A 57,671-nucleotide genomic window follows, 5' to 3' on the forward strand; every position below is an offset into this window, starting at 1 on the left:
TGTTGGAGAAGAAAAATCAGCTACACGTCCAAACCGTGAAGCGATTCTTCGCTTAACAGAGTGTGAAATCGATGAAAGTCCAGGACGCTCTCTTCGTCTTCAAAGAAGGAATGCTGAAGGCGATTTAGAAGAAAGTTATGTTGCCTTTCTTACTGTCAAAGACATGGATCCGCAATCGTATTTTCCAGGTCGAGAATGGATTTATCGTATACAGTCACATGCATTGAAATTCCCTGTAGATGTGAGTATTCGTGGACACCATATGGAGAATGTGAGTGTTCTAAAAGACTTACAAAATAGTGAAAGAGAATTAAATGACCAACGTCATCAAGCGGCACTAGGAGGTACAGTTGATCGGACGGTAGACCGAAAGGCTGCGGGTGTAAAGATGATGCAAGACGTCTTTCAGACGACAGGTGCACCAGGGTTTGAAATGAGTATCGTATTTGCAGTCAATGCGCAAAATGAAAAAACATTAGCGCATCGTGTAAAGAAACTGATTACTGAATATCGAAAAATGAAAATCGAATTAGTAAATCCATTTGGCGATCAAATAGCGTATTTTTATGAATTTTTTCCAGGTGCGAAACGTTATAATAAAGACTTTAAAATATATGCGGAACCAGGTGTACTTGCACAGGGCATGTTCGGGGCCACAACACAAATTGGTGATAATCAAGGATTTTATATTGGGCGAACTGTTAAATTGAATCGTCCAGTTTTTGTTAGACCAGACCTAGCGGCCAAAGCCTATGAACATCTTAATAATGAATTTGACAGTTTATCAATTATGGTTGCAGGAATGACAGGTAAGGGTAAGTCTTACTTGATGAATATCCTAACATATTGGATCGTTATGAGTGATGGACTTGCATTCTGTGTTGATCCAAAAGGTGATAGAGGTGAGTGGCCAAGGCTGCTTCCAGGGTTTAAGAAAAATAAAGATCAATTGGAAGTTTGGACGCTAGGTAGAAGTGAACGAGATAAAGGGTGTCTGGATCCTTTCCGTGTTAGTGCAACTGAAGAAGATGCGGTGAGCTTATCTTTAGAAGTATTAACGTACTTAACAGGTACTACACTTGATAATTCAAAGTATGACTTTTTGTTGGATGCTATTCAAAAAGTGGCGAAACAAAAAGAGCCTTGTTTATCTTTAGTAAAAAATGAATTGTATGAGATGAAAGATAATGGTGAGTTGTTACAAGAACAAGTTGTTTTATTAACGGAATTAGTGACACGTCTAAATTCAATTGAAAAGACACCGCTCGCTGATTTGTTATTTGGGAAACCAGGACAGAATTACCGAGCATTAAGTTTAGAGCGTGCTTTACAAGTGTTACAGATTCAAAATTTATCGTTACCACCATTAGATCAAAAAGTGCTTAGTATTACTGATAAATTATCAGAAAGTGTTCTTACAGCGTTAACAGCATTCGGTAAATCATTGATGTCCTCGGATCGTGAAAAATTTAAAGTGTACATTCAAGATGAAGCGAAAAATGTAATGCGAAATCGTGAGGGTGCGAAATTATCGGACGAAATTATTCGTAAAGGTCGCTATAGTAACATGGGATTATATCTGGGAACACAAAATGCAAGTGACTTTAATTCAGCAAATAAAGAAATCGCCAATGTTGGTATGAAGTTCTGTTTCGCTTTAAAAAATGATCAGGAAGCAAAAGAAATGTTAGGGTACTACAATTTACCAATTACAGATGCTAACATAAGAATGTTACAGAATTTAAAAAGGGGCCATTGCTTGTTCCAAGACATCTATGGACGTACGGCAGTTATTAAAGTTGATCCTGTTTTCAAAGAGTTAGCGGAGGCGTTTGATTCTTCTACGAAAACAGCGGAGGAACGTGAAAAGGAACTCGCAGGCGCTTAATAAAAGCGAAATAGGAGTGAATAAATCATGAAATGTAAAAGAACATTGGGTTATGTAGTAGGAGCTTGTTTGGCGGGAGTTCTACTTGCAACTACTCTTACAGGTTGCCAATCTACTGAAAGTAAGACGGACGCGGTAGATAGTCAAAAAGCACTTGATATGAAAGCTGCAGATAAAGCAGCCTTTGAATACATGAAAGCATACATTGATTTGGATAATGATAAGATGAATGATTTGCATATAAACAAATATGAATTTTTACCAGGAGAAAAAGTGACGTATCCAGGAGCAAGTGATAAGTTAAAGGGTCGTTACGAATTGTTTAGATATGATCTAAATGAAGGGGCAAATGAGTACTACTATAAGGCTCGTTATTATCATCCAGCAACAGGTGGAAGAAGTAGTGTGGAACTTAGAATGATGAAAGACAAGAAAGACGGAAAATGGAAAAATTACGGTTGGGCTTGGGGAGATACTCACAACTTAGAATCAGTTGTAGGAGATACGAAAGCAGTCCAAGTGCATAAGTGGGAGGGGGAACGAGAATGAAAAAGCTCTTCCCTCTTTTTATGGCCATTTTTCTCTTGTTTGTGGTAACTGTGCCGGAAATAGCATTCGCAGAGGATGAACCTAAGGCTACTGAAGCTAATACAATTTCGGGTAATTTATTTGATAAAACGAAACAAGAAGACTTTGAAAATAAAAACTACGAGATAGACACTGCACCTCACAAAGATGATGAAAAGGGGGCATTTTCGAAAGCATGGGGTTATATGTTCGGCGATGACTCTATGGGGAAAGATATCCAGCGGAAGATTAATGGGGTAGGTCAATGGATCGTTTCCCTGATGTTTCAATTTGGTGTATGGTTAACGAAAATTCTGTTATTTGTAGTGGAACAATCTTTTGATTTAGATATTATTGAAAGCATCGCGGATAAATTAGGTGAAGCAATGCAGAATATTGCCGGTATTGGCAGTAAACCTGAATTTGAAAGTCAAGGTTTATTCCCGGCTATCATTAAAATGACATGTATTTTCTCAGTCCTCTATTTTCTGTATTTGTTCTTTGTAAAAAGACAAATGACAAAAGGGGTTAGTGAATTATTTAAAGTTGTACTCGTTATTGCAGGTATATTGGTATATATCGCAAATGCACCGGCGATTTTGAAAGGGATGAATACAATTAGTTCCGAAATTAGTCTTCAAGTTTTAAGTAAGACGACTGGAACACTTGAAGGAAACCCAGGGCAATCAAAGGAAGCGGCTATATCGAATGTAAAAAAACAAATGTGGGATTTGATGGTGGATCGACCATATTTGTATCTACAGTATGGTCAGGATTCTAAAGATAAGATTGGTGAAGAGCGAATTAAGAAATTGTTGGATACGCCGCCTGGGGAAGAGCGAACGAAAATAGTATCTGAAGATGTGGAGAAACATAAAAACTTTATGATGACTAATGATTCAGTAGGAGAGCGATTGATATTTACTTTTATGTACTATACAGTAAATACTTTCGCGGGAGCCCCAACAGCAGTCATATGCTTATTGATAATAGCTTGTCAATTGCTATTTATGATAATGAGTATTATTGGACCAATCGCAATGGCATTTGCATTGTTACCTAAAAATAGACGTGTTCTTATTAGTTGGGCTGAACAATGGTTGAAACCATTGGCAGCTAAGATTTTTTTATCACTTATTGTGATTATCCTTTTCTCAATCGCAGGGATGTTATATAAACTTCCGGAAGCAGGAACATCGGGATATGTTATGACGATGATTCTTCAAATTCTCGTGTTTGTTCTTTGTTATCTTTTTAGAGATAACATCAAAGCAGCGTTCCGTAGATCAAAACTTGCTTATAATACGTTTACTGATTTAGAGCAAATGGCGGGTAAAACCAAAAATGGATTTAATCGGACCATGGATGGTATTAATTCAGGTTTAGACAAAGCAAAGGATATGTTTTGGGATTCTACGCCAATTGATATGGGCGATGATTCTGCTGAGCATACAGCTGATGATACTAAAACAAAACAAGCAACATTAGATGAAGAAAAAGCAACGACAGGAAGTGAAGAAGAGGAAGAAAAGCAACAATACGCAAGTGTTGGAGAAGATGCTGATGAAGATGAAGATAAGAGAGTGAACCTAGAGAAAGAGTCCAATGAAGAAGGTCAACAGCATGATGAAGTAGATCAAGATGAGGGAGAGCAAGATAAAGCTGCAATAGGTGATGATGAAGCGGTTGTAGTTACTGAACAAGAAGAAACAGAAGAGTATCGAGAAGATCAAGAAGAAGTAGATCCGGAGAATCTTGCATCGTTAGAAGGTATTGACGAGGAAGAAGAACAAAATCCGGAGTTGTCCGAAGTAGAAGAAATTGAACAACAAGAGCAAGACGATACTTCAGAATACGAGAACCAAGAAGGAGAAGGGGATGCTGAAGAACTTACAAAGATTGGCGAGGATAAAGAAGGAACAAAACAAGAAAATGCGGAATTGTCGGATGTAGAAGAACCGGAGCAAGTAGAGCAAGATGATCCTTCCGAGTATGAAACGGAAAATCAGGAAGGAAATAACGAAGAGTTGGCAACGATGGGCGGAGACAATCCGGAAGTAGAGCAAGGAAATCCGGAATTGTCAGAAGTGGAAAGTCCAGAACAAGTAGAACAGGATGATCCTTCCGAATACGAAACAGAACATGAAGAAGGAAACAGTGAAGAGTTGGCGACAACTGAAGGTGTGGAAGCTAATGGATCGCAAGATAATCCAGAGCTATCAGAAGTAGAAACGCCAAATCAAGTAGAACAAGATGATTCTGCCGAATATGAAACAGAACATGAGGTGGGAATTGAAGAAAAACAAGCGACGACAAACGGAATTGAGAATGCTTCGCAAATAGAAAGTTCGGAAGTTTCTGAAATGCAAACACCAGGACAACCAGAACAAGATAATACTTCACAATATGAAAATGAAAATAACGAAGGAAGCCCAAATGAATTTGCAAACGTGAACGATTTAACAGCGCCAGAAGGAAGTTCAAATATAATTAAGACCTCAAACATAGAGGGGAATCCAATTGAAAATAATTCGACAAAAGAATCTTCTTCAAATCTATTTGATATGGCAAATCCAAACGGAAGCGGGATAAATACTGGTTCAATGGATGGAGAGGTTATACCAGATACGCCTATCGAATCTGCGGGAAATTTGGCGACGACGAATTTGGATTCGCTCACATCTTCTGGAGCGATTCCTGGTCAATCAATGGATGGAAATAGTTTGGTAGATTCGAAGATTACAGGTCAATCTATTGAAGGAGGTCAAACAATACAAGGAAAAGATTTGGGTGAGGGAGCAGTTGCGAAGTCGCAAGAGCATGTAGAGGCTTCGCAAGTTGAAAAAACAAATAGTACAAGTGGGACGGCTCATGTAGAAGCCGCGCAAGAAGTTGCAGCATCCGAGGATATGGTGGATGCGACACAAGAAAGAACAGAATTAGAGACTATAGTTGAAAAATCTGAACTAGATGAGCCAAAAGAACCGGATGAACCAGAAGTGAAATAAAAGTAAATATATAGTCATTTAAGATGCCTCGCTATTTGATAGCGAGGCTTTTTTTGTAAAGGAGGTACATGCAGCGTGGATATGGAGCACGAAGATTTGGAAGAAATAGAAGCCAAAAAGAAAGCGAGAAAAAGCCGGAATCGTAAATTGTGGATGGTTAGTGGATTTTTGTTTAGTAGTTTTTCTCTTATTTTAATTGGGTGTATTGTAGTAGGTCTTGTTTTGTTCATGGTTTTAGGTGAAGAGAAAAAAGAGCCGGTAAGTGGGGGTGGTGGTCCATTAACGGGTAATACAGTATGTCGCCCAGGGGATAAACAATTGACTGCAGCGGATTTAGATCCGCATTTGAAGGGTGTGTTTACTTCTAAGGGGCAAGCTTTTATTGATGCAGGTACACAAAATAATATTGATCCAGTGTTATTAACCGCTATAGCGATGTTAGAAACAGGTAATGGTACAAGTAATGCCGTGAAAAAATACAACAATCCAGGTGGATTAATGAACCCTGCAAGTACCAATATGACAGGTTTTATTCAGTTCGCGACATTAGAAGAAGGTATAAACGGTATGGCTCGTAACTTATATAAAAATTATATCGGAATGGGGATTACAACAATTGAAGCAATTGGCGCTAAGTATGCACCACCGGGCGCGGCAAATGATCCGCACGGTACAAATGGTTTATGGCCGACTTTAGTTACAAAGTTTGTTCAGCAATTAGGCGGACTTACATTTAACTGTACACCAGCAGAAAGTGGAAGTGTTGGAAGTGTTGGTGATCCTAGTTCGCATGGTTTTGTTTTGCCGATTCCAGGAAATCCGCTTGTAACAAGTCCGTATGGTCCGCGTTGGGGCACAATCCATAAAGGAACAGATTATGCGTGTACGCGAGGACAGACAGCGATTGGCGCGGCAAAAGCTGGTCGAGTTGGTTTTGCGCAGTTTGGAGCCGGTGGTAGTGGTTTTGGTGGATACGGAAATGCAGTGGTTTTAGAACATGAAGGCGGTTTGTGGACGTTATATGGCCATATGGACGTACTTTCTGTGCAACAGGGGCAAATGGTCCAAGCGGGGCAACAGCTCGGCGTATGTGGGGCGACAGGGCAAGTTACTGGCCCGCATTTACATTTCGAAATTAAAACATCATTTAAATACGGTCAGGTTGACCCGGCACCATATATGCCGAAATAAGGAGGAAATCAAATGAAACAGCTATTACAAATTGGTTCAATTGTTGCTTTGGGTATTACAAGTCTTATGTTATGGAGCAACAATACTGATCTAAAAGGTGAGTTGAAACAACAGAAAGTGAAACTTACAGCTGAAATAAAAGAGCTGAAAAGTGAAAACAAAGAATTAGAGGAACGCGTACAAATTCTAAAAGAGAATACAGAAGAAAAAGGTCAAGAAGTAGCAAAGCACTTTGTAGAAACGTTGATGACATATGACAGCAATGATAAAGAACGAAAAGGACTTGAAGAGTTACGGAAATTGGTTAAGGGAGAAGCTGAAAAAAGGTTGTTTAATTCAGAAGAAGATATGCATAAGCAAATTGATAATGCAGCTATCCATTACATTACAAAAGCGAATGTGAAAGATATGTACTATACACGTTCAGCTGAAGATAAAGCTGATGTGACGGTGAACTATGAATATGTAATACAAGTTGCAGGAGAAGAGAAAAGAGAGACTCATAGCATGAAATTAAGCCTGGTATTAGAGGGAGATAATTGGTTTGTAGAAAACTATGATTTTAAGATTCAAAACGGTACAGAAGGACCGTAAAGTGTGAGGAAGATCCATTGGGAGGCAGATTTGATGAAAAAATTTAATTTAACGTATAAAGAAGTGCGGGAATTTGAAGTGACAGTGGAAGCGGGGACGGCCAAAGAGGCAATTCAAAAGCTTCAAGAAATGTCTCATGAGGATCGTCAAAGAATTAATCGTGATATCACTGTACAAGAAAGAGTAAGAAGTGGGTGTAAGAAAGCGTGAGTGGAGAAGTTTTTCTATATATATGCATTGTCATTATGATTCTTCAGGGGGTGTTATTAGGCATATTTGGTCTTACGTGGGATGGAGAATTGAATGCTTCTTTTGTATTGCGTTTTGCGTTGTGGGTGATATCTCTAGGGGTATTCGGTTACATCGTATATTACATGATATGGAGATAGGTGGAAAGAAATGAAGGGGTTGCACCTTAATTGTACTGTGATTTTACTATGCATCGTCTTAGGGATAATTTTCAATCTTTGGGCATATACAAGGCCGTTAATCGATGTGTTAGTTGTTTTGGGTTACTTTGCACTTTGTTTGATGATACTCCTTACAGTACTTTATTTTAATCTGAAACGAAAAATGAAGTCAAAAGGGTGATTTATCGTTTATATGTCAATACTTTGCTCGATTCTATTCTTTTATATAAAAAATGTCTAACAAAGGAGGAAAAGAAAATGAATGAAAATATGACTAGTAATTCATTAGGAATTGAAGAAAAAGCAATGGGTCAAGGGCGGAAGTGGGGGATGGATATTGAATTGTTACGGCAGCAAGCAATTGAATCTAATAATGAAATAATCGAGGAGTTATCAAAATACGAAACAACGAATAAGCAAGTTGCGCTGGAATTGACAGTACGTATTGCTGATTTAAAACAACAAAATGAAATGCTTCAACAAAAAATAGAGCCAGTTGATCCAAAGGTGCAAGCGTGTTGGGAAAGTTATTGGAGAGATATTTTAGTGAAGAATGGCCAACTGGATATTACACAAGTGAAAAAGGAATTATTTGATTATAAATATGTGAGAGAACAGAGGGAAGTAAAAGAGGGTATGTACCTGGATGATATAAGAATGATGTCCGATAAACACGGTATGGTCAAATTGAGTGATTTAGAACGATATTTTAAACGTTGAAGTGAGAAGGAAATGTTATGAGGGAAGGAGGGGGTTGTATGAAGTGTTATGAGATATATCCAACGGAATTATTAGAACAAGAAGTTACAGTGATAACAGGTACTTGCGATTCGAGAAATGGGCTAGTAATTCAAGTTGGTGGACTGGATTCGCTAGGCTTAGATTACCATCATTTTTTTAATACGAATCGAAAATACATTATTCCAGGAGTGGAGGGGATGGAGTTTATTTACTTATTAGGTTCGGCAAGTGGGATGAGGGTATTTCGATATTTATTTCCTTATCTATCTCTAATGCAGAAGGGACAATTTATTCCCGCATACTTAGATATTGTTACGTATGGTGATGAATATAAAAGAGAAGTGAAACGGGCTTACGATCAGAGTTTTACAATTTGGGAGAATCATAGAGAAGGATATAGATGGGGCTGGACAGTTACTAAACCGCCTGCAGTAAGGAAAAGTAACGCTACGTATATTATAGAGGTCCTAGAGGCAATAGAAGACCATATATACACTCATAACAAGCTAGTCAGCAAGTTTGATTACGAATTCATGAAATCAGTTATTGGGAAGCGGAGAGGTAGAAAATGGTTAAAAAAATAAAGGAGTATTTAACCAATGGTGTATGGGAAAAACGATTGTTTTTGATTGTAATAGTATGTCTACTCCTTTTCGTATACCTAATGGTATATGATCCAGAATATCAAAAGGCTGTAAAAGATTTCGCTAATATGTATTTGTCTAAATACCATTTTTAAAATTTGTAGAAAAGTGGTGAGGTCCCATTGAAAACGCAGAAATGTAAAAAATGCAATGGAACAGGAATGACATTTGAGAAAACATGTTCCATCAGAGGATTTAAAATATATGAAACTAGGGAGAAAAGCCCTTGTGTCAAGTGTTTTGGTAAAGGTGTGAAATAGGAGCAGAATTTTATTTTGAAAGGGGAAAAGGAAATGAAAAAAATTGAAATTACAGTAGAAGAAAGAATGAAGAGAAATATATCTTATGAGTTTGTGTTGCCAAGGCATTTATCTGAAAATGATATGAACATCATAATTGCAAAGGTAGAAAATCAAGCGAATTGTGCAGATGATGTTGTTTATCAACTAAAAAGGAAAATACCTGGTTTAGAGGTAAAAGAAATTGAAAAATCAGAATTAAATCCTGATGATGCTGAAATAATGAGGTATGACATAGAGGGAGATTGACGAGGGTTTTGTTTAAATGAAAAAGGGCTAGGATTTCTCTTAGCATCAATCAAGGTTATGTCGGATAGGAAAATAGTTATTTGCAAACTGAGGGTTTGCAAGTTTATTATATAACGTTTTTCATTTGAAAGTGAGAATAAGTGTACTTTGAAAAATGGAGGTAAGAAAAATGGAAATGCTTCACAAAAGAACGTATTCGGAACATTATGATTTGGAAGCGGTGATTGAACGGTTTTACGATAGTTTCCCTGAAGAATGGGGAGCGGTTGCGGGGAATGAAATTGAAAAGGACAGTTGTATATCAGGTGTTTATGAGGCAACAGATTTGATGGAAAATGGACTGAAATTAAAAGTTGAAATTTACCATTCGGATGATACTGAGGAAGAAGATGCATGGGTTTGTGCAGCGTATAAAGCTTCTTAAAAAATTGTTATGTGAATAGGGAAGGGTGAGAGGATGGCGAAGACGGAGCTTACCGCCCAAATGGAGCATCAAATATATGCAGCAACGAACAAGCAAGGGGTGTTCGGCTGTTTTGAGGTGACCATTGGTTGGTTTGGTAAAGAGCGGGTTGACTATCTAACATTAGACACTAAAGGAATCTGGCGTTGCTACGAAATTAAGGTGTCTGTTTCAGATTTTCGAAGTAAAGCAAACAAAACATTCTGTGGCCATTACAACTATTACGTAATTCCGGAAGAACTTTATGAAAAGGTAAAAGATGAAATCCCTAGTCATATAGGGTTGTATTTTGGCGGACATTTGAAGAAACGAGCGAAGAAGCAAGAGTTAGCGGCTGATGAAGAAGTCTTGAAAGCTTCTTTAATTAGATCGCTGTCCCGTGAAGCGGATAAATTAATACGAAGCGATAATCCCTCTACTGTCGAATCATTGCAAAGGCAGATTCGTTATGAAAGAAAGCAAAAAGAAGAATATCGAAGAATGTACCATGAGGAACGAAGAAACAGGGGGATACGCAGTCGTACTATAAGTTAAATGATTATGGAACAAAATCCTTATTTTAGAGAGAGGGGTTGCATTGAGCGAAGAACAAGCCACCAAAGAAGTGAAAGCTGTTTTAAGAAGATTTTCAAGACGTGAGCTTGAATTTACAGCAAAAGAATATATTCGTTATGAAGAAATGAAGGGTGTGATATGCAAGGTTAGTGATTCGGACATAAAAACAATGACAGATAACCAACTTCGTAAATTTATTTATGAACGAGATTTTCCGGGCGAAAAATGGTTTAGATAACTTTCGAAGGGCTATACGTTTAAGTAAGAAGGTAATCATTTTAAAAACTACTGTGGCGATTGCAAAAGAAAACATAAGTGATTTTCTAACGAAATCTTTATTAAAAAGAGTTCAGCCCCTAACAGTGCGCGTCAAGGGGCTGTGATTAACGAACTCTCATGAGATTGTATGAAGAAAATGTAATGATTAATCTCTCGCATTATAGCACTAATTTATTCAAAGTTCTAACTGTCTATTTGAATTTTATGATGAAAAGGAGAATGGAAATGAATACAATAACTATTAAATTTGGACAAGGTACTGCAGCGTGGAAGGATATGCAGGAAGTAGTTAGGATTTTGCATGAAAAAGGCTATCGTACAAAACCGTATGAAGATATTGGAACAGTGAAATTAACTAAAGAAATTGAGAGTGAAACTAAATAAAGACATTATTTAAAGGAAAAGGAGAGTGATGAGCATGGCAGCAAAGATTTTTGTTGTGAAAAGTGGGACACCGACAGAAAGTCGTATTCGAGAGTTGATTGAGGAAGGAGTGGCTGGATTACCTCAATTTGAAAAAGAGGTTGGTATATTGGATTTTTGTTTGGATCTTGAAATCATTGGGGATTCACAAGGGGATCGTTTCTTTCTTATGGTTTCAGGATACGCCAATCGTCTTCGTGGGTATCAAAATCCCGATTTTGAAGAAATTACACAAGAACAATTGAATGCTATGTTACCAAAACGTAGCGGAAGTTTTTATGAAATTGAGATTGTATCGTAAGCGGATGTCATCGAAAAACACTTTCAATAGTATTTAAAACAAGCCCCCTATATAAAAATAAGGGGCTTGTTTTTGTTTGTTAAATAGAATCTAAGACAATTCAAATAGAGAATGTAAGTTTATAATTTGAAAAATGGTTATAATATAATGTGGTTATTAAGAATGTGTTAGTTCATTCTTTGTAATAGTTAAGAGGGAATTAAGGGGGCGGAAATAGTGTTTTTAGGTGTTTGTCGGGGTGAAGAGATAAGGGAAGGCGAAGAAATCAGTAAGGAGGTATACGAGGAATATTCTTTACATCTTGAAAAAGTCATTCAATTTGAACAAGAATTTAATTTGTATGTTACCGTAAGTTATAATTATGAAGAATTGTTAGAAACCATAGATGCAATTAGAGAGGGCTATATAAAAGATGCTAGAATGAACTGGGCTAAGATGAGTGCTATTATGTTAACTATAAATCGTAGAGTGTTAAATTATCTAACTACATTTCGGACATATTTGGATCATGCCGAACGTTTGTTAAAACATGAATTCGGAAAAGAAAGTGAACAAGTCAAATTGTTTAAAAAAGTATGCTCTAGAGAATATGACGACTACTTTGCTTATAGATTTCTATACAAATTAAGAAACTATGCGCAACACTGTGGTATGCCAGTAGGGAATGTCAATTTAAGTGCAAAGGAAATTGTTGATGGTGTTGTAGGACATACATTGCTGGTTCATCTAGATAGGAATCAGTTGTTGAGTGCGAAGGATCTTTGGGGTAAACCTGTGAAAGAAGAATTACAAGAGATGCCTTTAGAAATAGAAATTACTGTTTATTTAAAGGAATTGCAGACGTGTATAGAACGTATACAGGAATGTTTCATGAAAATACGGTTGAAAACTATAAAGGGAAGTGCAGAGTATATTCTCGAGTTGTTTAAGCCTTTATTACACATGGAAGGAGCGCCTTGTATTATAGATGATAGTGATTTAGTGGGGAAAGATAAAGGGGATATACATTTGAAATGGGTTCCTATGCATATTGTTCAATTAGTTTATGGAATGTCACAAGAATATCTTAAAGAGGAGTAAGAAAAGAAAGAGATTCCGTTTTTGATTTTTTATGATGAACAATTGGTTTTCTAAGTGTGAATATTAAATAAAATCTTATGTTTTTCACTTGGATTTAAGGTGAGAAACATAAGATTTTTTATGTATCATAACCTTGTTATAAATGGTTAAAAATAGTAAAATTATAAAGAACGCACGTTCTAGATAAAGGTGGTGGCGTAATGAAAAAAGAGGGGATATATATAGTTGATTCAAAGGGTGAACAAACATTTCTTTCTCCGCCGTCTTCTGGCTATGGGGAAATTCAAATATTATATTGCAACTCAATCCCTGTTTCTACAAAAGAAACAAGGACAATGAGGTTGGCCGAAACGAAAAAATCGAAGGTCACGAACTAAGTCACTAGGCTTGGTTTGTGACCTTTTTTGTTTGTTCACAAATTGAATATTTGCCGAAACGGAAAAACCGAAGGCTATGAATCAGGTAAGTGTACTGGATTCATAGCCTTTTTATTTGTTTAAAAGTGAATGAATTATAAAAAAGAGGTGCTTTTATGACATTAACATTCTTAGATTTATTTTCCGGAGTGGGAGGATTTCGTTTTGGAATGGAGCAAGCCGGGCACAAATGCTTGGGGTACGTAGAAATCGATCCGCACGCGAGACGGTCTTATGAAGCAATACATCAAACCGAAGGAGAGTGGAGCGCGCATGACATCACAAAAGTTAGTAACAAAGAATTACAGAGATTCAGAGGGGAAGTTGATGTTATTTGTGGGGGATTCCCTTGCCAAGCATTTAGCATCGCAGGGAAGCAATTGGGATTTGAAGATGTTAGAGGAACTTTGTTTTTTGAAATTGCTAGATTCGCCAAAGAAATCCAACCACGTTTTCTATTCCTTGAAAACGTTCGGAATTTACTATCGCACGACCAGGGGAAAACATTCGCTACAATCCTTTCCACGTTGGATGAATTGGGGTACGATGTCGAATGGCAATTGCTTAACAGCAAGGATATTGGAGAACAGCCAGTGCCGCAAAGTAGATTACGAGTCTTTATTGTTGGACATCTTAGAGGAACACGTACCAGAAAAGTATTTCCTATCGGATACGATTGTTCAACGGCTCGTATACAACGAGTAGGTAATGTAAATCCGAGTGGAAGAGGAATGAGTCGTATGGTGTATGATCCGAAAGGATTAGCACCGACATTGACACATAGTGATCATAAAGCGCCTAAATTAATACAAGTATCAAAACGTAAGGTGCAGGTAATTTTAACGCCTGATCGTGCAAAGAAACGTCAAAACGGTAGAAGAATTAAAAAAATTGGTGAGCCGATGTATACCATAACGGCACAAGACAGACACGGGGTGGTGATTTGGAATGAAAAGACGAGTGCAAAGAAAGATGTGTGTAAGAATTAAGGAAGCATCCAAAAAGGGATATTCGATAGCGGAGCCAGGAGATATCGTAAATATTTCACATTTAGGTAGTACAACAAAACGAGCAAGAGTAAAGAAAGGAGTGGCACATACATTGGTTACAAGTTGTCATCATGGGGTAATAGAGAAGGATTTACGAATCAGACGCCTTACGCCAAAAGAATGTTGGGCATTACAGGGATTTCCCACCTGGGCATATGAAAAAGCCAGGGCAGTTAATAGTGATACGCAGCTGTATCGCCAAGCCGGAAATTCAGTTAGTATTCCGGTAATCTATGAGATTGCTAAACGTTTAAAGTAATGATCTTATAACTCTTTAGTTACTAAAAATAGAAAGTGATTTGTAAATGTAAGGTATGAGAGGAATTTGGTATAATTGAGGAAAGTATAAGGGAATTGGAGGGATTTTGGTGGGGAGAAGTAAGCCGATGAGAATGGCATATTATAGAAAGTATGCAAATCCAGGGAAAAATATAGAAATGAACTGTCGTGATGTCACAAATGAGATGAAAAATTCTGGTGATTTTTATTGTATGGATTGCGAAAGACCAGTAATCCATGCAGGAGGGAAGAATCCACACTATAGGTTGCCTCCAAAGGGTGCTGAGCATGATGAGGATTGTGATAACTATCTTCCGGTGGATGATGTATCAGAAAGAATTAGAATAGTAGGCGGGAAATTAGAAATTGAATTAAAGTTACCGTCGTTCCATAAAAAAGGCGAGGGAAATGAAAAAGAAGGTGGAGTGAAAGGTAGTAAATCATCCTCACCAGGTAATAATCCTGTTAAAGTAGGTCCGGTTAAAACAATAACGGATCCTAACAAAGCGAATAGGATTACCTTAAATAGTGCGGCGAATTTACTTTATCACACTTCCTTTGATCGGCCACAAGAGCATCGAATGAACGTGTGGAGAGTATTATGCTCTAATAAACAATATTATTATCCGAAAAAGTATGATGAGTTACAAAACGATTTTGAAAATGGAATAGTAAATCCTGTGGTGTTTATTAGAGGACGTTTACACAAAAAACAATTTTTTATATTCAAGAAACATGGATATTTTGATGTTCAGGATCATTATAAAGATTATGGACCTATAGAATTAAGAGTAAATTTAAACGGCATTCCGGATCTTGAGAAACGTTTCAAAAATTTGACTTGGTATATAAGAGATGGTGGAAGTGCTACAGAAGTTATTGGCATAATGGGAAAAGTTACTGAGATAGAAGTGGTAGGAAATAAAACTTATATACATATTGAATGCTATGATTTAGATGTAGAGCCGAAAGATGTATGAGAAGCGGCTATATCGTGTGAACAATAACGTGCGATATAGCATATAATAAATATAATCTTTTACTTGCATAAGTATAAAGTGAAAGGTTAAGTATAATTGACAACTACAATTAGTTATGTTAAATTGTAGTTAGAAACAAGGTGATTAGGCACCTAAATAACTTGATACTCAATCTAGACGTAGGGGCTAGACGTTGGCAAGCAACATTATAACTTGATACTCAATCTAGACGTAGGGGCTAGACGTTGGCAAGCAACATAAAAACCTAATGAATTTTAAGACGCGAGAGGGTTAAGTGATAAAACTTAACCCTCTTTTTTGTATGGGGTGAATCATGGATAAGAAACAAACGATGTCGCTGTTATATGAAGGGCTTATGGCCTATGAAAAAATCGTAGAAAAGAAGATCCATTATGTTTATTTGAAAAATGGCTCTTACCATGAATTAGTCCTTGATGCAAAGAGAAACTATTTTATGCATCTTTGCGGAGTAAAGTATAAAAATCCGAAAACGAATAAGCTATTTAAAGCTGGGGAATTCTATAAGCAATTAAAAAAGAGAAAACTTTCACCGGATGGAATACAAAAAAAGGATGATGGTTCTACAGATCAGAAATTAAATGTCATTAAAAATTTGAATGATTTAACAACATGTAATTTAAGAGTTGTTGATGAATCAGGTGTGTTTTTAAATTTATCATTTGATAAAGCTATTCGTAGCAGAAAACAAATTTTTTGCTTGGCACTTAAAGGGATAAGTGATGAAAATTTTGTTCCGTCCTCATTGTTGGATTTGCGATCGCCCAAAGGTCAAGTAATTAAAGCTGGTTACCCAATCCATTGTGTTTATAGTATCGACAATTCTTCTGGGAATATGCAGATTATGTGTAAAACAGAAGAGTTCGAGGTTTATGAAAAGGCAAAAGGGTATTCGTACTCGAAATGAAAAATTAACAAAGGAAATGGCGCTTTTTAAAGGTAAGAATAATATTTGGCAGCTGTTCTTATGTTCAACAATTAGTTATCAGAAGAGATGTTTATAGCATCTCTTTTTTATTTACAAAAAATAATTGGATTACTTGTCAGTTTCTAAATGTATCGTGATTGGAAATATTTAATAATTTGTCTTTGTTTTGTTATGCGTTTGTTTTTATTTCGTTATGAGATTGTCATATGTGTATAGTATAAATTTAAGTAGAAAGATAACTATATATAAAGGTGGATGGATGGTATGCGAAGTGTTAATTTTAAAGGGTTTAGTGCGTATGACCAGAGATCGTTGTTTGAAATAAGACTTAATAATGATTTTGAAGCGCGTAAATTTACAGGTGCATTTAATGATTTTCGCGATGAATTCACACCTGTTGTAGAAGCTTATGTAGATAATTTTGATAGGTGTCTTGTAAAGGTAGTTTTTTCATCGCAAGCAATGAGTAAAGAAAGTGTTGAAATAGGAATTAATAATATACTTAATGCGATGTAAAAAACGATTCTCTCCTGCTCCTGCTTCAAATAATAAAAGTCGGTTTATAGGAGGCATCGAGCCACCTATAAACCGATTGTTTTTATGCTACGCATACAAACAATAAGAGCTTGTACACATATCATTTCTCTAACGAAATGATATATGTTACAAGCTCTTTTCCTTATTTAGAAAAGGCTTGCGCACTTTTCTAAATAGCTTACCGTTCAAAAATTCCGTTGGAATTTTTGAACGGTAAGCATTAAGTAATGGGATAGTGGAATCCGTCCTTCCTTTGTTCTCCTCATTATAATTTTTGTTCATGAGAGTTGGTAAATGGTCTGCAAAAAGAAAAGGGAAACTAATAAAGCTAAGTAGGTTAAGGTGTTGTAAGCTCATAAAATACATTCGCAACAACACCTAAATCATTGAGCTTTATAAGATTCCCTAATCTTTTTTTGATACGTTGTACGCTTCACTTTGTTCGCGCCATAGTTACAACTCTTTTCACAAAAATTGTTCCTGTTCCGAACAATGAGAGGAGCTGTTAAGCTGTGGAAACTACATATGAAATTGTGAAAATTAGACAAGTAAGAGAAGAGGTAAATGTTCCGAAAAAGAAAATCACTGGTCCATCTGATGCGGCAGAAATTGCTACACATTTTATTGGTGATGATGACCGTGAAATTTTCCTTGTAATGTGTTTGAATACACAAAATGAAGTGGTTGCAGTTCATCGTTGTCACGTGGGTTCATTAAATTCTAGTGTCGTGCACCCCCGCGATGTCTTTAAAAGTGCTATCTTAAATAATAGTTTTTCAATCGTGGTAGCCCACCAGCATCCTTCAGGGATGATTCTCCCATCTGATGCAGACAAGGATGTATCGAAACGCTTGTATGATGCAGGTAAGCTGATAGGGATTGAGGTGTTAGACAGTCTTATTGTAAACGATGCAGGTCGATTCTATTCTTTGAGAGAGAAGGGATACTTACGATAAAGAGAAGAAGAGAAGTTAATCTTCTCTTCTTCTCTTTTTTTTATTGGAATGCTCATTTAACAGGCGTCGAGCCTGTTAAATGAGTTCATTCTATCGCTTGCGATAGAATGAAAAAGGAAAAGCTTATAAGAGCGTTTTGCTTTTCCTTTTTTTTAAAAGAATGCAATTTCCAAGGGCATCGAGCCCTTTGGAAATTGATTGTTTATATACTTCGTATACAAACAATACGCCTGTAGCGTCATTACATTTCTCTTGCGAAATGTAATGTACTCACAGGCTTTTTATTGTTCTTTTCAAAGGGCTTACGCACCTTTGAAAAGAAGTGTCAACGGAATCCCGCACGGGATTCTTTTAGTTGCCACGGTTGTAAGAACACATATTGTTATAATGTATAACAATATGTGTTGTAATCTATAACAATGTATGTTATTTTTGTTATAACTTATTACAAAGGAGGAATTTTCCATGTCGAAGACAATAGGGCTACTTCTTAATGCCTATCCTGATTTAGAGGATAAAATGAATGCTTATGAAAATGTGTTTATGCACGATGAAGCGCTTCACGCTTTAGAAAGCGAAGAAGAAAGGACATTTTTAAGATTGCTTTGGTTCTTTAAAAATCCAAAAGAAAATAGTTTTGATATAAATTTGTTATACCAACATTTAATTGGAGAAAAATTGGCGTTCGCATTAGATTTAATAGCTCATTACTTTCGAAATGATACGTATTTACTTCAAGGGTCAAGTCATAAGTTGATTTTGTCTAGTACGGAATATTTCAGTCAAAGTGAATTTGCAAGAGAATTAATTAATGCAGGATTGGACTACACCCAAGCTAAAGTAGCGACGTATAGAAAAAGAGGAAAGTTTGTTGAGGAAGACGTTAATATCTCTGGTGTTCCGTATTGGTCTAAAGTAACAGTGGAGAATTATATTGATTATTTAAGGTTATATAAAGATAGCGAATATAAGCCATACGCGGATTATACAGTTGAAAAAACACCAGGATATATTAGTGGGAAAGATGGGAGTCCTGTAGAATATAAAGTGAATCCGAATGACAGTTTTACGATTGATCCCTTTGTAGAATATAAGGTGGACGGTAATAAGGAAGGTTAAAATTTGATTATATTTTCAGGTGGTACAATGGAAAGTTTTTGCGAAGATGGCGAACATTACGCAGTGCATAAATGGGGTAACGAATGTGGACACATCGCTAAGTATATGGATTCTAAAAAAGTGAACTGTATTTGGTATTTTTTATAGTTCGTATAAGTATGTTGCAAGTAAACTGGTCAGGAAAAGAAAAATTAAATGCATAAATTTAATAGGAATTAATGAAAGAATATAACATACCAAAGTGATAGCAATACAATCCATCCAATTGTAAGGGCTATGTATCTTAAAATTTTCATGAATGCTCCTTTTTGATATAAGTGGCTAGAAAAATTAGCCGCTTATAGGTTCCGTGCAACAATCACTGTTAAAAAAACTGCTTATAGTTAATATGTACAAGATTATGGTAATTATTCAAAGGAAAGAGCAGCCAGCAAAAGCTAACTGCTCAGTCTTTTAAGAAAGGAAGGAATTAATGGGTATATAAAAATTCCTCCATTTACAGTATTAACGAAACATTGCATTTTATTCAGGGAATAGGTGGGATGATATGAAGTTAAAAAGTATCCTTAGTAGTATGTTAGTTGTTATAGCGTTGATTGCGGGGTATGCACTAGATGTATTTGATTTAAATAGTGTAAGTACAAGTGGAAAGGGAACAAGTGAGGTAGCAGAGGTTTTATATCTTCCCTCCGACAGATTTCCGGAAACAGCAGCGCATATAAAAGATGCAATTGCAAAAGGGAAAACAGACATTTGTACTATAGATCGTAAAGGTGCTTCAGAGAGAAGGAAACACTCTTTAGCAAATGTTCCAACAAAAAAAGGATATGACCGGGATGAATATCCCATGGCGCTGTGTGCTGAAGGTGGCAATGGTGCGAGTGTTCGATATATAACACCTTCTGATAATCGTGGTGCAGGTTCTTATGTAGGAAGTAAGGTGGGGAAACTGCCTGACGGTGCAAAGTTTAAAATAGCCGTAGAATAAAAGAGTACAAACACTATTATAGGGGAAGTGTAAAAAATTGGAGTTCTATAATCAAGGGGAATATGTCTCTGATACGCAACTGTTACAACTTTATGAACTGATGCCAATTCAAATACGGAAATTACCGGTAGAGGTATGTGTATCGAAATCATATGAGTTTTTTGAAAGAAACCCTAACCTAACACCGGAAACTAAATATGAATTTGAAAAAATGTTGAATAATGGTTGTGATGCTGCTTATTATGCGGGGATAGTGGTGGTTTTTGAAGACTTAGTTTTAGAAAATTGCTTGGAGAATCAGTTTTATTGGACGTTTGTTTCTTTGCTTATTCATGAATTGAGACACTGCGAACAGGCGTGGTATTTGCAAGGGAGATGGGGAATAGCGGTGAGTGATTATGATGCTAATTACTTAATGAATATGAATGATAACGGAATTTGTGTGGACCTTCATTGGACAGAGCGGGATGCATATACGTATTGTTATCGTTTTGTAGTGAATCACACAAATAGAATTAGAGAAATATTTAATTTGGAAGATGATCCAATTCTTATGGAATATAATGAGGATGTGGATATAGATCAAGTGTGGGAATCGTATCGAAGCAAATTAGCGTTACTGCCGAAGATTATGTGGGTAATAGGTGATATATTTTGGAATAGAAGAGGAATGAGCAAGCAATGAATCTTTTTATACAGTGAATGGATAGGATGAAGATTCAAGTAGGGGAGATAGACCTAATAAAATAGGTCTATCTCTTTTTGTTATTGACACTATATTCTATATAATGGTAACGTTTAGTTGGTTAAATCATCCAAAATCAATTGGAATATGGTGTATATGAGAGCGGAAGTGTTTGGGTACACGGAGAAAATAGATTTCCTCTACTTCTATAGACTATACAATCTAAAATTCGGATAATCAAATATTGTTTGATGTACAATTTAGGAGGAAAGAAAAATGCAGAAAAAAACCAAACCGCTTATGGCTTCTGTTTTAGGGGTCAGTTTATTGCTTACGGCCTGTAATGGAGAAGAAAAGAAAGTAAACTCAGCAAAGGCAAATGAGAAAGATTCGGAAAAACAATCTATTAACTTGCCTTATATTGCGGAAATTCCAACAATGGATGTTACGAAAGCTACTGATGGTGAATCTATGAATGTTATGCGTAACGTATTTGAGGGGCTATATACGCTTGGTGAAAACAATAAACTGGTTCCGGGTGTAGCAGAATCTTACGATGTTAGTGAAGATAAAAAGAAATATGTATTCCACCTTCGGGATGACGCGAAATGGTCAAATGGAACACCTGTTACAGCTGATGATTTTGTGTTTGCTTGGAAACGTGCTGTTAATCCGGATGCGGCAGCGGAATATGCGTTTTTATTCTTTGATATTAAAAATGCGAAAAAGATAAATGGTAAAGAGTTATTGGTAGATCAATTGGGAGTAAGAGCAGTTGACGATAAAACATTGGAGGTTGAGTTGGAACATCCAGTTCCTTATTTCGTTAGTTTAACAGCATTTCCAACCTATTTACCGATTAATCAAACGTATTTTGAAGAGCAGGGAAAACAATATGGTCTTGAAACGGACCATTTGATTTATAATGGTGCATTTACATTGAATAATTGGAAACATGAGCAAAGTTTCCAATTAAAAAAGAATCCGAGTTATTGGGATGCTAAGACAGTAAAAATAGAAGGAATCAATTTTGATGTTGTGAAAGATAAAGCTACAGAAGTAAATCTATATGAATCTGGCCAGATTGATCGTGTTGGATTGACAGGTGAATTTATCGATAAATATAAAAAGAATCCAGATTTTAAAGAACGGGAAGAAGTAACAGTTCAATTTTTGAGATTAAATCAAAAGAATGAAGTGTTAAAAAACAAATATGCGCGATTGGCAATTAGCGAAGCAATGAATAAAGAATCGTTTGTAAAGAATGTATTGAATAATGGTTCTCGTTCAGCTGAAGGATTAATTCCTGATAAGTTTGCGGTGGGACCGGATGGGAAGGACTTCCGGAAGGAAAATGGAAGTCTGATAGAAGATGATGTGAAAGCAGCAAAAGAAAATTGGATGAAGGCAAAGCAAGAGCTTGGAAAAGAGCAAGTAACACTGGAATTACTAACGAGTGACAATGCGGTAGCGAAAAAGAATGCTGAATACTTAAAAGGTGAATTAGAACAGAATTTGCAAGGGTTAACCGTGAATGTAAAAGCGCAGCCACGTAAGCAACAAATAAAATTACTGTTAAATAGTGAGTATGATATGGGTGTAGATGCATGGGGGCCAGACATTGCAGATCCAATTACATTTTTAGATTTGTTCACGACAGATAGCGCATATAATTTTGATAAATATTCAAATGAAAAATATGATGATTTAATACATAAAGCCAAAAATGAGTTTGCTGGTGATGAAAAAGAACGTTGGGAAGTGATGAAACAAGCGGAGAAGATATTGCTTCAAGATGCAGCTGTGGCTCCTTTTTATCAAATGGGGCGCTCATACTTACAACGTTCTTCTATTAAGGGTATTGTGACTACTGATTTTGGTGGGGAATTTAATTTTAAATGGGCGGAAATTAAGAAGTAAGTAAAGGGAAGTGGCTTATATCAAAGCCGCTTTTCTTCGTTTTATTTTTTGATATTTTGTAGGTAAGCACGAAAATTGATAAGGTGGTCACAGTGGTGAAGACAATAAAAAGAGAGTATTTGATGATTGGTTTAGCCTGGTTCAGTTTATGGCTGGGTAGCGCTTATATAGTTAAAGGGTTAATGAGAATAGACATGTTTGAAACAATGACAAACGGTAAGGTATTGGTAAGGGGTTATGTGAATTTAATTATAGATTTCTTTGTACTAGGTATCATTATCTTCCTAACTAGAGATGAATGGAAAAAACGTTTAAAAATTACAAGTAAACAGTTCGATATATTTTGTTCGTGGTTTATCTGGTCCTTTTGTGGTTTGGTTGTCGTGCTGATAGGAGAATTTACAGTAGAATGGGTTATTTCAAGATTTGTTGTATTTAATCCAGTTTCACAAAATACAAACGTCATTATGGATATGATACATGCTGTTCCACTTTTTCTGGTTGCTACGGTTTTAATTGGGCCGATCATAGAGGAAGTTATATTTAGAAAAATTATGTTTGGTACACTTATTCGAGAATTTAGTTTTTGGTTTTCTTCTATTATAAGTTCTCTGTGTTTTGCCATTGTACACGGTGAATTTACCCATATACCTATTTATGTAATTATGGGGCTGGTCACTTCCTATTTGTATTACAAAACGGACCGAATTATTGTTCCAATTATGACTCATGTTTTAGTGAATTATGTAACGGTTATGAACCTGATGTAAAAAGAATCCCTACAATAAAATGTAGGGATTCTTTTTATATATTATAACGCTAGTTTTTTAAGATGTTTCCAAAATCTAAAATGAAACGCTCCAATTCTTTGCGTCTTATCTTGATTTTGTGTTCACACTTCCTTAAATCGGTATCGTTTACTAAAATCCTACTATAAATATTCTCATTTAAAATGATAGGTTGTTGTTTGTTGGGATTTTGGTTTAACCTTCTAGAAACTTGTATGTATTCCATTGCAAATACGGTTAAAGTTAATCGTTTAATTTCTGCAAAAACAGTTTCACTATCGTCTAAAATATTCTCCATTTCGTGACAGAATTCATCGTTGATATCTGTTTCACACTTTATTTCAAATAGTATGTGTGCATATTTGCTAACTAGGTGCATGTTTGAGTTCCTCGTTTCGTTTGAATAAGTATTTGTTTTCATTTGTTTAATTTTCCTTTCAGTTTTAGATTGATTACTAACAGCAATCAATGTAGTGAAACTGTTAGATATTAGCGAGGAAGTCTTTCACTCCTTTTGATCTGTTTATCGAAAGTTGGATAGTTTATAGGTATGTACTACCCAGTTAGCAATCATTGCTTTTTCGTTTTAATGAAAGGGTTAAGAGGTCTTTAAGTAGATATGCAAACACAGATAGATGAAGCCTGACAGTGTTTGTGTGGAAATGTTTGACATGATAGCGGTTTGAGATGGTTAAGGGTTTTGGATTTATTTCTAGACTCTGTGCATATGAATTTAGTTTTGGGAATAGAGAGTGTTTGGGAGAAGTGAGGGGTGCATTAAATGATAACTTCAGTTTATTTATGGTAATAAAGAACAGAGAAAAGAGTTGCAGAATAGAAAAAAGAGCCATAATCCCTAATGGTTGGGATTATGGCTCTTTTAAGATGCGAAAAAGATAACGATAGAAGATTAGTGACAAGGTGTGTATACATAGAAGAGACTTGTCACTATAAAAATTATAACATAAAAAGATTTTTATTAGGGATAGTAAACCGCAAACGTGTTGTATGATTATGGTGGATAAATTATAAAAACCAATTCCTGTATAGGGAATTGGTTTTTATAACGAACATAGCCTGAAGGAGACTTGTCTCTTTAGCTTAGTATAACTTAATTTGAAGGAATATTCAAAACTTAATGTCGATTAATTTCAGATGTGATTTCCGCAAATTTTTAGTTGTAAATTGCATATAGAAAGAGGAGTAACGAAAAGAGAAAATTAAAATATGCTAATTCCTTAAAAAGAAAGTTTTCGGTTTAATTATTCTTTATTTAAGTGAGTCGTGTTGATTTCTTTGAGGATTTTTTATTTCTGTGAAAAGACTTTCTTGTAGATTTGATTCGTAGGATTCTGTGGAATCAAATCCACAAGATTTCATGATTTGTTTGAATTCTTGGGTAGTTAATGGAGTTAATTCCTCGTATAATTCATATCCCAATAGACCGTTTGGTTCTATAGTTGCTGTTTTAATATCTTTTATACGTGAGATTCCATTGTTGCGTAATTTCATTTCTAATTGATCTACTGTCATTCGTAGTTTCTTTAAATTTTCTATATGCAAGGTGCCATCTTCTATGATGATTTTAGGCTTTCCTATGATGAACCTTTCAATTGAGTTGTATTTCAGTTGTAAATATTCTAATCCAATGACTGTGATTACAAAAATAGCGCCGCCTATAATAGCCTTTGATATGCTTTTGTCTACAATGGGTTGAACCATAATTGTCCCAATTGAAATCATAATAAACGTTTGAGCTAATGTCATTTGTGAAATGGATTTTCTTCCCGCTATCCGTAATAGGGAAATTCCACATAAAACTAAAAGAAAAGATTGGCCAATAAAATACATGTGTTCTCTCCTTTAATGCTCTGAATTTAGAATGTATAAGTTCTATATACGTTACTATTACACAGGATAATGTTACTTATGTGTTTTTTATTTATGATTGTGGTACATGTTTTGGCTTGTTATGTAAAAGGGGGAACGGAGAAGTTAATGTTCTCTATTTGTGTAATGATTGAATAGAGGTCATAAAAATACCACAAAAAAGGTCTATAAAATTAAACCTTTTTTGTGGTATTTTTTCAACGTATATTATTGTTGAAAAATACAAAATCTATGTGGGTAATTGTATAAAAAGGAGTGATTAATTTGAATTTAGAAACTTTAAAGCAAGCTTTTTCTAACGCAATTTCAAACCAACATTTCAGTGACCATATTGATAATGTTACAAAAAGAGCAGGGGGTTATTGTAAAGGACTTGAATTTTGGATAGATGGTAAAATGGGTATTGTTGAATTCACAGATGCAACTTTGGAAAATGGAGTCTTTACTGGAAATATTAAAGTAACGTATCAAGGACATTATAAACTAAAGAACTTTCATGTGGGGTATGGGTGCGGCTACAAAACAGAGACAAAAGACCCAAAAGGAACAGTTGAATTTAAAGTTATTAGAAGTATAATGGGAACTTCAATTGAAGAGTTTCGAGCTAATAATACAATTCCTTCGCAAGATCATGATTCAACTAAAATGAGTATTAAAGCAATACAAGAAAAAGTTCTTTCTCCTGCTAAATTGGGCAATTTAATTTAATGATATTATTTGTAATTTAAACAAGTGAGATACTATATGCTGTATATTGCATAAGTGAAAACGAAATTCAATGAGATTTTTAATATATTTCTAATCAGACATAAATTTGTAACAACTTATTAAAAAAGGAGTAAGAGGAAATTTCATCTTACTCCTTTTTAACTTCTAGAATCGAATAGAGCCGCCACCATAATAAGATGTATTGTTTCTAGATCGTGAATCTGTTCTGTCTCTATCGTTCTGTCGAGATTCCTTTCCTACATCGATAGTAATGGAACGATTAGATGATTTGTTAATTGAATATTCACTTCTGTTGTTTTTGGAATTATCTCTTAATTCATAACCTCTATATCCACCTAATTTATTATCTGGACACATGAAGAAGCCCCTCCTTATTATTACAAAATGAGCATTGTTTTTGATGCTCTATTACTATTTTTTATTATTGATATGAAATATATACTGCTAAAAATTGCACATGAAGGTTCAGTCAAGATATGTATAAAAAGAGGTCGTTGGTTTTAATAGCTTCAAAACTTAAAAGTTTTGAACATATCATTAAGATGTGATAAAATCAATATATTGACTTACATCAAAACTTATAGTCAAAAGTGAACATAGAAAAGGTGATTTTTTGGCTAAATATGGATACGCTAGGGTAAGTACTTTGAACCAGGATTTGGAATCTCAAATTCAAACGTTAGAAAAAGAAGGTTGTAAGAAAATTTACTCTGAAAAATTTACAGGTACAAAGTTTGATCGACCAAAATTCCAGGAGCTACTTTCTGTACTAAAAAAAGGGGACTCACTTGTTGTAACAAAATTAGATCGTTTTGCACGTTCGACTGAACATGCAATCCAAACGATTAAAATGTTATTTGATAAAGGTGTTAAAGTCCACATACTCAACATGGGATTAGTGGAAGATACGCCAACCGGTAGATTGATGTTTAACATCATGAGTGCATTTGCTGAATTTGAAAGAGATATGATTGTAGAACGAACACAAGAAGGAAAAGCAATCGCTAAGTTGAATCCTAATTTTAAAGAGGGACGACCAAAGAAATATAATATGGAGCAAATGGAACACGCTCTTAATTTATTAAAAACAGAATCTTATAGGAAAGTGGAGAGAAAAACTGGAATTAGTGTAAGTACCTTGCAACGGGAAAAAAGAAAGCGTTTAAAACCCGAGTGAATAAAGGAAAAAAGAAGATGATTACGATATGCCAACGTAAGTATATAAATTGGAATAAAATTTAGGGAGGATATGATATTGAATTCAATTGGTGAAAAAATTCGTGGATTTAGAAAAACATATAATTTATCCCAAAGTGAATTATGTGACGGAATATGTACAACAGCTCATTTAAGCCTTATTGAAAATAATAAAATTAAGGCTAAACCTGAGATGATACAATTGTTTTCAGAGCGAATGGAGTTACTGAAGTCTAATGAAGCAAATCAGAATGAAAATACAGGAGAATTCTTTCTCAAAGAACGACTAGAACATGGAATTACACAAGAAGCCCTATGTTATGGAATATGTACAGCATCTTATTTAAGTAAAATTGAAAATAATAAGCTAGTTGCAAGTCGTAAAATTAAAAAATCATTATATAAAAGATTGGAGGAAATCAAAAATAATACAATAGATTTAGAAATACTCAAATTAGAAAAATTATACGATGATATGATTTATCTTTTTAATAAACTAGAAATTTCTAAGGCTAAAAGGATCTTAGATCAAGGTTTAAAATCTACAGAAAAATATCCTAAATTACATTTTTTATTTTTATATCAAAATTATTTATATTTTGATCAAACAAATCTAAAAGCTTTTCTTGAGACAACAGCTATTCCTTTTTTTGAAAATCAAAAAGATAATAAACAATTATCTATATTTTATATTGATTTAGCAACTTGTTATCAAGAGGAAGGTCAATTTGAAAAAGCATGTCTACATTATCAAAAAGCCATTTGTTATATGAGAATATTGAGAAACATAAATGTTATATCATCTCATAAAAATGTTCAAATGCAATTTTCATAGGGAAAATAAATGATATTCATGTTTGGTTACCTTTTGTACAAAATTTTAGATTTTTTGTATTTAATAAAAAAGGAATGTATGTCCGACCTCGTTTGCGTATACATGGTTCTGTCGATGTATTAAATAACATTGTGCGTGTGTTACATAATGAGTTAGATGTTGGAATGAAGTGTATACAATCCGATCATAAAATACCACAAGCGAAAACAGTTTATTATCAATCAAGAAAAGAAATTCCTAAGATTTTAGAATTTGCAGGAGCTGTAGAATCATTAGAAGAATTTTATCAATTAGAGTTAGGGTATGAAACTGAAAAAGCGTTGATAAAGATATGAGTATAAGGATATATAAAAAAGTGATATGTATTAAAGGAGGTGGGAATATGTTTATGATGTTTAGGGCGTGTCAGTCTATTAATACGCGTTATCTTGTTAAGACATATATGTGGGGGATCTTGATCTATTTATTTTTCAGGTGGGTAATCCCTCCTTATGAAACAGGTATGATTACTTTAATGACGGTTAACTTGATTTTCTTTCCTTTCACCAGGATATTTGCACATGAAGTAAAAAGCTTTTTCTTTTCAGATACGGTATTTATGATGACAGACAAGGCATGGTTTATTTACTTGTTCTTGAAAGCTTCAGTATTGGGGTGGTTCTTTGTAATGACACCAATATTTGGTCCGATAGGATTTGTGATTGTGCTATTACGATTTTGGAAATTGGAACGAGAAAAGAAAAAATACATGCAGCAAAGAAAACGAAACTTTGCTAAGTCATAAAAAATCACTTCAATCGAGGTGATTTTTTTATAAGGACTTGATTGTTGTGAAATGTATTTTTTTTTGAAAAAAGACATTAAATGATGAAAAGTATATGGGTTTTATAAAATGGAGTCTCCGAGATTGTGATTTTAAGACGATTATCTTTTCTTTTATGGATAACCCTATCGTTAAATCTCTTTAAAAACGCGATGTGGATATTCAGTTTATGAAAAATGTAACTGGATAGTTAATGCCAGGTACATTTCAAAATAATTTTTATGTACATGCAACAATTCTAGATTTTCAGCATATAGCTAATAGCGTATAGCGCGCTTATAGCTAAACAACAAGTCCACTGCAAAAATAGGGCTATTTTTTATGCCTATTTTGATAATACCAGTAACATCGTTTTACATAGTCCAAAAGTCATCAAAATCGATATTTCTACCTGTTAATTTTCTTAATGCTTTAATAATCTTTTGCCCATTCTTCATAGAAGGAGAAAAAGCATCTCCTTGGCAAATCCTGCTGACTGTCCCTCTATTAACGCCACTCTCTCTTACTACGTCTTGTTGTGAAATTCCGTTCTTGTCTAAAAATTTACCGAACTTCGAACGTCGTTTTCCTAACCCAAACATTATTAAACGCTCCTTTTTTACTTTTTTCAATCAGCTTGTCCAAAAATCAAACTTTCTAAACTTCAAAAAAGATTGAATATTGTTCGAGCAGTACGTAATATCCTTTACCATAAACGATATTACCGCTACTACCAAAGGGAGTGTTATAGATGGCTAAGTTTAGCAAACCGGTCGCGTTTAATGAGAAAAATGAGAAGGATAGATTAATGCTAAAGCACGTCAAACGTCGTAATTTTAGCGGATATGCTAAGAAATTAATTTGGGAAGACATGAAAAAAGAAGGGAAGATTCAAGAGAATCAATCCGAACAACATCAAATAATGAAGCAAGATATAATTCAAGAGTCCGGATCGAAAAGTAATCCAATATCACATAAACCAACCGCATCCGAACGAATCAAGAAACTTAAAGAAAAAACGAAAAAACAGCAAGCTTCACCAAGCTCACTGCCATTCATTCCCTCTATCCCACAAAAACATTAACAAGTGCTCCAATGATTGCTCCAACTGTTACGGCAATAGCTACATGCATAAGAGAACCCTCCATTTTTAATTGATAATTAACCTTTAGCATGCCCACTTAAAAAAATAATATGTGAGAGGTGTACAACATGGCGAAAACAGAAGTAATACCGTTTCGTGATTTCATGGATCAGAGCTACAAAAATAAGGGGAAAGATAATAGTAACGTGTTTAAAAAAATTATTACAGCTACTTCCGGTTCGCTCATTATGATTCTGCCAAAAGTGGCACTTGCAGCTACTGTTAATACCACATTTGGAAATGTTCACGGAGCAATTATGAACGCCTTCGATTCAGGAGTAGTACTCGTTATTATTTTTAGTGGAGCAAGTTGGGCTTTGGGTCACAGAACTAAAAGTTTAGAAATCCTTATCGGAGTTTGTTGCGGCTATGTGTTAGCGAGACACGCAATAGATATTCGGGACTTCTTAAAAGGAATATAAGGAGGATACAATTATGAAATTCATCTTAGATGGTGGAAAAATGGTTTTAGCTAATGCAGGTGGTTACATCGGTGAAAAAGCGAAAGAGGGCTCATTTATGGATACTTTGAATCACTTCAGCGATAGCATTGTTCACACAGAAATTGAATTTATATTAAAACCGATTGGTCACTTTTTTAAAGAATGTTGTGTGTTGCTATGGGATTGGTTTGTTATCAATCTTCCTGATTTGATGGGGTATGCCACGTTAGCTGCAGGTGCATTTATAATTATCTCTTCTATGCTAGGAAAGGGAAGTATGATGAAAACGATTAGTTGGTATACAGCACTTTTAATCCTTGCGCTTACAATACTTGGAGGTGTTTGAAGTGGATGAAAAGAGAGTGCCAGATCAAGAACAAAAATTTTACTATCCTGCGCTTTATCTCGGTGGGGTACCAGCAGAAATACCTAAGAAGAAACAGAAGTGGTGGAAGTGGGCGGAAACGATATCCTGGTCAGATTTTTTTAGAACGGAGCAAAACAAAATGGTTGTGTATCGTATCATTCCACATAGCGATGTTTCAAATAACACCAGGCGTTTGTGGAAAGCGATCTATAAGATGTATGAAATGTATGAAGCACCAGGTACACGATTAGAGCGCGATGGCTTACGGTTTGTGTATAGGGAAAAGGATTTATTTTGGTTCGATGTGATATTTAAGCAAAAAAACGGTCAGAAAAATATTGAATTTTATGTTTCTACTTCTGAATATCAAGCGGTTAAATTAAAACGGAAATTAGAAAATAAAATGAATGTTACGATTAAGGAGGCATCGATTGAACAAATAAGAATTCCGGAAAGGAATACGATTGTTCAGGAGTTAAAATATTTAAAACACGATATATTTAGCATGAATACAAATATAAGTGAACAGAAAACACCAATTGCAGCGATTATGAACACTTTGGATGAATTACAGTATGATGGGGATTTTGCCAGATTAAGTATTTGTAATGAAGCGGAAAATCGCTGCAAATGGATTAAAAATGCTCAGTGGGCTTATGAGAAATTGTCTAAAGGGAAAGTCCCACAAAGAGCCGTTATGAACTCTAAAGTGATTTTAGGGGCTTCTAAAAAGGCTCTTGGTGGGTTTGTGAATGAAGTGAATTTCCTGATAATAGATCTATTTAATGCTCTATCTAACACGTTTTTTAAAAGTGATAAATCATATAGCAAAGAAAAGATAATCACAAAGCCTTTCAGTTTAGAGGATGAAATAAATGCACGGTATGTCAGTACAGCGAGTCGGGAAAAGTTAAATAATCCGGTATTTAAAAGTCACATCCGTATCGTAGCGCACTCACAAGATCGTTTAACAAGAGAGACAATAAGTGAAACTTTAGCTCTTTCTTTTAGTGAAATTGCCGACAATAATGAGCTGCATGGCGTGAAGGTCAATATTAAGGGAAGAAAGCAAGAAGTTATCAACGAGTTAAACTCCCTGCATTTATCTAAACGTACGAAAATGAACGGTAATGTGAATCTGGTCTCGACTGATGAGATGACTAAATTGGCAATGCAAATGCCTACTGCCGAGCTTCAAAGACGATATGAGGATGCGTTGAATGTAAAGAAAAGAACGGAAACTGATATTCCAAGTGTGCTGCAAAGTAAAAAGAATTTATTGATTGGATACGCAGAGCATAAGGATAAAAAAATAAAAGTGGGATTGCAAGCGGATCAAAAGGAGGAGTTTTATACTGGCTATACCTTTATTGGAAAGCAGGGGAGCGGTAAAGATAATAGCATTCAAAATTTTGTTTATGAAGGTGCAATGAAACATAATATTTCATTTGTTATTCCGGATTGGATATGTCAACCAGGGCATAAAGGAATGGCGGATGGGATACGTGATCTTTTACCACCAGAAAAAATTATTGATTTAGATTTAGCGAATGAAGAGTATATTATTCCTTTAGATTTAACTGAAGTTATCGAGAAATTGGGTAGGAAAGGTGGATCTAGGTTTGCTTTGGAAATGATTGATTTTATGAATCTAGAAGGTTTAGCGCGATCGGAAAAGTATTTAATGGAAGCTGCAAAGGCAAGTAAAGGTTCGCTTTATAATATTAAAAAGATTATTGAAGATGAAGATTATAGGGTTGATAGAATAAGTGAATTACTTGAAGAAGGATATGAAAGATTAGCAAAAGAGTTATTACAGTGGGGTGACAATGAGGCGTTAAGCAACAAGTGTGATGCTATACTTAGCAGATTAAATATGTTCTTTGGAGATGATACGCTGCATGACATCTTTGCTCAACAACCAAAAGAAGAGGTGAATTTTGAGAAGTGGATGAAAGAAGGAAAGGTGATTATCATTCGAATGCCTAAGCGAAGGTTAGGAGCTGCTAGTAATATATTGGCTCATTGGGTTACTTTAAAAGTATTGATGACTAGAATGCTAATGAGTGAAGAAGATAAAGAGAAACATGGGTGCTTCTTAATTTTCAATGAACCAGAGCAAGTGGAATCTAAGGGCCTTGCTAAATTAATGGGTAGAATAGCTACTGAAGGGAGGAAAGAGCGTCTGGGTTCAATTTTCGCTTTTCATCATTGGGGGAAATTGCCCGATTATTTACGAGATAATCTTATTGCTGGTGGTGTGAATCAATTCTTATTCGCTAACGATCATAAAGGAACTTTTGATCTTGCAAAAGAGAGGTTACATCCCACGTTTACAGTAGAGGATGCTTTGCGAACACCTAAACATTATTCGATTGCAATCTTAAATACGAAGGAGCCTTTACATGCATTTATGGTCCATATGTTACCGCCAAGAAAAGAACGTTTTGATAATTCGCTATTAACAGTAAAACATGCCAAAATGTATGGCCAGGCATGGGAAGAAATCCAAAAAATATTGTAAGTGATTGTTGTTGGAACGGGGTATCTGGTGCGATTGGTGCTGGAAAAACAACGCTAGTTATTATAATAGAAAGTGGTCTTAGTCCAACTGAAGGATTAACCTTAATAATTAAATTTGGATTGTCTGCAGTAATGATATCGATAGGTAATTTTTGATTTGTCGAAAAAATTCGAAATAAAAATTAGGAAAATGCTTGCAAATTTAACCTATATAGGTTAAATTTATATTGAAAGGAGGTTCAATTTAAAAATAAATTTTAGACACAAAATGTTCAACTGAAAGGGGTGTTTATTAGTGAATTTGAACTATAAAGGGATTAATAACCGAGGTTGTGCCGAATGGGTTGAGTCGGATTTAGGGGAAGTAATGGAAGAATGGCAACTGAATCAATACAGGCCGCTTGTGGAATCCTTACAAGAATGCATCGGTCGTCAGTTGACAAAAAACGAATTGCGAACAGTTTTATGGTTATCAGGGTTTGAGCAAAGCTCTATTAACACTATCTTGAGTATCGTAAGTGCAGCCCACGAGCATGGGAAAAATACAAAGTGATGCATATTCCTTAAATCAAAGGGCCTGTTTATTTGCAAACATCAACCAAAAGAACATTTATTTACAGCGTTAGAAAGGGAATTGTTCATGAAAGAAATCGATAAGTACATGTTTCTTCAGGAAGCAGCTATACGATGGGGAATCCCCTATGAAACAGTGAAGAATAAGGTGAAACCATCTTTAGTAAAGGAAGAACAGATTAACAGTATGATTAAGCGTGGTTTAATTAAGTGTTTTGAACCACCTCGTGATCCAAACCGCATCTATAAACGAGATCAGAAAACATGGCTTGTATCAATTGATGCAATGCATGAATGGTTTGGTGAACCGAAAAATAAGAAGTGAAAATAAAAGAGAAAGATGTTTCCGCGCCTGGCAGCCTGGAAAAACACCTTTCTCTTGTATACAAACATAATTTTAGAAAGGATGGTTGTCATGAAACAACCCTTTATTAAAATCACGTCTGGTGAGTCTATTTTAACACAACCGCACCAAAAAACTAAATCCTTTAAAAAAATCCGTTCTTTATTATCTGAAAATTACAAAAAGTCGAATGTCTATTTTGGTATTGAAGAAAATCTCTCGGATCAAATTTGGTTCTATGGGTTCTTTGGATTATCTATTTTTATGATTCTCTTCACATATGTTTTATCAGGGATTATGTACGGTTTTTAAAAAATAAAATTATAAAAAGGAGAATTCAAAATGATGAAGTCGGTTCAATTATTAAAAGGTGAAGAGTTTGAAATAGGAACAACAGATAAGAAAGGAAATCCATTAAAACAATCTGATTTTGTTGTAACACAAAACGATTTCGAAGGGATTAGTATATGCCAAATTTTGTATAACGGAATTACAAAAGAGTTTGTAGCAATGAGTTCGTCTAATTGGTGGATTCCATATCGTGATTTATCAATCGCAACAGAAAAATTAGATCATGTAATTGCAAGAGAGTTTTTAGGATTAGAAAAATGTGGTGGATATTGGGGTAAGAATAATACACCATTTATAAGAATGCCGATTAAATACTTTAATCCAGTTGAAGAATCAACGGCTATTTTAGAGAAATTAGGAAGACAGTATGATGACTTGTTTACGGTAAAAGAAAATGGATGTTGGTATTTGACGGTCAATAAAAAGATATATAGTGAAGCTCGTCTTGGCATTGCAGCCTGTCTAGCGGCTATCGATACAGTGAGAAATAACTGATAAAGTCAATCGGTAATTTAGGGGGAAAGTAGATTGTTAAATAAATTGATAAAGTGAGGGATTTAACATGATACATGCACATTTACAAGAACAAGCCTATTGGAAAGCGCAAAAAAAAGTACTGCGGAAGAATACTAATAAGTTACTAATTTCCTTAGAACCAGATTTGTATGAAAGACTACAGGGATTGATTCTTTACGATGAGAAGATGGATCATATTGCATCGGAGTTGGTAATAGAGGGATTGGATTACATTTACATGGAAGATATTCCGGTACGTCAGTACCAGGCTTTTCAGCACTTTGTAGAAATTAAATTGTCAAAATTTCAAGAGAAACGATTACACCGTTTAGCGCTTAAAAGAGGATGTTCATCACGCAGAATGGCTTATACTATATTACATTTTATATTGAAGGAACAATAAAAGAACCCTACAAAAAGCAGGATTCTTTCGCTAGGATATTCTGACGGCAAATGAGCTATTACTATCAGAAATTGAGTGGTCTAGACTCAATATTCTTTATAATATTATAGTTTTAAATAAAATTGCAAGGATAATATGAATGTGATTTTAAATAATGAGTTTAATTATATAATGCTTCGTTTACATACAAAAAGATTGGGATAACCCAATCTTTTTGTATGTAAGGAATTCGATGACAGACTAAAAATTCAACTCGTTTTCATTATAACTAAATTAAACTGAAAATTCAATCTAATTTTCTTTAGAAATATCAAAGTGTATGAAAATAATAGAAGATACAGCAACTTTCATACAGTCATACTGATTATAGGATAATAAGGGGTAGCGTCAGGAAAATGCGGATTTACAACGTTAAGCCCATTATCCTGACGCTACCCCAATAATGAGAATTTCAACCCGTTTTTTGAAATGAAGACTTGAAAACTAATATTCAAGTTTATTGTACGGGTTTAACACCCGTTTACCTGGATACCAGGGGAGGTTAAAGTTCGTAATTTAATACATTCAGGGATTTTGGCCAAGAAACATCATTCGTGTTTTTAGGCTTTAGCCCGCATTAACGGGCAATAAGACCCCACCTCAAAATTCAGCGAAAGCAAAGGAGTTAGGTGGAGGATTAACGACCCGTTAATGCTAGATTGGTTCAACTAATAATCAGTAGGGATGGGAATCCGACTTTTTATAAGCTGATTTTCTAGATTTTACTAGGAATGCTAGTTAAACTAAAAAAGTGTGCGGTACACTTTTTGTAAGGGGGGATAGTGATGATTACTGGTCGTGATGAATTAAGTCTAGAGATTATAAGGAAACTAAATGATAAAAAAATTAAAGTTAAGGATATTCCGCTAAAATATGATGTTTCATTGGATCAAGCTAAACGATTATCCCGTTATTTAAAAATTACATTGAATGCTAATAAATATTTAAGTGAATTAGCGAACATGAAAATTCAATTGCTAGGATTAAAAGTGCTTACAATCAATGACTTGTTTAAAAACGAGGATTGGGAAGGTCTTGAAGAAATTTTATCTCTTGTGACAGAGAATACTACTAGAGATCACCTAAAGCAAATGGCCCTAGCGTTAGAAGAAAAGAGAAATAGTTTACAGGAAGTTCAAAAAGAAATAAATTTTAAGATTAAGCACTTAGACGAAAGTAAAAAAGAAATCAAAGGGAATTTAGAAAAACTGAAATCTATTCAAGGTGAAATTGTAACATTAACAGTAGACTTTCAAAAATATGATGAAGAGACCAGGAGGTTTTTACTTGAACATGTTGGGATCTATCGGCATATATGCGAAGAGAATATACAAAAAACAAAAAATTGGGTACTAATAAAGCGACTAGATTCGCTATTTCAAAAAAAATTAAAGGCTATGGGAATTATCACATATAACGAATTGAAATATGCACATGAAATTAATGATTTAGATAAGTTTGTGAGTGCATATTTAGAGCGAAAAAAGAATCATGGGGGAATCGTTTGGGATTATGAAAAAGAGGAAAAAAGAGAAATAAATAAGGGGTATTTTTCATCGCTTACACCGTATTATAAAAATGGTATTCGATTAATTGATAAACCCCTTCTAGAGAAAATTGAGCAAACCAAAGAAGAGTTAAAAAGAGCAGAAAACCGAATGCAAGATATTGAAAAAGAAATTCAGGATCTAAGAAAAACTAATGTCAATTCATTCTTTGAAGCTGTGAATATTTCTAATATGTTGTCAGTTAAAGAGATTCAAAAGCATGGTGAATTACAAGATAAGGTTGGGAAATGGTTGTATTCAAAGGGATATGTAGTTGCTTTTGAAGTAATCTTATTCAATGGGAAGCGAGTGGATGTCGCAGCCTTTAATGATAAGAATGAAATTGTATTTGTAGAGGTCAAAGCATCTGAACAAGATTTTAAAAGCGATAAAAAATGGAAAGAATACCTTCCCTTCTGTGATAAATTTTATTTTTTCGGGGATTGGCTTTCTCTTCCTGATTGTATAGATGATAAGGCGGATGCGGGGTTTCTCCGTAAACAAAAAAATACCATAGAAATATATTGTGAAACAGTTATGGAACATAGTGTGACCAATCGAGAAGCTATTATTTTTTCTATTTCACGTGCTATATCCAAGAAGTCAGTATACGGGTATTAAAAGTATACGATAACAAATGTTAAATCTAGAAATTTTAAAATGCCCTCAACGTTACTTAATTAAATAGAATAAATAACCCATTCAACTTTCGTTGAGTGGGTTATTTATTCTTAAATTATCTTTAACTTTCAATATATTTTTAAGGTTGGAGAGAATTAATCATCTTCACCGATTAGTGTCTGGTTACAATCTCCGCACTTAATGTGAACGTGTGGTTTCGTAGATCGTACGATGACATTACATTTAGGACAAGTCCATTTCCATGTGGTTTTCTTTGCTACAGCTGGTAAGTCCGGCATATCAAATTCAGTATTTGTACCAGGATCAATTCCGAGATTAAAACTGGCCAGATTATTATTACTTTCGAACGGCTGCAGGTATCTAGGAAGACGTCTAGCAATTGAAAAAACAGATTGGTCAATATCCATTTGAGAGATTATATCTTTTGTTTGTTGGGAAAGTTTTGCAAAGGACCAGCCATATTTAGGATCTGGTTTATCTTCTTCGTATTCAAAACCGCTCTTTATAGCGCGATTTTTGAAATGTTTGTTATGATATGTTTCGTTTCGTGAGCAATCCTGGATATCGTGAACAATATTATAGAGATGCACCATTTCATGCATAAGAGTATCCATTGTTTCAAAAAAATCTTGATCGATATATTCGGCACTAATATTGATCTCATATCGTTTGTTATTTCCTTTTTTGTCGCTCCATATAGGATAAACTGAACACCATCCCATACTTAGCTTATTATGCCGGGAGGTTTGGATCGTAATTGCTGGTATAGGGAGTTTATTCTCAAAGAATCGTTCGTTAAACAATTCAAATGCTTTATGTAACTCTTGGGTTACGGCGTTGATAGTAGTCATAATGCCCTCCTTTTGAATAATATTATTCAAAAATGTCAATTACATTATAACAAAATTGAATAATATTATTCAATATATTTCAAGATGTAGAGTACTTCTTCTCTGTTATAATAAAAGAAAAAAGGAATCGGTAAATGATGACAGAATATACTGAAGAACAATTTGTGTATTATACAACTGCACTAACTCACTTAGAGTCTATCCAGGATGATAGAGATGCGTATTGGTATGAATATAAAAAATTACAAGACTGGCTGGAAGCGCAAGAATTGAGCACTGCTTTTATTAGCTGGATTGAACAGAAAATGAAAAACAATCTGTCTCAATGATAAAATTAAATAAAGGGGATATGAAGGGGTGTAGCGTTTTGGAGAAGAATAAGAAAATTGTTGATATTAAATATAAGCAAATGGATAAAGATCCAGAAATTAAAGAAATAACTAATGCTATGGAACGTTTTGTTTTGGGAGATAAAGGTGTTGGATTATTAGAAGGTCTTGGTTTAACTCCTGGGGGAATTCAAAAGTCTTTGGATGAGCAATGGGAAATAGATGTAAACAAGATGATCGAAGAGCATAAAAGTTATATTCTTCAAGAATCACAGAAACGGTCTTTGGATATGATGAAAAAGTGGATTCAGGATATGGAAGATTCTAAAACAGAAATTGAACAAGAAGCTACATTTAAAAAGTTACAAGAGTTGCAACAAGAAGCTGAAATACAAGTTATAAAAGAATTAGCAGATGAGCATCTATAAGTAATAGTAATAGAAAGGGAGGCTTCCTAAAATGAAGTGCCTTCCTTTTTGTTATTATTCTCTACAGCTGATTCTAAGCATTTGGTTATTGTTTTTAGAGGGACTTTTTGTTTACCGTCCATTTCATAATTATAGATTACCTCTTGAAGAATTCCTAAAAAAGCATGAGGAACATATTGTACATGTTTTGTATTATTGTAAGTCTGTTTTAATAGGTTTTCAAACTTATTAGAATAATTCATGTCTTGAATCTCCTTTGCATTAATTAAAGTTTTTTTCCTTATTCTTCTCCATGTCATCATTATTAACAAAATCCGGGTAATTCAAACTTTTAAATGCTGTTTTATAAGTGTATTTTGGTATCATTTATCAGAATATAGAATATTTTGTAAAAACATATTTATATTTTATTCCATATATTGTATTATTGTATGAGAGATACCAGACAAACTAGTGAAATGTACATAACATCTCTGTTTTTTATATTATGAATAAATATGAATAGGAGAATGATAGTATGTTTAAAAAGAATCTAGGTAAATTAGGTGTAAGTGCTATGGCGTTAGGAGTTATGATTCCTTCAACAGCTGCGTTTGCTGAAGAATCAACTCCGGTCTCTGCTGTAAATTATGAACAAAATAATGTAACTAGCGAAACACAAAACCAAGAATTGAGCGTAGAAGTGTATGATAAGAACGATAATTTAGTTAAAGTCTATACAAAAGAAGAAATTGAGGCGTTTAATGCTCAATTCGCAGCTAATCCTACAGCAGCGTTTCAATATATTAATAATGTAAGTCCGTTAGCTTTAAATACTACTTCTTTTGGTAAAGCGGTATTTAGTAGTTCATTATGGATTAGAGGTGGAGCAACATTTAAAAAACCTCAAAGTGTTGCAGTAGAGTCTCCTGGTAATACCAATGGTTTAGGAATCTATGTATATCATGATGGATTTCAAGAAGGTAGATATAGAGTAAATGGTACGTTTACGGGTGGATTAAATATACCAATTGGTCATTTTACAAAAGAATATAATTATTACAGTCTTCAACTTGCAAACATGAGTGAATATGGTGGCACAATTACTTTAAGTGGCGGAACAGTTTTCCATCAATAAAACATTAAGTTGGAAATTCTATTTATATGATAAATAAGGAGATTTTAATGTTGATTCCTCCTTATATTAATAAAAGAAAAACACTCAATGAGTGTTTTTCTTTTATTAATATAAGTATGCTTTTTTGTTCACTATTAAATTGTATTTATCTTTTTTTCAATATCTTATTACAATTTATGTGAAAGGAAGGGAATAAAGTACGTTCCAAAGTTTGGTATAATAGAAAGAATATTTTATATAAAAATAGAATTACTGTAACATGTATGATGAATATTACAAAGTTAGGAATATTTGAGGAGGTACTTAAATGGGAAAGGGAAAAGTTTTATGTGTTTCTGTATTATCACTCGCTTTATTGTGTTCCTGCCAGGGGAATACAGAAGAACCAAAGAGTGAGGGTTCAAAAGTTATGGATGCAGTTAACAAAACTGTAAATAAAAAATCTTTTGTTAGTGCTGCTATATGGGATGAGAATACAAGAAGGTTAGATATAGAAATTGCTGATACTGAAGATTCATCTAAAGTAAAAAAAGAAATTAATAATCGGTTGAAAAATCAAGGGATTAAGCCTTACACAATCAATATAAAAGAACGGGATATGAAGATTGTAGAGAAAGAAAAAAGATGGAATAAAGTTACTGGATCTATTTTGGAGAATCTATTTACCAAAAATGAGTATAAAGGTTCTGATATCCATCAAATGAATATTGAAGCAGAACAGCCGTATGTTTTAACTATAAATACAAAAATCAGTAGTGCTGATCCAAATGCTAAAGAGTTTGGGAAGAAATTAGAAAAGGAAATTACGGATCTGTTTAAAACAGATGAAGTAAGTAAATGGATTGGGAGCGATTCATACACTATCGAGATTTATAGTAACGACAAACAAAAAATAAATTCATAAGATAAGAAATGAAGTCCTTGATTAAATAAATACGACTGGGTATGAAAAATAAAGAGATCGGTATTAATAAAATCCACAGTTATAAAAATATTTCTACACATCCCCCGTACTGGGCAAGTTGAAAAGGTGAATCCCTTGCGAGAGAAGGGATTCACCTTTTATCGTTTTACAATCTAATAGATGTTTTTAAGTATTAGATATGCACAATTTCATAAACTGTAGAGTTTAATTTACATGCTTATTTTAAGAATATAATGGATACGATGCTGAAAACAGTCATTGAGCATAAATTAAAAACTCCATGAGCTAACCAAGCTGATAGGAATCCCAATCTTATAAACAATAAAGCATCAATTATACCTGGAATGAAGTATGCATAGAAATTTGTTATGTCAGGTCCATGTAATAATGCAAACCCTAAATTAGTTACTAATATCCATCCCCATATATATAAGGGGTTTTTATGTGTAAACAATTCATTGTAAACTTTTTCAACCCATGCAAACTTTGCTTTAAAATCAGCAAGCGCTAAAAATATTCCAGCATAAAGCAAATATCTGAAAAAAAATTCTTCTTGAAATGGCCCAATTACAGAAACCAAGAAAAGAAATCCTGCTTTGGTTAGATCTGATGTATATGTTATTTGATCTGATCCTATGCCAATCATATCTTGACCTAGCAAAGTAGGGATAAAGCGAATGGAAGTGACGATAAATTGCATGAGTATGCCAATTATGATTGGGAGACCTATGGTTAAATATAGTTTGTTTTTATGGAGAATGAAGCGGTTTTTAAAATCATTTCTTATTAACGGGAAGATGAAAATCCCTGCTAATAAAACTGAAAATGAATAGAGGGACTCCAAGGCATGATTATTACTAGAAAGTCCTAATCCTGATAGTTTATCTGCTAATACAAGAATAAAAAAGAGTAAAACAAAAGTAACTAAAAATAAAATAGGTTGAATAATGTCACGTATAAAAGTCAAAAAAATTCCTCCTCGCAAAAAAGATATTAAATTTCACGAATCTTGATTAATTTACAATTTATTACACAATAAGACATGTTAATTCTAACATTTTTTTATATTATGCACATTATAAATTGAATTTTCAATCTATTTATTTTTAGTTGGAAGGAGTTGAAATTAACCATTCATAGTAAAATATAATTTCACGTACTGCATTTTGGATATAGAAAGTCGCCGAGATTGCGATTTTAAGCCGATTATCTTTTCTTTCGTGTATAATCCATCATTAAATTGCTCCAATAGATCCATAGGGAAATAGGAAAGAAGAGTAATTCTTCGGTAATTACCCTTCTTTCCTTCATGCGACATGCTAGCGTTATTACAATTAGTAACGTACTAATTATAAGTTCTCTTAGGTTCTAATTTACCTTGTAGTCTTTGCCAGCATAACAAATGGTTCATATGTATCATATTTCTTTGGAACATGAACTCCGAATCCGTGAGGTTGAATATGGAACCCATCAGCGTTTGAATCTGGTGTATAGATCAATACTTTATCATATGTTGAAGGATCTAATTCTAAAGAAGAACAAATCTTTTCTCTTAGGTTATTACCATAAAAATGCTGATCGGCAGCTGTACCACGGGCATAATCTAAGTATGCGAGGGTAATAGGATCAAAGATGTGGAATAAATTATTGTCGTGATCCACATGTAGTACAAAATGATTGAATCCTGGTCCATTATTTGCAACGAGCAATTCATAACAATTATCGTTAATGGTTTCTCGTAAAATAATATCTTCTCTTTTAGTATCTACCATCATAAAAACCTCCTGAAATATTAATGTATTAAAAGCCTACCACAAACTAACTTCTTATACTGGACTTGTCTTATCAAATAGGAGAATTAGCTTTATGCACATATTTTAGAGAGTTTGTTAACATAATATTTTTATGTTATAAACAATGACGCCTAATGCGTTTTTTCATAAAGAAAAGACACCCTAAGGTGCCTTCCTCCGACTTGAACCACTTTAATTTTAATTATAGTATGCGAATCAAATACAATTATATCAGGGGCACGGCAACAATTACTACTTTTAGGGACCATTCGCAAGTTTAAGTTTACAGAACTGGAATTTCGTTAATTTTTTGGGATAAATTTAATAAGATTAGTTTACAGAACTCTGTAAATATTACTGAAAAAATAAGTTTACGGAACATATTTAAAGAGAACGTTTTTGCATACTTCAAATCTAAGTACCTTAAAGTTAACTTTTTATCATAGATTTCAAAGCTTTTTACAAGTGGCCCGAAAAAGAACGAATCGTTGCTGTACCCCTTTTATACTTGGTATGTTAAAATTAATACATATAATTAGAATTTTCCGTCAATAGGAGGTTTACTATGAAAAATGAAGAATTTTCAACATATAATCATGAAAATAATTTTGAATATAGGCGAGTTAGGTTAGCTGCAGTTCAAGAGTTTCAAGGTGATTATTTAAAAGTCGCTGAATATATAAAAGAGAATGGAAGTTTACATGATTATTTAACTTATTTGTTAGATGCAACACAGGAATTGCTTGTAAGCGAAAGTGCATATAAATCGCCATGGGAGTTAGAGAAATATGAGTTTACAGCAGACGAGCTAGAACTGTTATTTAGTGGGTTTTATTTCGCGGTAAGGTTATTACCTGAGAATATAGGTCATGGTAATTGTGAAGCGATTAGATATAAAAGTGAAGATTTTGCAATGAAATGTTTAAAGGAAGCAATAAAAAGAGCTGAAAAAAAGAAAGAAGAATTAAAATGAACTAAAAAACAAACCAGGAGGTTTGTTTTTTAGTTTTGGATGTTTTTGCCCAGCCCCCGAAAAAAGGGGAGAATACAAAAAAATCCAAATCAGCATACGGTGACAGGTAGTGGATAGACTTTTGAGTGAAATGGAGCATTCAAATGAGTATTTGGATAATTTCACACCAAATATAGTACTTGGATTCACTCTTTTGGATAGTTTTTCAATAGAAATGGAGCATCATGTTATTTTTAATTCCTAGTGACCACGGTCGGAATTAAACTGATACAATTATTATTATAAAATGGTTGTTTATTTAAAGGAGATGAAGAAATAGATGAGGGACTTTCAAGAGGAAAACTATGAGCGATTAAAAAAAGAAAAAAAGAATATTACTCTATTTTTAAGAAGTGGCGTCAGAATATCAGGGCAAATTGTTGGAGTAGATCGTTTTACTGTACTTATGATGGTTAACGGTAAACAACAATTAATTTATAAACAAGCTATATCCACGATTGCTATGTAAAAAATGATTGTACGCTATAAAAGGAGGGAGATATATTGATTTTTTTATTTCGATTTGACATAAAAGATGATGGAATGGATTTTATCTTAAACGAAAAAATAGCTGAAGATATGAGTCCTTACTATGATGAAATGCTTAGACCGTTGGCCGCTTCTTTAAGTCAAACCTTAAACTTTTATCGAGCTTTTAGTAAACACCCTACCATTTTATCTTGTCGCATTTTAGATAATAATGAACTGGAAATTATGTTGAGTAAAGGATTGGGACAGTATATAGATCCATACACTAAAAACCAAATTATTTTCGAAAATGGAAAATTAATAGCCGATATCTTAATAGAGGTTATGAACCTTCACACCATACACCGTTAAAGTAAATTGTAAAAAAACTACAACTAGGGGTATGTCAACCATTCTAAAATCTTTTATTTATAAGGGTTTTTTTACTAATTCCTCCGTTTCGAGGGGATGGGCAAAGAAACCCTTATGAGCATACTCTAAGTGTTTTGAAAAATTTCACTTACCGTATGAAGAAGATTCTTCTAATTCCCTCCAAAACACTACATAACGATGTAGCGCTTCTATGCTTTTTAATCCCAGGTATGATTTGATCTCTATTGGTGTCATCCCTTTTTGTAAAGCATTTAGTATCCAACGATTTCGCAACGTCGTAGGCGTGACGTGAATACCGGCACGTTTGATTTCCTTTTGAAGCATCCTTTGAACACTGACTCTTGTTAATGCTGCAGGAGCATTTTGAGCATAATCCCAACGAAATGTTTGTGGCGCGAAATCAAAAGCGACAAAGAGCGGATCATCACTATGGTGTCTTGGACGTACTGTTTCTGGAATGTCATTTAAATAGTCCAGGATTAATTCTCTGTCTTTTTTTGATAGCTTTACAGGGCGTTTGAGCGCACTTGATTGCCCAGGGGTAATTATACCTTCAGCAAGTTTTAAATCGCGCATAGACAACGAAACAATGTCTTGGATAGATAGCCCGTACTTTAGCATAAAACGGATCAAAAGAACATTTCTATTCAGAATGTGTATTCTTCCGGATGCCTGGTATTCTGTTAAACCATCTAAAGTTGTAATAGTGCGCATTAATTTGCGTATTTCCTTATCTGAAGCAAAGCTTTTAGATGTAAGAGGGGGTGGAGATACATCGCTTTTTAAATCGTTTTCATTCCCATGAAATTGTAGAAAATTGATTACGACTCCCTTAATCCGCTTTATGTTTGAATTAGAAGCCCTACGATCCTTTTTGAGCGCATTTAAAAAGCTGGACAGTCTATTTGTATCGAAGTTCTGAAAGACTTCGTGAGAAGGCGTAGGGTGCCTTTTCTTAACCCAGAATATGAATAAATTGAGATCGTAACGGTATTGTTTAAGCGTCGACTCCTTGCGGCCACGAGATTTTAATGAAGACAAAAACTCGACTTTTTTGAATTCCCAGGTCATCTTTATACACCTCTTTTTCATAAAAATTGTGTACCGCAATTATACAATAAAAATCTTACATTCGGCAATAGGGGCCATTCTGCCTTCATGTTCTTTTTCCTTCTATTTTTCTTCTTTTTTTGAAGGTGCTCTCTCTTATAGTCCTGATTTTTAAATTGTCTCGCAGTGAGGATCTTTCTCTTCGTGATGTTTTTTGAGCTAATTTTACATAAAATTCAGTCATCTTTAAAGCGAATATTCTCTAAATAAATATCCCATTTATTCGTTTTGGAGGTTGGCTGTGCCTGCAATTAAAAGTTCATTTTCCATTCAAAATTCTTTTACATTTCAAAGAAAACACCATGCAGAATAGGTATAGAATTTAACTAAGAATTATTAGCGGATTTACCATAGAAATGAGCAGAATTAATATAAGAATGGGTGTAAGAATACTTATAAACTAGTTCTGTATCTATTCCTATAGCAATTCTATAGCTAAATCCTATTATATCAAGCTATATTGTGTTTCTTAGAAACAATAAAATTACCGAAGTTATCCTTGAGATAGTTTACTGTATTCGTAGAATACTGTAACTAATCGAAAGGCTATTAGTCTTTTAACTACAGTAAATCGCGGCGGCCGGCATCCCATTCAATTCATATCCCATAGTTCCTACATAGTACAGCATCTTTCGTATTTCGGTACAAAACACCATCATATAACATACATATTATATACCTTGTACATATATTGCCCCTATATATATCCTCACCATATAACTACTCTCCCCCCATGACATTATACTGTCATGGCAGCCATACTCCTTCCTGTCCTCTCACATAAAAAATGCTAGTTGCCCATTACAGACAACTAGCATTTTTCCCTCATAATTTTTGTAACTTTTTTTGTTTCTTTTTTTCTTCGTTATATTGTGTCATTTCTTCTTTGACTTTTTCTAAATCTATGTCTTTTTGTGGTACTACATCCTTAATTGCATGTTTGAAAAGAAAGTGTTTTTTTCCGTCATTATCTTGAAGGTAAATCATGTATGGATCATGGCCAATTACTTTTCCAGTTACTTGTTTTGATTCAATCAAAATTAATCTACATGGTATTTCTTTTTGTTCTACATAATGTAAAATCATATCGAAATATAAAAGCATATTTAAGCCACCTCATTAAGATTTATTTAAATTATATTTTTAGGATTTACACCACCAAATAAACTTTCTTTTGGCGATTCTTCTTTGACTTCTTTTTCTTTCGTTTCTTCTTTGTGTGTACTCTCTGTCTCTACTGAATTAGCTTTTGAAGTTTCAACTTTTTGAACCGGTAACTCTTCAGCAGCCACTTTAGGAATAGGTACAACTGTATTTCCTTGCAATAAAGCTTTCATTTGGTGGAAATCTTGATAAAATTCATCCTTCATCAATAAATCCTTATGCATTGCTTGTTGTGCTTCAAAGCTTTTCACATCTAACGTGCCATATTGTTTAATGAAAAACTGTGCCAAAGTAACTAATGATTCACCTATATTATCTTGATTTTCGTACCATTCCCAAAAATCCGGATCATTTACTTTTTTTAGTTTCCATCCATATTGTTCTGGTCTTCCTTTTGCTTTCATATGTTAACACCTACCTAAACTAACACTTCAGTTGCTAGTACATCTAAACCTTCAATATTCATATCTACCGCATATTCAGCTGGAATCCATAGCAATTCTAATTTATTTCTCTTACAGAATGACATTAATTCTTTTTCTAAATCCTCTTCTAATGCGATTGATCCTCCACCGTATATTGCAATTACCTCAGCTTCACTAGCTGTATTGTTTCTGTATTTATTGCGGATATCTCGCATAATATTTTCAGCTTGAACAAAACGCGTCTCATAGAAAAACCCTTTTGCTTCATTGTGGAATTTATGTTCTGGCTTTAATAAAATTTCAGCGAATTGTTGACGAGTAAGCTCTCCAACTCCTGGTCTATTATTTTGCAATAAAGAGATCGCTTCTAATAAAGCATGACCAATACCTCGACGTTCACCCGTACAAGAATCTGGGATTGGATTCAGTCCATCTGTATAAATGTACTCAGTTGTACCATCACCAATATCAGAATGGAGGATTTTCTTTTTTGAAAATGTTTCTACTGTTAATAATGCTTCAATTTGTTCAGCACTATATCCCAGTTGTTCTTTGCAAAATTCTACATATCTACTAAACATCTCTTTTTCACCATTAGCGATTGCGCGGATCATTCGATATAATGGCGGAATTCCTTCTCTTGTAACAATTACGTTTTCAAAAGTAACTGTTACTGTTACTTTTTCTTCAGCAATATCTACAATTGCAACATGTGGCTTTTCTATAAATCTTTTTTCTAACGTTCTAGCATGTTCTGGTTTCCACTCACTAGCTGGAATAGCTGTAGTTAAATTCACTTTCACATCAAGTGTTTTGGGTAAATTTCTTGTTTCTCCAAATTCCTTTTGGATTGCCTTTGCAGCCACAATACTAACTAAATGAATAACTGGTAGATCGTCTTCGTGTTTTCCACCTTCTTCAATATCCATTGTTGTTGTGTCCTTAGCAAAATTCATAGCACGCTTTCCTACTAAAAACTGGCCACTACGTTTAATTGCAGAACTTGTAATATGTACATTTAACTCATCGAGTAAATTCACAACACATTTTTCGATATCTGTTTCACTTGGAGTAAGCGGTGTAAATAAGCGTTTATATACACTAGGGACTTTTTGAACCTGATCCTCAATTTTAAATTTAACCTTACTATTTCCAATATCCGCTTTTAAGTTGAACACTATACTCATAAACACATCTCCCTTTAATTACTATTTCGTTATCGTATAGACACTTTTTGAAATCTAATCAATTACAAAAAGATTACTTTTTAATACTTTAAAGTAATTATATCATATTTATTAGGGTAGCGCAACTGAAATTGATTATAAAATAACATTAAGATAACCATTTAATTACCTAGCGATTACTTAAATATGATCATCAATAATCAATTCGTGTTCGATTCGTTATGTTTTTGTAATCATATGACAAAGCATCTTTTTGCACTCTTTATAGATGGCACTTAGATAACTAGTCAGAATCAAAATAATAACTTTTTGGTAACCGTTTGATAATCGGACGTATAGGAATCTTTTGTTTGATGAATCAGATGAAAATTCAGGGGATATACACAATTATTGTTGTAGCAAACTGAACCACAGGGACATAACAGTTTCTAATAAAACTTCGTTATACAACTCTAGATTGAGTTGTAATCGTTTTTTTGAGGTTTTATAGGGAAGAATCACTAACTTTGCTGAAAAACCAAAATAGAGGGTTTAGTGAATTTTAGGGAAGAGTGATAGTTTTCAAGCTTGCTTTCTAATAAAATCTATTTGATAGAAAAAGAATTGCAAATAATTATTAAGAATCCTATATTCACTTATAACTTGTTTTAAAATAAAGACAATAAAAAGATTAAAATCATTAGAAGAAAAAAATGATTCTTCAGCCCTTTTATATCAATGGATGAAGAGAATTCTTCTTGGTAAATTTCTTAGTAGTTACAAATTCAAATGGTTAGTAGATTTATAGTCTATCAAGTGTATGGATTTTTGATAAAAAATATATTTATAGATGATTTTGGAGATAGTAAGGGGAAGCTTGTTGTTCCTTGCTGGTCTTTGCTGAAATTGAGGAAAAAAGATATTAACGAATTTTATCGAATGTAGGTGTTTATATGGAAGAGAAGAAAAAGATTGGAAGATGAATAGATGTAGTAGGGATATGTTTGAACAGGATGAAATAAGAGCTATTCACTGTAAAGTGTTAGCTCTTATTTTTCGAAATACTAATAAAAGGTGAGTACTTAGATTTAGGCATGACAAAAAAACCTTATAAAAGGCTATTTTTTTGGAATTATTTAGTTGAGATCCCTAATGCATTTGTAACAAAGGCCAAGTTTTTAATAAGAGAAAATTTATTGGACTCTATTTTTTGGTCCTTTTGGCGTATTTGTTTTTGAATGTGCTCTTTATGGATTAATTCAAAAGCATTTTCTACCCATGCAGCTATATGATCTATAGAGGATGCTTGTATATTTAAACACTCTAAAGTTTCACAGAAAGCATCAAATTTGATTTTATCCATAGATTTTGGCATTTTCATTGCGATTTTATAGCAATCTTCATCTGTTACATGAGAATTATTTTTCAAACGAGTTTTAGCGTACTGATATGCTTCCTTTTGATCTGAACTTGCATGTTCCTCTAAAATTTCTGGTATTTCAGGAGTTGTATTTAAATCAAAGTGACTAATTCCTTGTACACATTTTTGGGGTACTTCCTTTTTAGGTTCTTCTGTTTTTTTTGTATTAAATACTTTTTCTTGGAGTGCCTTTGAAAAGGTAGTTGTTACTTCAATTGCTAATGCCCATGTGTTTCTAAAATAACTTATGATGTCCATATAATTTGAATGGATTGTTAGGATATATACAGAAGGAGCTTTTTTACCACCATATCGAGTCTTGATTTGTTGGCATACACCTATGTCTTCTAGCCAAGCGATGATCTCATTAATAAGGGGTTTCGAGATTCCTGATTTTTTACTTAAAGTATCTTGCTTTACTTGGGAATAGCCTTCATGCACTAAGAAAGATAACACTGTTTCAAGTGCTTGATATTTACGAGGAGTTACTAGGTATTCTTTAGTAGTAATACCTTCTAGGTCTAATATGATATTATCAATCTCTTTAATAACTTTTTTAATTGCTCTATTAACAGACCCAGTTTTATTTGATAAGTGATTGAGTCGAGGACTTAGTTCTTTTTTTGCTTTGCTAAGTAAAAAATTTTTTAATAACACGAAAAAAACCTCCTAATGGTTATTCCCGCACCAAATTGTACAAAAAAGAGAGGTTTTTGTTCGCATATATTCACAAATATATTTGTTCTATGGTATAATTATCTTATAACAAATATAAAAGCTGTTCACAAAAACTCTATCTTTCGGGATGGTTTCAAATGCTTTAGTCGCCAAACTAGAGGGCAATTGAAACCATGTGAGGTGGGGTTTTTTTTTTTGTAGTTATGTAGTTATATAGAAAAATAATTTTGTTTTAGAAATTCGTTATATATATTTTACAATTCTATATGAATAATATCAACACCATAAGTTCGTATTTTGGATAGAATAGGTAGGGAAGATAGAAGTATTTCTAGAAAACGTGTTCGGAATATTCTGAAATTAATTGAGAAATCACGCTTTAATTCATAAATATGGTTATTGTGGTATAATTTAGATGGAATTGTATCTGAATATTCTTTTAAAAGAGGTGGAATGGATGAGGAGGTTATCCCTGGATTTTGACGACTATTTAGCATTTAATAATAAAACGTACACGGAATTTTCGAAAGAGGTTGGTGTTGCACCATCAACAATTTCTCACTGGATAAATAAAGGGGGAGAATTATCCGCATATACTTTTTCGAAGGTTGCATACTGTATGTGTAAAGAAAATAAATTTAAGCAGGAACAATATTTTATTGATTATATAGATTCACTAGAAAATCGTTCAAATATTAATATAAAAGTTGCATTTGCAATAGCACATTTAAATGACCATCCACAATTAATGAATAGTATTTATTGTAAATGCGAAGAAAGTGACGATTTGGAGTTGAATCGATTAGCGAAAATTTTTAAATTATATCTAGATCGGTTAGAAGGACGAAATGTAGAGGATATATATTTTGAAGTTCAACAATCTAGATTTCTCATAAATAAAAAACAACATGACATAGTAATATTTTGCGATATATTAAGTGTACTGATTCTATGCGATCTAGGTGATTTTGCTTTGATAGAATCCTATAAAAGAAGAATTGAAGAAAACATTCTTTTAGTAACGAATGAATATTTAAAAAAGTTATATAAGTTTTGGATATATGAATTATGGAGTTATTCTAACTTACGTAAAGATCATATCGTGGAATTCGAAAAACAAAATATAAAGTTGAGGGAATGCGAAGACTTAAGATTCTTCCCAGTTATGGAAAGTTTATTGAATATTAGAAGCGGAGAAAGTTTCATGTTTTCTAGTTATCAAAAATCATTAATGTATTTTGAAGAAGCGCTAAAGATTTTAAAACATGATAAGAATAGCTTGAAGTATAATATGGCATGCAACGATATAAATTTTATAAGGATATTTTGGTGGAGAGATATAGATAAACTAGAGTTTAATAAACTTCACCGAGCAGAATATGCCTTATATTTAATAAAAATAGACAAGAAACATGAAGCGATTCTTATTTTAGAAGCCCTTGAAAAAGAAAATAAGCAGTTAACGGCTTTGCAAACCTGTTATTTAGGATTGGCAAAAGATGATTTGAAGTTAATAGTTAAGTCGATTAACATGTTTAAATCAAATAATGATTTTTTATATGGGAAATTTGCAGAATACGTTTATAATGAATATTTAGAAAGAACTATATAAATTTTGTAAGGAGGAAATAGTATGAAACGCCTAATGGCATTAGTTGTTGTGATTTTACTATTGTTTCCTGTGGTAAAAAACGGTAATATAGAAACACAAGAGACACAAGATCTACCAACCCAAAGCATGCATTTAATGAAGATGGTTGACCCTGGTGGTGGTGGTTGATTTTGGTAAAAAATACATATTTTAACAAAAGACATCGTATATTACGGTGTCTTTTGTGCATTTATTGGGTATTTTATAAATCTATTTTCGAAGAAATTATGAAAAAATTGTGGTTTTTTTCACAAGGGATGGAGGAAATGATGAGTTATTTTACACAGAAGGATATTAGAGAAATCTTAAAAAATATGGATTTGAAAGAGATTATTGAATTAATGGAACTTTGCACAAAATATAACGAGAAAGGAAAAGAGAGCGATGCTAGTTAAACTCTCTTATCCTTTATTATTATTTAATTTGTTTTTTAGGTTATTAGCATGTTTAAGTAGTTCATTTTCAATAATGGGTTTGTATTGGTCTGGAACACTCATATAGGCTTCATGAAGTTGCTTTGCCAATCTCTCGAACGGATCTTCATTAATGCTTTTTAAAATATCTTCATCTTGAATTTGATTCTGCAATAAGGCAGCAGAATCAATGTTAAGCAATTCAGCAATTTGTTCTAATTTTTTATAACGGGGTTTTTTCTCGCCAGTCTCCCAACTAGAAACAGTTCTATATGTAGTGTTTAAGGATGCTGCCATTTCTTTTCGAGATAGTCCTTTGATTATCCTAAACCTTTTTATATTCTCTCCTAAAATGTTGTTATTTGAATTCATGTGCTATCACTCCGATCTAATAAGCGGTATCAATATTTTGAACTTAAAGTGTTAAAAATATGAACTTTAAGTGTTGACTTTAGGCTCGAAGCCTAATAAGATGTAATTAAGGCAAAGGGGGTGAACATAATTGAACACCGAAAAAGAAAAAGTACAATCTGTTAGGGAATGTAGGGAATTGAAAAATATAACAATCTCAGTACTATCAAAAGAATCTGGGATTGCCAAAAGTACATTATATGACATTGAAACAGGTAGACGTAATGTGAAATGTGCCTATGCTAAAAAAATTGCAGAGTGTCTAGGAGTACCAATTGAAAATATGTTTTATCCTACATTCTATCGAACATACATTAATACCGAATAATGTATGTTGTATATATTTTAAACTTCCTAGTAAAAACCCTCTCTAATTATGTATTGTAAATTAAATTAGGCTAAAAGCCTAAAATAAATAGGAAAAATCATGAACAAATTATAAATTGATAATTCCGAATTTTCTCAATACTAAAATTAGAATGTGTGGTTTTTTTAGTTTTACCTGATCCTTGAAAATTGAATAAAGGAGGCATACGATGTCAAAAAAACAGCCATCTCGCTTAAAAAAAGCAGTAGCTTCAGTTATGGCGACAACGATGTTAATGAATCCATTAGGCGCACTGGCTGAAATTGATCGCGATGTAGAAAGTACTGGTCATATGTGTGCGAGAGAATACCAAGTAACCTTAAAAGGAAATAAGGTTTTAGGTAAAGATAAAATGGATTTGGTCATCGTACAAGATCAATCTGGCTCGTTCAGAGGAATTTGGAATGATGTGAAATCGTTTGTTGCTGATTCAGCAAGAGAATTACGTTCCGATGTAGACCGTATTCAAGTGTCTGGTTTCCGTGGAGATCATGGAATTATAAATCCAGACGGTTCTATTGCGGCAACAGCAGGTGTAGATTTAGAAACACCATTACATCATGAGTTAACAGGAAATGTTGATTCAGCTATTAGAACAATACATGGTATGGAAGTTGGCGGAACAACCCCAACTGGCCATGGAATTACAGCAGCCTTGAATCATTACGAAAATGCCAAAGGTGATATACATGATCGTAAAACGGTATTTATGTTAGTCACTGATGGTGCTCAAAATGTTCGAGAAGATGGAATAATGCATCTGAAAGAAAAAATGGTAGGGGGTCATCAAGCTGATTACTTTAATGATTGGGACACTTCCACAGCAGACATGGTTTCCAAGGCCCAGCAAGTCAAGGAAAAAGGATATGACTTTGCTACAGTCTACTGGGAAGATGACTCCTATTTTACTAGAGTTTTAGACGATAGGAAAGACTCTTTAGTACCTCTATTCCGTGATCGTATCAAGAAAACAGCAAGTAATGGGTTGTATTTTGATGTAACTACAGGGAATGTTTCTGATTTAGGAAATGCGATTCGTGACGTTATTAAGTCTGTACGTAAAGGTATGGAAGATTTCGTAGAAGATAACGTAAATCCGAATTTTGAAATTGTACCTGGAAGTTTTGGTGGAACAGTACAACCAAAGCAAGACGGAAATAAATTACGTTGGGATTTATCAAAAGTCCAAGGTGACTTTGAGCTTACATACAAGATCAAAGCAAAAGATACAGCGAAAGCGAAAGAGCTTGTAGCAGAAGGGACAGCTCGAATCTTGGACGAAGATACATCCGTTAAAAATGTAGAGGTTGATGTAAAACCGCTAGAAGATTGTAAACCGATTATTAATAAAACCGTTTCAGATAGTGACGAGAAAGACAAAATGGATCATGCGACATTACAGGCGCGCAATGAACCGTTCCAATATAAAGTGAATGTTGGTTTTAAAGATATGACAAATTCAAAACAAGCAAGCATTCATGACACATTGGAAAATGTATTAGAGCCGACAGCTGTAAAACTAATTGACGGACAAGGAAATGATGTTACGAAATTGGGCGCAGTAAAAATTAATGGCCAGAATATTGAGTTTGAATTTGTGCAACAAAATGGATCACTTTCTTATTTAACAGATAAAGGTTATACGTTAGTAATTGATGCGAAAATCAAAGAAGATGCAAGCGCATCGGAATTAGCTAAGTTCATTAAAGATGGCGGTGTACCAAATAAGGCGACATTAAAAGTGGACGACAAGCCATTTGTTTCAAATGTGCCAAGAGTAACACCACCGTCAGAACAACCGAAATTAAATAAGAAAGTATCTGACAGCGATGAAAAACTAGTAGAAAAAGCGACTTTAAAAGCTCAAAACGAACCATTTGTATATGATGTAACGTATCAAATGGGTAATGATACAGGAAACTGGAAGGAAGCTCGTCTCTCAGATGAGCTTGTTAACGTTTTAGAGGTAAAAGGAGCAAAGCTAGTTGATGAAAACGGTCAGGAAGTTAAGACAGGGAAAATGAATATCAACGGAAACAAAGTAGAATTCGTTTTCGATAAGCAAGATGAAAATTTCTTATATTTAGCAGGACAGAAATACACATTAAAAATTGATGCAAAAATCAAAGATAATGTGAGTTTAGAAGACTTAGCGAAATACTTAGTAAAAAATGGCGTACCAAATACAGCGGAGTTACACATCGGTGGAAATAAGCCGTTAGTGTCAAATGAAGTGTATGTAGTACCACCGACAGAACAGCCAAAAGTAACGAAAAAAGTATCTGACAGCGATGAAAAACTAGTAGAAAAAGCAACTTTAGAAGCTCAAAATGAAACGTTTGTGTACGATGTAACATACAAAATGGGCAATGGAACAGGAAACTGGAAAGAAGCCCGTTTGTCAGATGAACTAGTGAACGTTCTAGAAGTAAAAGGAGCGAAGCTAGTTGATGCGAAAGGTCAAGAAGTTAAAACAGGGAAAATGGACATCAACGGAAACAAAATAGAATTTGTTTTCGATAAAAAAGATGGTAGCTACCTGTATTTAGCGGGTCAAACGTATACATTAAAGATCGATGCCAAGATTAAGGATGATGCGAAAGCAGAAGACTTAGCGAAATACTTAGTAAAAGATGGTGTGCCAAATACGGCAGAGTTACACATCGGTGGAAATAAGCCGTTAGTGTCAAACGAAGTATTTGTAGTACCACCAACGGAGCAACCGAAGGTAAGTAAAAAGGTATCTGACAGCGATGAAAAACTAGTAGAAAAAGCAACTTTAGAAGCTCAAAATGAAACGTTTGTGTACGATGTAACATACAAAATGGGCAATGGAACAGGAAACTGGAAAGAAGCCCGTTTGTCAGATGAACTAGTGAATGTTCTAGAAGTAAAAGGAGCGAAGCTAGTTGATGAGAAGGGCCAGGAAGTTAAGACAGGAAAGATGAATATCAATGGAAATAAAGTAGAATTTATTTTCGAGAAAAAAGATGGCAGCTACCTGTACTTAGCGGGTCAAACGTATACATTAAAGATCGATGCCAAGATTAAGGATGATGCGAAAGCAGAAGACTTAGCGAAATACTTAGTAAAAGATGGTGTGCCAAATACGGCAGAGTTACACATCGGTGGAAATAAGCCGTTAGTGTCAAACGAAGTATTTGTAGTACCACCAACGGAGCAACCGAAGGTAAGCAAAAAGGTATCTGACAGCGATGAAAAGCTAGTAGAAAAGGCGACTTTGAAAGCTCAAAACGAACCATTTGTATACGATGTAACATACAAAATGGGTAATGGAACAGGAAACTGGAAAGAAGCTCGTCTATCAGACGAATTAGTGAATGTTCTAGAAGTAAAAGGAGCGAAGCTAGTTGATGAGAAGGGCCAGGAAGTTAAGACAGGAAAGATGAATATCAACGGAAATAAAGTAGAATTTGTTTTCGAGAAAAAAGATGGCAGCTACCTGTACTTAGCGGGTCAAACGTATACATTAAAGATCGATGCCAAGATTAAGGATGATGCGAAAGCAGAAGACTTAGCGAAATACTTAGTAAAAGATGGTGTGCCAAATACAGCAGAGTTACACATTGGTGGAGATAAACCATTTATTTCAAATGAAGTATATGTGATTCCGCCAACAGAAAAGCCAGTTGTAGAAAAGAAAGTATCCGATAGCGATGAAAAACTAGTGGAAAAAGCAACTTTAGAAGTTCAAAATGAAACGTTTGTGTACGATGTAACATACAAAATGGGTAATGGAACAGGAAACTGGAAAGAAGCCCGTTTGTCAGATGAACTAGTGAGCGTTTTAGAAGTAAAAGGAGCGAAGC

The 57,671-nt window shown here is 34.1% G+C and carries 66 protein-coding genes and 1 pseudogene (1 of these 67 running past the window's edge); 54 read left to right on the forward strand and 13 right to left on the reverse strand.

Annotation, left to right across the window (positions count from 1 at the left end):
* From DN393_RS29875 to DN393_RS30005, 27 genes and pseudogenes are all read left to right on the forward strand, one after another.
* Positions 1 to 1,888 (forward strand): ATP-binding protein (locus DN393_RS29875; protein WP_149174204.1); only part of this gene is annotated, 1,888 nt, incomplete at its 5' end.
* A gap of 27 nt (positions 1,889 to 1,915) precedes the next feature.
* Positions 1,916 to 2,437, forward strand: coding sequence for a hypothetical protein (locus DN393_RS29880; RefSeq protein ID WP_149174205.1), 522 nt, complete (start codon positions 1,916 to 1,918; stop codon positions 2,435 to 2,437).
* Positions 2,434 to 5,463 (forward strand): CD3337/EF1877 family mobilome membrane protein, encoded by a 3,030-nt coding sequence (locus DN393_RS29885; RefSeq protein ID WP_149174206.1) that lies wholly within the window; start codon positions 2,434 to 2,436, stop codon positions 5,461 to 5,463. The genes DN393_RS29880 and DN393_RS29885 overlap by 4 nt, the downstream gene beginning before the upstream one ends.
* 75 nt (positions 5,464 to 5,538) lie before the next feature.
* The gene (locus tag DN393_RS29890; RefSeq protein ID WP_149174207.1) at positions 5,539 to 6,654 is read left to right on the forward strand and encodes a M23 family metallopeptidase; all 1,116 of its coding nucleotides are present in this window, start codon (positions 5,539 to 5,541) and stop codon (positions 6,652 to 6,654) included.
* Between the two features lie 12 nt (positions 6,655 to 6,666).
* Positions 6,667 to 7,248 carry an FtsB family cell division protein gene (locus tag DN393_RS29895; protein WP_149174208.1) on the forward strand — a complete coding sequence of 194 codons (582 nt, stop codon included), beginning with the start codon at positions 6,667 to 6,669 and terminating at the stop codon, positions 7,246 to 7,248.
* A 33-nt stretch (positions 7,249 to 7,281) separates the two neighbouring features.
* Positions 7,282 to 7,458, forward strand: a complete 177-nt coding sequence (locus DN393_RS31725; protein WP_179958541.1) for a hypothetical protein — start codon at positions 7,282 to 7,284, stop codon at positions 7,456 to 7,458.
* 458 nt (positions 7,459 to 7,916) lie between these two features.
* On the forward strand, positions 7,917 to 8,378 hold the full coding sequence (locus DN393_RS29910) for a hypothetical protein (protein WP_149174211.1): 462 nt from the start codon (positions 7,917 to 7,919) through the stop codon (positions 8,376 to 8,378).
* 38 nt (positions 8,379 to 8,416) lie between these two features.
* Complete coding sequence (locus tag DN393_RS29915; RefSeq protein WP_149174212.1) at positions 8,417 to 8,983, forward strand: hypothetical protein; 567 nt, start codon at positions 8,417 to 8,419, stop codon at positions 8,981 to 8,983.
* 353 nt (positions 8,984 to 9,336) lie between these two features.
* Positions 9,337 to 9,591 carry a hypothetical protein gene (locus tag DN393_RS29920; RefSeq protein WP_149174213.1) on the forward strand — a complete coding sequence of 85 codons (255 nt, stop codon included), beginning with the start codon at positions 9,337 to 9,339 and terminating at the stop codon, positions 9,589 to 9,591.
* Between the two features lie 169 nt (positions 9,592 to 9,760).
* Complete coding sequence (locus DN393_RS29925; RefSeq protein ID WP_000425549.1) at positions 9,761 to 10,015, forward strand: hypothetical protein; 255 nt, start codon at positions 9,761 to 9,763, stop codon at positions 10,013 to 10,015.
* 33 nt (positions 10,016 to 10,048) lie between these two features.
* Positions 10,049 to 10,588 (forward strand): hypothetical protein, encoded by a 540-nt coding sequence (locus DN393_RS29930; protein ID WP_149174214.1) that lies wholly within the window; start codon positions 10,049 to 10,051, stop codon positions 10,586 to 10,588.
* 43 nt (positions 10,589 to 10,631) lie between these two features.
* Positions 10,632 to 10,847, forward strand: coding sequence for a hypothetical protein (locus tag DN393_RS29935; RefSeq protein ID WP_149174215.1), 216 nt, complete (start codon positions 10,632 to 10,634; stop codon positions 10,845 to 10,847).
* A gap of 266 nt (positions 10,848 to 11,113) precedes the next feature.
* Positions 11,114 to 11,263 (forward strand): annotated as a pseudogene (locus DN393_RS31730) (DUF8088 domain-containing protein); the annotation flags it as partial.
* A gap of 43 nt (positions 11,264 to 11,306) precedes the next feature.
* Positions 11,307 to 11,612 (forward strand): hypothetical protein, encoded by a 306-nt coding sequence (locus DN393_RS29940; RefSeq protein ID WP_149174216.1) that lies wholly within the window; start codon positions 11,307 to 11,309, stop codon positions 11,610 to 11,612.
* Between the two features lie 216 nt (positions 11,613 to 11,828).
* The gene (locus tag DN393_RS29945; RefSeq protein ID WP_149174217.1) at positions 11,829 to 12,692 is read left to right on the forward strand and encodes a hypothetical protein; all 864 of its coding nucleotides are present in this window, start codon (positions 11,829 to 11,831) and stop codon (positions 12,690 to 12,692) included.
* A 532-nt stretch (positions 12,693 to 13,224) separates the two neighbouring features.
* On the forward strand, positions 13,225 to 14,097 hold the full coding sequence (locus DN393_RS29950; RefSeq protein ID WP_149174218.1) for a DNA cytosine methyltransferase: 873 nt from the start codon (positions 13,225 to 13,227) through the stop codon (positions 14,095 to 14,097).
* A complete protein-coding gene (locus tag DN393_RS29955; protein WP_149174219.1) occupies positions 14,057 to 14,416 on the forward strand; it encodes a DNA cytosine methyltransferase in 360 nt (119 codons plus the stop codon). Before DN393_RS29950 ends, DN393_RS29955 begins: the two co-directional genes overlap by 41 nt.
* A gap of 109 nt (positions 14,417 to 14,525) precedes the next feature.
* On the forward strand, positions 14,526 to 15,416 hold the full coding sequence (locus tag DN393_RS29960) for a hypothetical protein (protein WP_255449891.1): 891 nt from the start codon (positions 14,526 to 14,528) through the stop codon (positions 15,414 to 15,416).
* Between the two features lie 334 nt (positions 15,417 to 15,750).
* The gene (locus DN393_RS29965) at positions 15,751 to 16,362 is read left to right on the forward strand and encodes a PBECR4 domain-containing protein (protein WP_149174220.1); all 612 of its coding nucleotides are present in this window, start codon (positions 15,751 to 15,753) and stop codon (positions 16,360 to 16,362) included.
* Between the two features lie 285 nt (positions 16,363 to 16,647).
* Complete coding sequence (locus DN393_RS29970) at positions 16,648 to 16,899, forward strand: hypothetical protein (RefSeq protein ID WP_149174221.1); 252 nt, start codon at positions 16,648 to 16,650, stop codon at positions 16,897 to 16,899.
* A gap of 533 nt (positions 16,900 to 17,432) precedes the next feature.
* The gene (locus tag DN393_RS29980; protein WP_149174223.1) at positions 17,433 to 17,876 is read left to right on the forward strand and encodes a JAB domain-containing protein; all 444 of its coding nucleotides are present in this window, start codon (positions 17,433 to 17,435) and stop codon (positions 17,874 to 17,876) included.
* Positions 17,877 to 18,341: 465 nt separating this feature from the next.
* Positions 18,342 to 18,995: a PH domain-containing protein gene (locus DN393_RS29985; RefSeq protein ID WP_149174224.1), complete on the forward strand. Its 654-nt coding sequence runs from the start codon at positions 18,342 to 18,344 to the stop codon at positions 18,993 to 18,995.
* 3 nt (positions 18,996 to 18,998) lie between these two features.
* A complete protein-coding gene (locus DN393_RS31735; protein ID WP_179958543.1) occupies positions 18,999 to 19,142 on the forward strand; it encodes a hypothetical protein in 144 nt (47 codons plus the stop codon).
* A 400-nt stretch (positions 19,143 to 19,542) separates the two neighbouring features.
* Positions 19,543 to 19,983 carry a NucA/NucB deoxyribonuclease domain-containing protein gene (locus DN393_RS29990; protein WP_149174225.1) on the forward strand — a complete coding sequence of 147 codons (441 nt, stop codon included), beginning with the start codon at positions 19,543 to 19,545 and terminating at the stop codon, positions 19,981 to 19,983.
* Positions 19,984 to 20,020: 37 nt separating this feature from the next.
* Positions 20,021 to 20,668, forward strand: a complete 648-nt coding sequence (locus DN393_RS29995; protein ID WP_149174226.1) for a hypothetical protein — start codon at positions 20,021 to 20,023, stop codon at positions 20,666 to 20,668.
* 276 nt (positions 20,669 to 20,944) lie between these two features.
* Entirely contained in the window at positions 20,945 to 22,588 is a 1,644-nt protein-coding gene (locus tag DN393_RS30000; protein ID WP_149174227.1) for a peptide ABC transporter substrate-binding protein, read from the forward strand.
* A 95-nt stretch (positions 22,589 to 22,683) separates the two neighbouring features.
* Positions 22,684 to 23,358 carry a CPBP family intramembrane glutamic endopeptidase gene (locus tag DN393_RS30005; protein ID WP_149174228.1) on the forward strand — a complete coding sequence of 225 codons (675 nt, stop codon included), beginning with the start codon at positions 22,684 to 22,686 and terminating at the stop codon, positions 23,356 to 23,358.
* Positions 23,359 to 23,407: 49 nt separating this feature from the next.
* Here the strand turns inward: DN393_RS30005 and DN393_RS30010 are convergent, their stop codons facing one another.
* On the reverse strand, positions 23,408 to 23,674 hold the full coding sequence (locus DN393_RS30010; protein ID WP_255449893.1) for a hypothetical protein: 267 nt from the start codon (positions 23,672 to 23,674) through the stop codon (positions 23,408 to 23,410).
* 971 nt (positions 23,675 to 24,645) lie between these two features.
* Complete coding sequence (locus tag DN393_RS30015) at positions 24,646 to 25,227, reverse strand: DUF421 domain-containing protein (RefSeq protein WP_149174230.1); 582 nt, start codon at positions 25,225 to 25,227, stop codon at positions 24,646 to 24,648.
* 303 nt (positions 25,228 to 25,530) lie between these two features.
* Between DN393_RS30015 and DN393_RS30020 the strand changes: the two genes are divergently transcribed.
* From DN393_RS30020 to DN393_RS30040, 5 genes are all read left to right on the forward strand, one after another.
* Positions 25,531 to 25,974, forward strand: a complete 444-nt coding sequence (locus DN393_RS30020; RefSeq protein ID WP_149174231.1) for a hypothetical protein — start codon at positions 25,531 to 25,533, stop codon at positions 25,972 to 25,974.
* Positions 25,975 to 26,608: 634 nt separating this feature from the next.
* Complete coding sequence (locus tag DN393_RS30025) at positions 26,609 to 27,172, forward strand: recombinase family protein (protein ID WP_149174232.1); 564 nt, start codon at positions 26,609 to 26,611, stop codon at positions 27,170 to 27,172.
* A 72-nt stretch (positions 27,173 to 27,244) separates the two neighbouring features.
* Positions 27,245 to 28,027, forward strand: a complete 783-nt coding sequence (locus DN393_RS30030; RefSeq protein ID WP_255449894.1) for a helix-turn-helix domain-containing protein — start codon at positions 27,245 to 27,247, stop codon at positions 28,025 to 28,027.
* A 92-nt stretch (positions 28,028 to 28,119) separates the two neighbouring features.
* A complete protein-coding gene (locus DN393_RS30035; RefSeq protein ID WP_179958544.1) occupies positions 28,120 to 28,362 on the forward strand; it encodes a hypothetical protein in 243 nt (80 codons plus the stop codon).
* A gap of 47 nt (positions 28,363 to 28,409) precedes the next feature.
* Complete coding sequence (locus DN393_RS30040) at positions 28,410 to 28,811, forward strand: hypothetical protein (protein ID WP_149174234.1); 402 nt, start codon at positions 28,410 to 28,412, stop codon at positions 28,809 to 28,811.
* Positions 28,812 to 29,203: 392 nt separating this feature from the next.
* Here the strand turns inward: DN393_RS30040 and DN393_RS30045 are convergent, their stop codons facing one another.
* On the reverse strand, positions 29,204 to 29,431 hold the full coding sequence (locus DN393_RS30045) for a helix-turn-helix transcriptional regulator (RefSeq protein ID WP_088106220.1): 228 nt from the start codon (positions 29,429 to 29,431) through the stop codon (positions 29,204 to 29,206).
* A gap of 149 nt (positions 29,432 to 29,580) precedes the next feature.
* Here DN393_RS30045 and DN393_RS30050 point away from each other — a divergent pair, with 149 nt between their 5' ends.
* The 10 genes from DN393_RS30050 to DN393_RS30100 all read left to right on the forward strand — a co-directional run bounded on the left by DN393_RS30050 (position 29,581) and on the right by DN393_RS30100 (position 37,699).
* A complete protein-coding gene (locus tag DN393_RS30050; RefSeq protein WP_014481828.1) occupies positions 29,581 to 29,913 on the forward strand; it encodes a hypothetical protein in 333 nt (110 codons plus the stop codon).
* Between the two features lie 128 nt (positions 29,914 to 30,041).
* Complete coding sequence (locus DN393_RS30055) at positions 30,042 to 30,395, forward strand: glycosyltransferase (RefSeq protein ID WP_149174235.1); 354 nt, start codon at positions 30,042 to 30,044, stop codon at positions 30,393 to 30,395.
* A 13-nt stretch (positions 30,396 to 30,408) separates the two neighbouring features.
* A complete protein-coding gene (locus DN393_RS30060; protein WP_149174236.1) occupies positions 30,409 to 30,762 on the forward strand; it encodes a hypothetical protein in 354 nt (117 codons plus the stop codon).
* A gap of 1 nt (position 30,763) precedes the next feature.
* Positions 30,764 to 33,307 (forward strand): ATP-binding protein, encoded by a 2,544-nt coding sequence (locus DN393_RS30065; protein WP_149174237.1) that lies wholly within the window; start codon positions 30,764 to 30,766, stop codon positions 33,305 to 33,307.
* A 294-nt stretch (positions 33,308 to 33,601) separates the two neighbouring features.
* On the forward strand, positions 33,602 to 33,859 hold the full coding sequence (locus tag DN393_RS30075; protein WP_149174239.1) for a hypothetical protein: 258 nt from the start codon (positions 33,602 to 33,604) through the stop codon (positions 33,857 to 33,859).
* Positions 33,860 to 33,946: 87 nt separating this feature from the next.
* Positions 33,947 to 34,204, forward strand: a complete 258-nt coding sequence (locus tag DN393_RS30080; protein ID WP_149174240.1) for a helix-turn-helix domain-containing protein — start codon at positions 33,947 to 33,949, stop codon at positions 34,202 to 34,204.
* A gap of 90 nt (positions 34,205 to 34,294) precedes the next feature.
* The gene (locus DN393_RS30085; protein ID WP_149174241.1) at positions 34,295 to 34,534 is read left to right on the forward strand and encodes a DUF3961 domain-containing protein; all 240 of its coding nucleotides are present in this window, start codon (positions 34,295 to 34,297) and stop codon (positions 34,532 to 34,534) included.
* Between the two features lie 33 nt (positions 34,535 to 34,567).
* Positions 34,568 to 35,068: a hypothetical protein gene (locus DN393_RS30090; protein WP_149174274.1), complete on the forward strand. Its 501-nt coding sequence runs from the start codon at positions 34,568 to 34,570 to the stop codon at positions 35,066 to 35,068.
* A gap of 67 nt (positions 35,069 to 35,135) precedes the next feature.
* Complete coding sequence (locus DN393_RS30095; protein ID WP_149174242.1) at positions 35,136 to 35,492, forward strand: hypothetical protein; 357 nt, start codon at positions 35,136 to 35,138, stop codon at positions 35,490 to 35,492.
* Positions 35,493 to 36,316: 824 nt separating this feature from the next.
* Positions 36,317 to 37,699, forward strand: a complete 1,383-nt coding sequence (locus DN393_RS30100; protein WP_149174243.1) for an MmcB family DNA repair protein — start codon at positions 36,317 to 36,319, stop codon at positions 37,697 to 37,699.
* A 155-nt stretch (positions 37,700 to 37,854) separates the two neighbouring features.
* Here DN393_RS30100 and DN393_RS30105 read toward each other — a convergent pair whose 3' ends face one another.
* Positions 37,855 to 38,571 (reverse strand): SprT-like domain-containing protein, encoded by a 717-nt coding sequence (locus tag DN393_RS30105; RefSeq protein ID WP_149174244.1) that lies wholly within the window; start codon positions 38,569 to 38,571, stop codon positions 37,855 to 37,857.
* A 137-nt stretch (positions 38,572 to 38,708) separates the two neighbouring features.
* Here DN393_RS30105 and DN393_RS30110 point away from each other — a divergent pair, with 137 nt between their 5' ends.
* Positions 38,709 to 38,900 carry a hypothetical protein gene (locus tag DN393_RS30110; RefSeq protein ID WP_149174245.1) on the forward strand — a complete coding sequence of 64 codons (192 nt, stop codon included), beginning with the start codon at positions 38,709 to 38,711 and terminating at the stop codon, positions 38,898 to 38,900.
* A 38-nt stretch (positions 38,901 to 38,938) separates the two neighbouring features.
* Positions 38,939 to 39,328, forward strand: a complete 390-nt coding sequence (locus DN393_RS30115) for a hypothetical protein (RefSeq protein WP_255449895.1) — start codon at positions 38,939 to 38,941, stop codon at positions 39,326 to 39,328.
* A 26-nt stretch (positions 39,329 to 39,354) separates the two neighbouring features.
* Here the strand turns inward: DN393_RS30115 and DN393_RS30120 are convergent, their stop codons facing one another.
* On the reverse strand, positions 39,355 to 39,570 hold the full coding sequence (locus tag DN393_RS30120) for a hypothetical protein (RefSeq protein ID WP_149174247.1): 216 nt from the start codon (positions 39,568 to 39,570) through the stop codon (positions 39,355 to 39,357).
* Between the two features lie 275 nt (positions 39,571 to 39,845).
* On the opposite strand from DN393_RS30120, the gene DN393_RS30125 reads away from it, so the two are divergent.
* Both DN393_RS30125 and DN393_RS30130 read left to right on the forward strand, forming a co-directional pair.
* Positions 39,846 to 40,445 (forward strand): hypothetical protein, encoded by a 600-nt coding sequence (locus DN393_RS30125; RefSeq protein ID WP_149174248.1) that lies wholly within the window; start codon positions 39,846 to 39,848, stop codon positions 40,443 to 40,445.
* 307 nt (positions 40,446 to 40,752) lie between these two features.
* Positions 40,753 to 41,349, forward strand: a complete 597-nt coding sequence (locus DN393_RS30130; protein ID WP_149174249.1) for a DUF4030 domain-containing protein — start codon at positions 40,753 to 40,755, stop codon at positions 41,347 to 41,349.
* Between the two features lie 238 nt (positions 41,350 to 41,587).
* Here DN393_RS30130 and DN393_RS30135 read toward each other — a convergent pair whose 3' ends face one another.
* Complete coding sequence (locus tag DN393_RS30135) at positions 41,588 to 42,337, reverse strand: CPBP family glutamic-type intramembrane protease (protein WP_149174250.1); 750 nt, start codon at positions 42,335 to 42,337, stop codon at positions 41,588 to 41,590.
* Positions 42,338 to 42,743: 406 nt separating this feature from the next.
* The gene (locus DN393_RS30140; protein ID WP_149174251.1) at positions 42,744 to 43,142 is read right to left on the reverse strand and encodes a hypothetical protein; all 399 of its coding nucleotides are present in this window, start codon (positions 43,140 to 43,142) and stop codon (positions 42,744 to 42,746) included.
* A gap of 586 nt (positions 43,143 to 43,728) precedes the next feature.
* Here DN393_RS30140 and DN393_RS32250 point away from each other — a divergent pair.
* The 3 genes from DN393_RS32250 (at position 43,729) to DN393_RS30155 (ending at position 45,015) form a co-directional block, all read left to right on the forward strand.
* The gene (locus DN393_RS32250; RefSeq protein ID WP_255449897.1) at positions 43,729 to 44,136 is read left to right on the forward strand and encodes a hypothetical protein; all 408 of its coding nucleotides are present in this window, start codon (positions 43,729 to 43,731) and stop codon (positions 44,134 to 44,136) included.
* Positions 44,137 to 44,455: 319 nt separating this feature from the next.
* Entirely contained in the window at positions 44,456 to 44,644 is a 189-nt protein-coding gene (gene hfq / locus DN393_RS30150; RefSeq protein WP_149174252.1) for an RNA chaperone Hfq, read from the forward strand.
* A 35-nt stretch (positions 44,645 to 44,679) separates the two neighbouring features.
* Positions 44,680 to 45,015 carry a hypothetical protein gene (locus DN393_RS30155; RefSeq protein ID WP_149174253.1) on the forward strand — a complete coding sequence of 112 codons (336 nt, stop codon included), beginning with the start codon at positions 44,680 to 44,682 and terminating at the stop codon, positions 45,013 to 45,015.
* 144 nt (positions 45,016 to 45,159) lie between these two features.
* On the opposite strand, the gene DN393_RS30160 is transcribed toward DN393_RS30155, so the two are convergent.
* The 5 genes from DN393_RS30160 to DN393_RS30185 all read right to left on the reverse strand — a co-directional run bounded on the left by DN393_RS30160 (position 45,160) and on the right by DN393_RS30185 (position 50,978).
* A complete protein-coding gene (locus DN393_RS30160; RefSeq protein ID WP_149174254.1) occupies positions 45,160 to 46,107 on the reverse strand; it encodes a tyrosine-type recombinase/integrase in 948 nt (315 codons plus the stop codon).
* An 864-nt stretch (positions 46,108 to 46,971) separates the two neighbouring features.
* A complete protein-coding gene (locus tag DN393_RS30170) occupies positions 46,972 to 47,250 on the reverse strand; it encodes an RNA chaperone Hfq (protein WP_149174255.1) in 279 nt (92 codons plus the stop codon).
* Positions 47,251 to 47,276: 26 nt separating this feature from the next.
* Positions 47,277 to 47,714, reverse strand: coding sequence for a hypothetical protein (locus DN393_RS30175; protein WP_149174256.1), 438 nt, complete (start codon positions 47,712 to 47,714; stop codon positions 47,277 to 47,279).
* A gap of 14 nt (positions 47,715 to 47,728) precedes the next feature.
* Positions 47,729 to 48,922: a ParM/StbA family protein gene (locus tag DN393_RS30180; protein WP_149174257.1), complete on the reverse strand. Its 1,194-nt coding sequence runs from the start codon at positions 48,920 to 48,922 to the stop codon at positions 47,729 to 47,731.
* A gap of 1,111 nt (positions 48,923 to 50,033) precedes the next feature.
* Positions 50,034 to 50,978 (reverse strand): hypothetical protein, encoded by a 945-nt coding sequence (locus DN393_RS30185; RefSeq protein WP_149174258.1) that lies wholly within the window; start codon positions 50,976 to 50,978, stop codon positions 50,034 to 50,036.
* A 478-nt stretch (positions 50,979 to 51,456) separates the two neighbouring features.
* Here DN393_RS30185 and DN393_RS30190 point away from each other — a divergent pair, with 478 nt between their 5' ends.
* The 3 genes from DN393_RS30190 (at position 51,457) to DN393_RS32255 (ending at position 53,045) form a co-directional block, all read left to right on the forward strand.
* On the forward strand, positions 51,457 to 52,611 hold the full coding sequence (locus DN393_RS30190) for an AimR family lysis-lysogeny pheromone receptor (RefSeq protein ID WP_149174259.1): 1,155 nt from the start codon (positions 51,457 to 51,459) through the stop codon (positions 52,609 to 52,611).
* A 21-nt stretch (positions 52,612 to 52,632) separates the two neighbouring features.
* Positions 52,633 to 52,779 carry a hypothetical protein gene (locus DN393_RS31740; protein ID WP_179958545.1) on the forward strand — a complete coding sequence of 49 codons (147 nt, stop codon included), beginning with the start codon at positions 52,633 to 52,635 and terminating at the stop codon, positions 52,777 to 52,779.
* A gap of 140 nt (positions 52,780 to 52,919) precedes the next feature.
* Positions 52,920 to 53,045, forward strand: a complete 126-nt coding sequence (locus DN393_RS32255; RefSeq protein ID WP_255449898.1) for a hypothetical protein — start codon at positions 52,920 to 52,922, stop codon at positions 53,043 to 53,045.
* Positions 53,046 to 53,051: 6 nt separating this feature from the next.
* Here DN393_RS32255 and DN393_RS30195 read toward each other — a convergent pair whose 3' ends face one another.
* On the reverse strand, positions 53,052 to 53,435 hold the full coding sequence (locus DN393_RS30195; protein WP_149174260.1) for a helix-turn-helix domain-containing protein: 384 nt from the start codon (positions 53,433 to 53,435) through the stop codon (positions 53,052 to 53,054).
* A gap of 130 nt (positions 53,436 to 53,565) precedes the next feature.
* Between DN393_RS30195 and DN393_RS30200 the strand changes: the two genes are divergently transcribed.
* Together DN393_RS30200 and DN393_RS30205 are read left to right on the forward strand one after the other, a co-directional pair.
* Positions 53,566 to 53,802, forward strand: a complete 237-nt coding sequence (locus tag DN393_RS30200) for a helix-turn-helix domain-containing protein (RefSeq protein ID WP_149174261.1) — start codon at positions 53,566 to 53,568, stop codon at positions 53,800 to 53,802.
* A gap of 208 nt (positions 53,803 to 54,010) precedes the next feature.
* Positions 54,011 to 57,671 carry the 5' portion of an isopeptide-forming domain-containing fimbrial protein gene (locus DN393_RS30205; RefSeq protein WP_149174262.1) on the forward strand. It continues 953 nt past the right edge of the window, so 3,661 of the gene's 4,614 nt are visible here — the first part of the coding sequence; its start codon is at positions 54,011 to 54,013; its stop codon lies off the right edge, out of view.

Source organism: Bacillus sp. BPN334 (assembly GCF_008368885.1).
In the GTDB taxonomy this organism is placed as follows: Bacteria; Bacillota; Bacilli; order Bacillales; family Bacillaceae_G; genus Bacillus_A; species Bacillus_A wiedmannii.

Coding starts and splice junctions, on each gene's coding strand:
- DN393_RS30085 (WP_149174241.1), top strand. CDS start 34,295: ATGAAACAACCCTTTATTAAAATCACGTCTGGTGAGTCTATTTTAACA.
- DN393_RS30050 (WP_014481828.1), top strand. CDS start 29,581: ATGGCTAAGTTTAGCAAACCGGTCGCGTTTAATGAGAAAAATGAGAAG.
- DN393_RS29920 (WP_149174213.1), top strand. CDS start 9,337: ATGAAAAAAATTGAAATTACAGTAGAAGAAAGAATGAAGAGAAATATA.
- DN393_RS29930 (WP_149174214.1), top strand. CDS start 10,049: ATGGCGAAGACGGAGCTTACCGCCCAAATGGAGCATCAAATATATGCA.
- DN393_RS30080 (WP_149174240.1), top strand. CDS start 33,947: ATGAAAGAAATCGATAAGTACATGTTTCTTCAGGAAGCAGCTATACGA.
- hfq (WP_149174252.1), top strand. CDS start 44,456: ATGAGGGACTTTCAAGAGGAAAACTATGAGCGATTAAAAAAAGAAAAA.
- DN393_RS30180 (WP_149174257.1), bottom strand. CDS start 48,922: ATGAGTATAGTGTTCAACTTAAAAGCGGATATTGGAAATAGTAAGGTT.
- DN393_RS30000 (WP_149174227.1), top strand. CDS start 20,945: ATGCAGAAAAAAACCAAACCGCTTATGGCTTCTGTTTTAGGGGTCAGT.
- DN393_RS31740 (WP_179958545.1), top strand. CDS start 52,633: ATGAAACGCCTAATGGCATTAGTTGTTGTGATTTTACTATTGTTTCCT.
- DN393_RS30125 (WP_149174248.1), top strand. CDS start 39,846: ATGTTTAAAAAGAATCTAGGTAAATTAGGTGTAAGTGCTATGGCGTTA.
- DN393_RS29915 (WP_149174212.1), top strand. CDS start 8,417: ATGAAGTGTTATGAGATATATCCAACGGAATTATTAGAACAAGAAGTT.
- DN393_RS30010 (WP_255449893.1), bottom strand. CDS start 23,674: ATGGAGAATATTTTAGACGATAGTGAAACTGTTTTTGCAGAAATTAAA.
- DN393_RS30140 (WP_149174251.1), bottom strand. CDS start 43,142: ATGGTAGATACTAAAAGAGAAGATATTATTTTACGAGAAACCATTAAC.
- DN393_RS29940 (WP_149174216.1), top strand. CDS start 11,307: ATGGCAGCAAAGATTTTTGTTGTGAAAAGTGGGACACCGACAGAAAGT.
- DN393_RS30030 (WP_255449894.1), top strand. CDS start 27,245: ATGATATTGAATTCAATTGGTGAAAAAATTCGTGGATTTAGAAAAACA.
- DN393_RS30090 (WP_149174274.1), top strand. CDS start 34,568: ATGAAGTCGGTTCAATTATTAAAAGGTGAAGAGTTTGAAATAGGAACA.
- DN393_RS29885 (WP_149174206.1), top strand. CDS start 2,434: ATGAAAAAGCTCTTCCCTCTTTTTATGGCCATTTTTCTCTTGTTTGTG.
- DN393_RS29950 (WP_149174218.1), top strand. CDS start 13,225: ATGACATTAACATTCTTAGATTTATTTTCCGGAGTGGGAGGATTTCGT.
- DN393_RS30190 (WP_149174259.1), top strand. CDS start 51,457: ATGAGGAGGTTATCCCTGGATTTTGACGACTATTTAGCATTTAATAAT.
- DN393_RS29895 (WP_149174208.1), top strand. CDS start 6,667: ATGAAACAGCTATTACAAATTGGTTCAATTGTTGCTTTGGGTATTACA.
- DN393_RS30110 (WP_149174245.1), top strand. CDS start 38,709: ATGACAGAATATACTGAAGAACAATTTGTGTATTATACAACTGCACTA.
- DN393_RS30175 (WP_149174256.1), bottom strand. CDS start 47,714: ATGAAAGCAAAAGGAAGACCAGAACAATATGGATGGAAACTAAAAAAA.
- DN393_RS30095 (WP_149174242.1), top strand. CDS start 35,136: ATGATACATGCACATTTACAAGAACAAGCCTATTGGAAAGCGCAAAAA.
- DN393_RS30045 (WP_088106220.1), bottom strand. CDS start 29,431: ATGTTTGGGTTAGGAAAACGACGTTCGAAGTTCGGTAAATTTTTAGAC.
- DN393_RS32255 (WP_255449898.1), top strand. CDS start 52,920: ATGAGTTATTTTACACAGAAGGATATTAGAGAAATCTTAAAAAATATG.
- DN393_RS30105 (WP_149174244.1), bottom strand. CDS start 38,571: ATGACTACTATCAACGCCGTAACCCAAGAGTTACATAAAGCATTTGAA.
- DN393_RS30055 (WP_149174235.1), top strand. CDS start 30,042: ATGGCGAAAACAGAAGTAATACCGTTTCGTGATTTCATGGATCAGAGC.
- DN393_RS29925 (WP_000425549.1), top strand. CDS start 9,761: ATGGAAATGCTTCACAAAAGAACGTATTCGGAACATTATGATTTGGAA.
- DN393_RS30160 (WP_149174254.1), bottom strand. CDS start 46,107: ATGACCTGGGAATTCAAAAAAGTCGAGTTTTTGTCTTCATTAAAATCT.
- DN393_RS29990 (WP_149174225.1), top strand. CDS start 19,543: ATGAAGTTAAAAAGTATCCTTAGTAGTATGTTAGTTGTTATAGCGTTG.
- DN393_RS30100 (WP_149174243.1), top strand. CDS start 36,317: ATGATTACTGGTCGTGATGAATTAAGTCTAGAGATTATAAGGAAACTA.
- DN393_RS29910 (WP_149174211.1), top strand. CDS start 7,917: ATGAATGAAAATATGACTAGTAATTCATTAGGAATTGAAGAAAAAGCA.
- DN393_RS30170 (WP_149174255.1), bottom strand. CDS start 47,250: ATGCTTTTATATTTCGATATGATTTTACATTATGTAGAACAAAAAGAA.
- DN393_RS29970 (WP_149174221.1), top strand. CDS start 16,648: ATGCGAAGTGTTAATTTTAAAGGGTTTAGTGCGTATGACCAGAGATCG.
- DN393_RS29985 (WP_149174224.1), top strand. CDS start 18,342: ATGTCGAAGACAATAGGGCTACTTCTTAATGCCTATCCTGATTTAGAG.
- DN393_RS29965 (WP_149174220.1), top strand. CDS start 15,751: ATGGATAAGAAACAAACGATGTCGCTGTTATATGAAGGGCTTATGGCC.
- DN393_RS32250 (WP_255449897.1), top strand. CDS start 43,729: ATGAAAAATGAAGAATTTTCAACATATAATCATGAAAATAATTTTGAA.
- DN393_RS30040 (WP_149174234.1), top strand. CDS start 28,410: ATGTTTATGATGTTTAGGGCGTGTCAGTCTATTAATACGCGTTATCTT.
- DN393_RS29880 (WP_149174205.1), top strand. CDS start 1,916: ATGAAATGTAAAAGAACATTGGGTTATGTAGTAGGAGCTTGTTTGGCG.
- DN393_RS30120 (WP_149174247.1), bottom strand. CDS start 39,570: ATGAATTATTCTAATAAGTTTGAAAACCTATTAAAACAGACTTACAAT.
- DN393_RS30015 (WP_149174230.1), bottom strand. CDS start 25,227: ATGTATTTTATTGGCCAATCTTTTCTTTTAGTTTTATGTGGAATTTCC.
- DN393_RS31725 (WP_179958541.1), top strand. CDS start 7,282: ATGAAAAAATTTAATTTAACGTATAAAGAAGTGCGGGAATTTGAAGTG.
- DN393_RS29955 (WP_149174219.1), top strand. CDS start 14,057: ATGAAAAGACGAGTGCAAAGAAAGATGTGTGTAAGAATTAAGGAAGCA.
- DN393_RS30060 (WP_149174236.1), top strand. CDS start 30,409: ATGAAATTCATCTTAGATGGTGGAAAAATGGTTTTAGCTAATGCAGGT.
- DN393_RS30195 (WP_149174260.1), bottom strand. CDS start 53,435: ATGAATTCAAATAACAACATTTTAGGAGAGAATATAAAAAGGTTTAGG.
- DN393_RS30130 (WP_149174249.1), top strand. CDS start 40,753: ATGGGAAAGGGAAAAGTTTTATGTGTTTCTGTATTATCACTCGCTTTA.